A 57,671-nucleotide genomic window follows, 5' to 3' on the forward strand; every position below is an offset into this window, starting at 1 on the left:
AACATTCGTATGATCTATAATCTCAGCAACTTGGTGGGGATTTTCACGAAGTTCGGATGCTGTAACCATTATACTAATATTTTATTTTAAAACTCTTGAATATTTGGTATAAGCTACCATGGTAGACAGTACTTCCCTGTCTATCAACTTTTCGACTGGACCGATATACCTAAGCCGTTCTTTGTTGTATAATGATACATGGTCTTATTCGATTCAGTTCAAAGTCTCTTGAAGTACGGACTGATGATTATTGGCATGGCAACAGTGCTTTTCTTCGTCCTTGCATACGGCTGGGACGGTGAACCACCGGAAATTAGCCTTTCTGCTGAGCAGACATAATCACTTACCTGTCGGGTTCTGTCGTAGAGTATTGCCTGGTTATTCTCTTACCCAAAAAGCATAGTTCCCACCAGAGTTTTTGTTTCTCTCGGTTGATGTCCTGCAAATTGACTAACGCCCAGCACTCCATAATCTGAGCGAGACGCACTGTAGAGTGTAATGGTACCACTTAACATATATAGCGCGTATATACATGTGTATGAACGAGTATGACTTCATTGCCATCGGAACTGGATCTGGGCTTGACGTCGCTAATGTCGTTGCAAACCAAGGGCAGGCGGTTGCAGTAGTCGAAAAAGGTCCGTTGGGTGGAACCTGTCTTAATAGGGGTTGTATTCCATCAAAACGGCTGCTTTACCACGCAGATATCAAGGAAACAATCGATCGATCGGAAGCATTTCATATTGAATCTGAGATTACGAATGTTGACTTTGAGTCTATTGTCAATGAGGTGAATGAAGACATCGCATCTGACGCTGCTTCCATTCGAGAGGGAATCAAATCTGCGGATTCAATTGACTTGTTTGAGGGTACTGCAGCCTTTGTTGATGATAAGACAATTGAGATTCAGGAGGGACAGGATGCTGGAAAAACAATAACTGCTGATGAGATCCTCATTGCAGCTGGTACTCGGCCTACTGTTCCAGATATCGCTGGGATTAACTCAGTTGATTATCTGACTAGTCAGGAGGCTCTTGAGTTAGCCTCTCCCCCCGAACACTTAGTCGTAATTGGTGGTGGATACATTGCCGCCGAACTTGCACACTTCTTTGGTTCATTCGGTAGTGAAATTAGCATAATTGGTCGACGACAACATCTGCTTCCACATGTAGACGAAGAGGTAGCCAAATTCTTTACCGCACAGTACAGTGACCGATTCAATGTTTACACTGGGTATGAAGCAGTTGAGGTCAACCAAGCTGGGGAAACCATATCGGTTACTGCTTGTCCATATCCCTCTGATGAATCCAATGGAGGTTCAATCGAAGTCTCGGGAACTGAGTTGCTAATTGCTGCTGGTCGTCGTCCGAACACTGATCTACTTGAAATGGAAAACACAGCGGTTGAGACCGACGAACAGGGGTATATTGAGGTAAATAAATACCTCCAAACGAGCGTTTCAGGAAACTGGGCGCTCGGGGACATCGTGGGGGAGTATTTACTGAAACATAACGCAAATCACGAGGCGAAAACCGTTGTTGATAACCTCTATGGAGAAGAGCTCACTGCTGTCGATTATACAGCTATGCCATATGCTGTCTTTGGCTCTCCAGAGGTTGCTGGTGTTGGAGATATTGAACAAGACTTGGATTCAGAAACGGACGACTATGCTACACGGACATATCAGTACGAGGATACTGCTAGAGGTGCTGCAATGAAGCAATCAGGGCTCGTGAAAGTAATCATTGATTTCGATGGTAACATCCGCGGGTGTCATATTGCCGGTCCTGATGCATCTACGGTTATCCAAGAGGTTGTTGTTGCAATGAAGGCTGGGAGTGGTACAATACGCGATATTCGAGACTCAGTCCATATTCATCCTGCTCTCTCTGAGGTCGTACAACGAGCGTTTTCCGGACAGTTTGTCCCAGCCGGAAAACGCCACGAACACCATCACCATTGATAGCTGCAGTACTCTTCATCCATAGTAGGTAATTTTAGTTTAGATCGATAAGATTGCGTTATGTTATATTGTATTGTATTGAATATACTACAAAAGACTCTTATTGAATAAGTCTGTACGTACACTTATATGGGACAGACACTATCCCAGATCGAAACTGAGACTGAATATGGACGTAACTCAATAGTCAACAAGCTCATCGGCAGCTTCATTGTCGTTGCTGTTATTGGATGGTTCGCCAGCGTTTTTCTCACTGCAGTGCACTTCTATGCTCTCCCAATGATCGACTCTCCTGGAAGCCTTGATGGATCTATCGCTGTACTCGGCAGTGAGTGGGCATATATTGGTCCTATCCCTCTTGCAATGCTTGGAGCAGGTTACTATCTGACAATGATGGTGCTTGGTGGACTGTGGTTGCAAACAAAAGACCAGCGGATTGAGCTTCCAATTATCGTTATTACCGTCACCGGGCTGCTTGCGTCGGCATATTTTGTGTACTTACAGTTAGTACCGATTGGTGAAATCTGTCCTTTCTGTATGCTTTCTGCTGCAGCTACAACGACGCTGTTCTCCATTGAACTGATTGTCAAGTACATTGGCGGCGGAACCGCTGCCCCACCAGTTGATGGTGTTCGTATCTGGCCAATGTTGTTTGTTGGAACTATTTTGATGACAGTTGTTGCAATGTATGGTGTGACACTTGCTCCAATTCCAACAGAGCCAGTTTTGGATACGCCATTTTGGGCGTGATTCAAAAATCAAACCAACATGTTTCTTATTATTTCTCCACATATCTTATAACTACAGTTCAACGAGTTTCTTGATTTCATCTATAGTCGAGTCAATCTCAGGTGCATCGAATAGTTGTTGGTCGATGTATGCGTTTGCTCCACTCGCATACATATCCCTCACTATTTGAATTACCTTATTATCCAGTGGCTCTGGTGATTGATCACAGATTGTTCGCCAATCTGCTGTATCTGTACTCTTTGCCCGTCTTTTGGCTTCCTTTACTGCGGTAACCCAATCTGATTGTGTCTCTCGATGGTACTGTCGTAGTACTTCTTTTGAAAGTTGCTGGCCATCATAGGTAAACCGGTTCTCATCGAATGTACCGACAACGTCTGCCACCTTCAGCTCTCCGCTGTGATAAAATACTTCGATTTTTCCATCCTCGTGTGTGAATCCTTGTTGGTTAGCATGCTCAGTAATGATCTCATTTACTTGCTGCGCTAGTGAGACTAACGCGTCGATATCTGCGTGTCCGGCTATATCATTCGCTTCGTCTTGAGACAGATATCGATCGGATTCTTCATACTTTGTCGAGAACTCAACGATTGGATCGTCCAGTTCGACTTGGCTTTCCGGCCAGTTATCATACGATAGTCCGTGGTCTGCTGGATCAGTTCGTCGTCTGAGGCTTGATCCAATTGGTACTCGATTTCGGAATACGATCTCCAACGGGACAAGATAGTTCTCTCCAGCTTCGTCATGATATGACGTATAGTCATAGCCGTTTCCTGTATATGGTAAATCAGGAACTTGCGTGAGCTCAATTGCCATCTCTGTTGGAGGTTCTGTGATCTTGTCTATACTTACTGGATCTGATTGACCGTCAGGCACTACCCCTTTGTAGTGTGTTGAAACTCCGTTTTTCTCAAGTAACTCAAAGTTATATCCACCCATGACACACAGTGATGCACCCTTATCTGGAATTGGATCTGGCATTTGTCCCCAATCGAAGATCGAGTATGCATCAGTAAACAAAAACGAGCCTGATCCAAGTGCGTCAGACTCAGCGGGTATGTCGATTACAAACTCTTTGACACTGGTCATATACACAATCCTGCGCGCTACAATAATGTGTATTATGACTCAGAGACAGATCTTTGCGCTTCGTATATTTGAATATATAAAATTACCAGGCTAATCTGCCGCTGCAATTTTTTCTTCTGTTTCTACTGGCTCAGCAAAAACATACATTGGCTGACTAGCAGTCACTTTGACAGTCAAAAAGTCTCCTGGAGTAATCCCCCGTTCTGCAGCATCTTGAATAATTATCTGCCGGTAGGCTTGATCTCGACATTTGACAGAATCTTCTCGGCCTTCCTCAACAACAAGAACATCCTGCTTTTTGCCAACCATCTCCTGGTGAACTGTCTCACAAAGAGATCGCTTTCGCTCACTCAGATCTTTTGATCGCTTTTTCTTTGTTGGCCCTCCAAGTCCGTCCATTTTTGCCGCGTCAGTTTTGGGACGCTTTGAAAATCGCGTTACGTTAATTTTTTCCGGCTGAATTTCCTCAAGTAGATTTATACTTTTTTCATGATCTGATTGACCTTCTGTTGGAAATCCAGCAATAAAGTCAGTTGCAAGAGTCCAATAGTCAAGTTGCGTCTCAAACGTATCAACAATTTCTCGAAATTCAGCAACCGTATGCTGTCTCCGCATATCACGTAAAACAGCATTTGATCCTGATTGCACAGGTAAATGTAGGAAATTGTATATTTGGTTATGTTCTGCAAAGACAGCAGCAAGCTCCTCTCGAATATCGTGTACTCCTCCCGGATTGGCCATTCCGAGTCGAACGCGGAACTGTCCTGAAACTTCCGTACAAATCTGGTCAAGCAACTCTGGAAGTAACGCTACTCCTTGGTTAAGATCCCAGCCGTATACTCCAGTGTCCTGTCCCGTTAGTCTAATCTCTCGAGCACCAGAATTAACAAGCTCTTGTACGCGGCTTACGTTTTCACGAACTGTGCGACTGGTAAGACGCCCTGTTGCCTGCTTTGTGATACAATATGAGCAATTGCTCATACATCCCCGAGCGATTGGCAGAATTCCAATCTGGCCTTCAAGGATTGGTTCAGTATCTGCGGTCGCCGTTGGACATTCTCCGTTTCCAACTGCGGCCGGTACATTATCCCAGTGTATAATTCGACAGTCGATGTCTTCAAATTCTTCGTGCTGAGCGAGCGCCATACAGCCTGTTATAATTAGGTCATTAGTTGCATTTGTGAGTTCTTTGGCCCGGCGCAACATTCGATGTTCAGTTGTTTCAACAACGGTACACGTATTCATAATTGCAACATCGGCTGTCTCTAGCTCTGTTGGTCTATGACCAGCGTTCTGCAGCTTTTGCTCGATTTCTTGGCTCTCACCTCGGTTCGAGGTACAACCGTATGTCTCGATGTAGTACCGGGCCATCTGTTTTCGTTATACACTCAGTGCGGATATTCGTGACGGGTCTGACCGAGAGATATGGGTTTTTATTCCCTGGTGGACAACCGGCTCACGTAGGTAATGACATATTCATTCATCGTTGGCGTTGAATTTCCCCCTCTTCCGGTAGTTGCTGTCCTGTTTGGTATTCTTATTGTTTCTGGTTGGTATCTTATCTCTTCACGGCCGGTTATTTCTGATCGACTGGTTCTTGGAACTGCTTCATGGATTGTTGCTGGTGGCATCTTACACGCACTGCATCAACTTGATGTCTTCTCCAGTAGTATTGCCCCACTATTCAATACTGGAGGAGTTTATTTAACGATGGCAGCTGCGTATCTATTCACCCTTTCTCTTGCAGTTGCTATTCAAGATGACCCTGATATCGTGATTGGCGTGGCCGGTAGTGTCATCGCTATCTTTGCAGGTATACTTAGTGTTCTCTATGGGACATCTCTTTCATTTCGCTGGCCGATTATAATCGTAATAGCTACTGCAGTGGTTACCGTTGGGACGTGGCAAGTACTCACCAGTACAGTAGATGAGATCACCTCTTTGTCTGGATACACTGGCTTGCTAGTTATATTTGGGCATCTCCTTGATGGAATCTCTACAGCAGTTGGCTTTGATGTGCTGGGTGCTGGCGAGCGGGTTCTATTATCGCGTATAATTCTTGAATTTGGTGCGTCGCTTCCCACTGCTGATATTCTCGGTGGAGGATGGGTGTTCATCGTCACTAAACTGCTATTGAGTATCGTTGTCCTGTATCTGTTCCGTGGATACCTCTCTGAAGAACCGGAAGAGGCAAGGGTATTTTTGACAGTGATTGCAGCCGTAGGTCTTGGCCCAGCAACGCATAACTTGGTTCTGTTCATGTTTGCTTGAGCGACACACCGAGACCGAATCTGATCGTGGTGGTGTTCTCTCTGCTGGAAACTCTGAACCGGTGGACATATTCTCACGCGTCGGTCAAGTAACTCGTATGGTGCAGGTGCTTGTAGCGGGACACATCAACTGGGACGTGACGATGGAGGTAGACCGTCTTCCGCAGGCCGATGATGAAGCAACAATTCAAGATCAATATGGTACTGGCGGTGGTAGTGCTGCAAATGTTGCAGTTGGACTTGTGTCTCTTGACATTCAGACTGGTCTCATTGGTTCTGTTGGGACGGACCAACATGGAGATAGACTGAAATCTGAACTCGATGCAAAAGGAGTCGATACTGCAGGAGTTGTAGCCGCAAAGGGTCCGACTTCAACCAAGTATTTGCTTGTTTCAGATGATGGTGACGTTGCAGTTCTTGGTAATGATGGAGTCAATGAGTCATTTACTGCCGATTCTGTTCCGCAGGAATACCTCAATACAGCCGATCATTTGCATATTACCAGTTTACACCCCGAGATTGCTTCAGAACTCGCAGAAATAGCGGTCGACGCAAACATGACACTAAGTATTGATCCAGGACGTCGAGGCCCTGATCGAGCGTTTACCCGTCCGCTTGAACTGTCGCAGTTGGTTTTTGTCTCTGAACTTGAGGCACAGCGTCTATTTGACACACCCCCTGATATCGCTGCAACAGCCGATCAGACAATTATTGTGACAAAAGGTGAACGAGGAGCGAGTTTACATACAGGCACAGAAACAATTACTCATCCTGGCTATGATATTGATCCGGTTGACACAAGTGGGGCAGGCGATGCGTTTGCTGCTGGCTTTCTTTCCCAGTGGCTTACTGGGGCTACAAACGAACAAGCAATGCAGTACGGTAATGCCTGTGGTGCAATTGCAAGCTCACAGCAAGGTGCTCAAACAAAATTAAGCCCAGATCAAATCGAAACATCATATCTGGACAACTAATTGCTACTACGATTATCTGGAAGGGGAATCGTCACCGGATCAGGAACCATCGATACTTAGTAGATAGCAACATGAACATCATACATGGCGAAGCAACCACATCTTTTGGTTGAGTCTGGAGATCTAAATGACATTGCCCTTGTTCCGGGCGACCCGGGTCGTGTTGACCGAATCGCCGGGCACTGTGATAATGCAAATGAGGTAACACACAATCGTGAATACAAGATTGTTAATGCAACATATGAAGGGCAACCTCTAACAATCTGTTCTACCGGTATTGGATGTCCATCTGCTGCTGTCGCAATTGAGGAACTCGCTGCTGTTGGTGTAGACACTGTTATTCGTGTTGGCACGACAGGTGCATTGCAATCTGGCATTGAAATCGGTGATATGATAATTGCAACAGGGGCCGCCAAGGATGAGGGAACAACAAAACGATATGAATCAGCTACCTTTCCTGCAGTTCCTGATCACACCGTTTTGAACGAACTGGTTACGGCTGCTGCGGAGGACCCTGGCACTGTTCATGTTGGTCCAATAGCCACAGATGATGCTTTCTATGCAGAGACCGATGATTATGCTACTGAACGAGAGGAGGCAGGTTTGTTAGCCGTTGAGATGGAGGCTGCATCTATTTTCACACTCGCTCGACGACGTGGAATGCGATCAGGTGCGATCTGCACAGTTGATGGTAACCTAGTTGAGGGCACGCAAAAGGGCGAAACTGAAGATGATGAGCTTCCAGAAAAAGCAAAAGATAATGTGGAGCGAGCTATCTCTATTGCGCTTGACGCTACAACCAAACTGTGAACTACCTCGGGGCTTGATCCCGAAGCACCTTGATGATCTCTCTGTCGAAACTACTGCCATTCCCTGTGATATTTTGTGTTTGGATCAGCGTTAGTCTAGTCAAGTTCAAGATGCTGCCGCTGTTATTGTATGTCAATGCAATGGCGACTGTTTGCTGATCTCCGTGAACGGGCAGGAACAGACACCGTAGAGGTCCAGACAAATGTAATGACTGTTCAGGCAGCACTAGACGAATTACTGAGTCAGCACGAAGAATTAGAGACTCGTGTCCTTGATGAAGATGGCAACGTTCAAGATCACATTAACATTCTTGTAAATGGTGAAAGTATCTCAGATCTTGATGCTCAAATTAGCGCGGATGATGAGCTGGCCCTTTTTCCACCGGTAAGTGGTGGTTAGGTCCACGGAACAGACTGCTCAGTTATTTCTCCGGCAAGTGATTTTTGCATTGTTCTCTGTGGATCGTCTTTATTCGATAGTACCCACATCAATTTGACCAGTGCTGTTTCTGGAAGTGTATCTTCTGCCTCAACTACGCCTGCATCAAGTAAATCTCGACCAGTATCGTACACGCGGTCGCAGACCCGACCTTCAATACACTGACTGGTCATTACGACAACCGTGCCGCTGTCAACCAGTTCCTCTACTGCCGGAATTAAATCAGTGCTTATGTGTCCAAGTCCTGTGCCTTCAATGATAACTCCTTCAGTATCTGCCAACGATCTGATTCGCTCTTCATCCATCCCTGGCGTGAATTTAATTAAGTCAACATTGGATTCTATGTCTGGCTGAATATCCGGGGTCACCTCTCCGCGGCTCGTGTACTCCCGATCAAACGAGAGATGTGAATCAATTGTCGTGTTGTCTTCTACGTCTGTAATATATTCTTGATTTGCAACACTGTAATCAACCGTTCCTAGTGGTTTATTCCCGACTGTTTCAAAGGCATCGCGACGGGATGTATGACTCTTCCGTGCCCGTGTCCCCCGATGTAATGCACATTTTGTATCAGAGCTTTCCTTGTGCATACAGATCATGACTTCAGCACAGTCTGACTTTGCCGCTTCCACAGCACAAACTGCGTTCATAACGTTATCAGATGACGGGCGATCTGCAGATCGTTGACTTCCAGTAAATACAATCGGAACTGGAGTGTCAATCATAAATCCCACAGCTGCTGCACTGTACTGCATTGTGTCCGTTCCGTGCATCACAACAACGCCGTCTGCTCCGGATTCAATCTCTTTGTAAATTGCTTCCGCAAGCTCCTGCCAGACATCCGGAGTCATGTTTTCTGAGAGGATATTTGTCACAACTTTTCCTCTGTAGTTTGCACGTCCTGCTAAGTCCGGGACTGCCCGAAGCACATCTTCGGCATCGAATTGAGCCGTAACTGCCCCTGTCCGATAATCAACAGTTGATGCAATTGTACCCCCTGTTGAAATAAGTGAAATTGTTGGTAGTGACTCATCAGCTGTAATCTCGGATGTCCCTTCTCCGGCACCGGCATCAGAAAAGTCATGTACGGCTTTTTCAAGTACCGAAACCGATGCCTCTGCTCGATCAATACCGACGTTGTATCCGTCATCTAGCTTGAGAACAAGCCGATCAGATGCGCTTGATGGTAACACCGTCCCCTCGTACTCAACATCCGCTTGCTCAACGCGGATACGGTCTCCTGGTTGCATATCAGTATTCTTGATGCTGGCATGACTTGAACGGTTCCCATTCGGTCACAGAATACAAGTAGACGCCACTAGGCTCAGACGATAATCGAGGCTGATTCCTGCCTCACTGTGTGCAGGTCCATCAGTCGTCCGGCCGGAAGAGAGACATTGATCCCCTCCACACGGCTAAAGCCGGGGGATTTCGCCTCGATGCCGCTGTAAATATACTCTTAAGCCAGGATTAAGGACACTAAGCTGGCTGAACCCACCAGTCCACCCAGTTGAGTCAGAGTTCGAGCTCACTGACAGGCTTCGCGTCACCGTCCACTGGGCAGCTGACTACTTATCTGAGATGTGTTTCGTTGGAAGCCGCTACTGACTACTGAAAGCAACATAGTATGTAACTGACGGTTCCGTCCCTTTCAGGAACGGGAGTATTGGCATCTCGGTTTTACCATTTAGCTATTCTCCAACTATCGACGAGATCCCCAGCAGGACGTATAGAGGCGAAATTCGTGTCAGCCCGGTAATGAACATATATATCGCAAAAAAACCCAGAACGGGCGCAACTATTTCAGGTATATCGAGATATCCTTTGACAGTTCCAGCCGCAATAGGCCCACACACCGCCCCTGACCAGATACGAACTGCTCGGTCTGTCTCACCAATATTCTTTTTCACGACAATCACTCTTCACCTAGCTAATTTATCAGTCCATCATTCTTCATCTGTGGGCTGTTCCTCCGACGGTGGGTTGCGTTCATGCCCACAGTTTGGACATTCTTCATATCGTAGTTCTGCGCTGGACTGGCGCACTTCCTGCATAACCTGTGATATCTGATCTTCAGCATCAAGCTCATCCTCTACAGACAATTCAACACCTTCAACCTCAAGCAAAAATTTGGCAACTTCAGTTGCCTCATACATTATGTCATCCAACTCTTCTGCGGTGAAAAAGTCAGACATGGCTCCGTAGAGGAACGTTGCCCCTGCCATTCGAACTTTCTCTTCGAATGACGCACGGGCTTGATTGACTGCTTGCGGAGAGTATGTGTCTGTCATAAACGGTACTAACTCGGGAAGGTTGTCCCCAATTTTTGTCATCTCAACACCAGTTTCTGTTCGGAAGTCAGAACAAAGACGAGCAATCGCCCATTCTCGAGCGGTAATATGCGTTCGATCTCTGAGAAACTCATTCACTCGCTCATATTCAGCACCGTCAACTTTTTTGAATCGATCATACTTTTGTACATCAGGCGGCGCCTTGTCATCGATATCCGCAGACGATTCGCCTTCTTGGTCCATATAGGACAGTACGGACGGACACGGAAAAAGCGCTAGTCACTAGATTCTTGTGGATCTCTACCAGTGGCATGTTCTTTTAGTGTTGATAGATCAACCTGATTCAGTGCTGCCTTGTTTGTCGCCTCAAGCACAACTGGAGGAGCGACACCAGCATTATAAGCCTCTATCCATCGTCCAACACACAAACACCACTGGTCTCCGGGAGAAAGCCCCGGGAAGTTTAGATCAGGTCGTGGCGTGATTAAATCATTTCCTTGTTCTTGTGAATACTCAAGAAATTCCTTCGTCACTTCTGCACAGAGATAATGAGCTCCTTGGTCTGATGCTGTTGCCGTACAGCGTCCATCTCGAAGGTATCCTGTCTTGGGATCTAGACTGCACGGTTCAAGAGGTTCTCCGAGCACATTTTCTTGCTCTTCTGGTTCCGGGTATGACATACACCTGTTATCGTATTGAATGCTATTAGATGTTTGTCCTTCTGAATCCACAACATCTGTTAGGCGGAATCCTCTATTAGAAATATGGATACGGCTGTTGTCTGGTTTCGTGACGATCTTCGAGTTACGGATAACCCAACGCTAGCTGATGCTGTTAATCAGGCCACTAAGGTATTACCGATATATGTCTATGACCCAAGACGATATGGTCAAACACAGTATGGGACTCAAAAAATTGGTGGTTTTCGCGCGCAGTTCCGCCATGAAAGTCTAAGTGATTTACGCAACTCACTTCAGGACCTTGGTGGTGATCTGTTTGTCAGAAGTGGTCACGTTGAAGATGTCATCCCGAAGCTTGTACGGGAAGTAGACGCCGATGCTGTATTTGCACAAACAAAGCCAGCAACTGAGGAGTTGGAACGCGAACATCTTGTTCGTGAATCATTGCCCTCTGATGTCTCTTTGAAACGTCGTTGGACCCACACTCTATACCACATCAATGATTTACCGGAGGAATATCACAATATTAACGATACATTTACACCGTGGCGAAAAACAGTCGAACAGCAATCGTCTGTTCGAGATTCAATCCCAGCACCCAAAGTGGTGAATACCCCCCGCATCGATTCTGGTGATCTCCAGTCACCAACCGAGTTGGATATTGAGCCTCAGAAAATCGATAATCGGACAGTGCTTGAATTTACAGGCGGTGAAACTGCAGCTAAACGACGTCTAGACAAGTACTTCTGGGAGGGTGATCACCTTCGTGAATACAAACAAACACGAAACGGAATGCTCGGGGCGAATTACTCATCAAAGTTTTCACCTTGGCTTGCTGCCGGCTGCATATCTCCTCGTTGGATCCACGGAGAAATCGAGAAATATGAGAACCAACGAGTCTCAAATGAGGACACATATTGGCTTGTCTTTGAGTTACTTTGGCGAGATTTCTTTCAGTTTCAATTTGTTAAGCATGGCGCTGACTTCTTTATGCCAGGTGGCATCCGCAATGTTGATAAACCGTGGAAGCAGGACAAACAGCAATTCACTCAGTGGAAAAATGGAGAGACGGGTATTCCATTCATCGATGCGAACATGCGAGAGCTGAATCAGACTGGATATATGTCAAACCGAGGCCGGCAAAATGTTGCCTCATTCCTTGTTGACGGATTACAGATTGACTGGCGGTGGGGGGCAGCATACTTTGAAGAGCAATTGGTAGATTACGATGTTGCCTCCAATTGGGGTAACTGGGCATACCAAGCTGGAGTTGGTAATGACTCTCGAGATAACTACTTCAATGTTCTCACACAGGCGGAGCGATATGACTCAGATGCTGAACACATTAAAACTTGGATTCCAGAGCTATCGGAGCTTCCAGCCGAATATGCGCATCGGCCATGGGACATGACTAAAGAGCAGCAGGTGACGCATAATATAGAACTTGGTATTGATTATCCTCGCCCGATGATTGACCTCGAAGAACGGTATCGGTCAATATGAGTTATAATATAGCCCCGGTTTGGCCAACCAGTCGCATCTCGTTGGAACTTCTTATTTAGTGCCAGTCTCTACCTATTACTAAGAAAATGCAGTACGCTGATCTCGTCGACGTGTATGCAGACCTCGAAGATACCAGCTCAACGCTTGAGAAAACAGCCATTTTGTCGGATTGCTTCAGCAAGGTTGACGATACGGATCTTCCTCGTGTCGTCAGACTAGTTCGTGGGAAGGTATTTGCGCCATGGGAGTCAGAAGATATTGGCATTTCAACATCTCTAATGAGCGATGCCATTGCTAAGGCAACAGGAATCGACTCAACTCAGATTGAAACGTGGTGGCGCGAACGTGGTGATCTGGGTAACGCCGCTGCTGTTGCAATCAATCAGCGCCAACAACAACCCCTTTTTTCCGAATCACTGACTGTTGAACAAGTATATGAAACACTTCGTGAAGTAGCAACATACGAAGGAGATGGAAGCCAGCAAAGACAGATTGATACGGTCTCTGGACTCCTAACCCATACCTCTCCGAGCGAAGCTCGATATCTTGTTCGTACTGTTGTTGGAGCGATGCGTTTGGGCGTCGGCGAAGGACTTGTCCGTGATGCAATTGCCGATGCGTTCTTTGGTACTGAGGGTGGAAAAAGTGCAGTCAAGCAGGCTTATGAGGTGACCAATGATTTTGCGATAGTTGCTGAGCGGGCCAGATCCGGCGATAAATCCGCACTTGCTGAACTTGACGTTGAGTTATTCCGCCCAATCAAACCGATGTTGGCCAAAAAATCTGAAGATATTGACACGGCGGTTTCTGAACTCTCTGATGCTTCTGGAGCTGTACTACTAGAGGCTAAATACGATGGTATCCGAGCAAAAATTCACAAGCAGAATGATGAAATACGCGTTTTCACCCGTCGGCTAGAGGAAGTTACAAGGCAATTCCCTGATGTTGTCGCTGCTGCAGGAGAGCAGATTACTGCTGATGAGTACATCATCGAGGCGGAAGTCGTTGCGTATGATCCCAAATCTCATGACCCAGTACCATTTCAAGAGCTATCCCGACGTATCAAACGGAAGTATGATATTGATGAGCTTGTAGAGACCGTGCCTGTTCGCACCTACTTATTTGATCTCATCCAACTTGATGGCACAAGTTACATTGAATGCCCTCTTCGTGAACGATTGTCCCATCTTGAGGAAATTCTTGACCCCGACCAACAACGAATTGCACGAGCAGAACATCTTCAGACCAATTCGGTCGAACAAGCGCAAAACTTCTATGAGAATGTTCTTAGTGCTGGACATGAGGGAGTCATGGCAAAAAACTTAGATGCAACATACCAACCGGGATCTCGAGTTGGATATCAACAGAAAATTAAACCAACCATGGAACCGCTTGATCTCGTTGTTACCCGAGCTAAGTGGAGTGAAGGTCGAATTAGTGACTTTCTCGGCCGTCCGTATCTTGCGTGCCGGAATAATAATGGATTCAGCGAGGTGGGACGAATGCACACTGGATTTACTGATGCACAACTTGAGGAATTTATGGACTTGGTTGAACCGCTAATTCGGGAAGTTGATGGTAGAGAAGCGAAACTCAAGCCTGAAGTTGTACTTGAAGTAGAATATGAAGAGATTCAGAAATCGCCGCAGTATGATTCTGGATATGCACTGCGGTTTCCTCGACTCAAGCGCATCCGGCACGACTTAGATCCCGACGACACTGACACAATTGATAGAGTCAAGGAGCTATATCAACAACAAAGCTGATCCATAGAGATATGCGATGAATTCTGACATATCTGTACAACTTCGTGACGGCATTGAGATTACATTATCAACCGGAGAACAGATTGTTCTTGATGGTGCTAAAGAGGACCTCACTCCGGTTGTCAGTCATGCACATGGAGATCACATTGTCGATGGAACGACAGAAATCGTCGCCTCAAATCTTACCGCAGCATTAACCTCTGTGCGACAAGACCACAATATTAAATCATCTAGCAATCCCGCAGTTACACTTCACGATGCTGGACATATTGCGGGCTCACGAGCGATAGAGATAACTGATCAAGAATCCGAGATAACTTACCTTTATACTGGTGATTACAGTACTCGTGATCGGTTTTATCTCTCTGGGTTTGATCCAATTGATGCAGACATCCTAATTACGGAAACGACATATGGGAAACCAGAGTACACATTTCCTCCAACAAAAGAGGTCGTTCGAGAGATTAACGACTGGCTTGAAGCAACGATGGATGAAGTTGTAATTTTATTTGGATATGCACTTGGACGTGCACAAAAACTACAGCGCATCCTTGCAGGCTCTTGTCGGAATACAATATATGTCACCGACGCTGTTGCAGATCTCAATGATGTTATTACCTCATACTGTGATGTCCAGTTTCCAGCCAAGAGGTATTCTACTGAAACGACGTTGGAGGAGGGCGATGCACTCGTATTACCGATGCAAACATCACGATTAGCTTGGATTGAATCCCTAATCGAGAAACATGATGCAATTACTGCCGGATTCTCTGGTTGGGCAGTTGATGATTCGTTTATTTACCGACGGGGGCTTGACCGGGGATTTGTCTTGTCTGATCATTGTGACTACTCTGAGCTCGTTGATGTTGTGGAGTCTGTTGATCCAGACCAAATATACACTTATCACGGGTTCAGTGAAGAATTTGCCACACACCTAGCCACTGAGATGGGATATTCTGCACAAGCGCTTAAGCAAAACCAGTCTACGCTGTCTGACTTCTGAAATCTCTATTTTCCGCCTAGATAATTGTGCTAAGAATGGACAATATTATACAATACACTTATATTCTGGCAGAAAAATCTCTATAACTATGGGGCAGTCACATAATATTGAACTCTACCAACTCGATGGATGTCCACACTGTATTAAGGTAAAACGGGCGCTAAACGACCTCAAAATTGAATATGAATCTAATCGTGTTCCTCGAAGCCCCGATGAACGTGATAAGGTGATGCGTTTGAGTGGTCAGCGTGAAGTACCAGTACTCGTTGACCGTGCTAATGATGTTAAAGGCCTGAACGGAAGCGACGAAATTGTGGAATACCTATACGAAACGTATGGAGACGGAGAGCCTGATCCGTCTGGGCTCCTCGATCGCTTTATTTATAAATTATTCTAGCCACTGACTTCTTCCCCTGGCTTTATCCGTGGAAGGTCAAGTTCCGATTATCCTCTAACACTTGGCTAAGTACGCTCAGGTAGTGTTTTGGCTGGTTTCCCGGTATGCAACAACTGCGTTAAGCCACTCCTCTGGAATCTGCCGTGGTGTCTGGTTTTCACTGTCATATGCGACTTGTACCGATTCAGCGGTTGCAACACGAGAATTATCCTCAGTAAACACCTCATAGCGAAGTGCAAACGAATGCTCCCCTACTTCCTCCATCGGAACAGTGAGACCTACTGTTATTGTATTCTCAGTCGTTACAGGTTGTTCGTAATCAACTGAGAGTGACGCTACCACAATACCAGCATCGGCAGGTGTTATTCCAACAACTTCCTCAAGAAACGCCACACGAGCTTGCTCAAGATATGTTACGTATACTGCATTGTTCACATGACCAAGGGTATCAAGATCTCTAAATCGAACCTGTATCTCTGTGGTATAGTCAAAACTATCCATCACATATTATGAATAGTTTACAAGAAACATAATCATTGGCTCCTTTGCCAGCAAATAAATCCGACGTGAATGTTCTTCACCTACTGTTTCTTGTCGTCATTATGGATATTTCACGGAGCGGGAATAGCAACTTCCGATAGTTCCACATGATCAGCGAGTAACTCTTCAGTTACATGCGCTGGTATGGTGCCGCTAGGACCATGCCCTTCACCCGTTGTTGATCGAATGTGTGTTCGTAATTGATTCATCCCCACGTTTTCTGGTTTATTTGTTTCTGACAGTGCAGTCATCGATTCACCACAAATCGGACATTCACATTGAATACCAGTTGGCCCACCTGTCATTCAAGTTTGTGTGTTCTCGGCAGCCGTACATAAATCGTTCCTTCTCGGTGTATCGCATGTGATCGCGGAGCCTTCCAGACATAGTGAACTCTCCCTGCCTACTCACCGCCGTTGGCGGCTCCTTGCAGCAGTGGCTTCCTGATCTCAGGACACACTTTGCAGAAACATCATCAGCTGTCGTCTCAGTGTCCACAGTGAGCGCAGTCTCCACAGGTGTTGATTCGGCCATGTTCTGATCTACCCGGTGGTGACGGAACTATCGAGTCTGCCCAGAGTATGATCTCGTTCGAAGCCAGCCTCATGAATAGAATTCATCACAAACTATTGTATGGTCAGTATAACATACATGTGTTTGAGTAGCCTGGGTGACGGCTGTATCCTTTCTCCCCCACTCGCTCCTTGAGGGCAGAGAATCAGCCTGTAGAAGATAAAATCAACTGGCATCTATTCTGTCGTTTGTGCAATGAGTCAGCTTTTGATCTATATAGCAAATTTTGAGTGGTCTAGTGTAACTCTCCTGTGTGGCTACATATTATTGTTATTTACTGTGGACAATGTCAGCTAAGATAGACAATTTCAAAAGATAGATTTTCTTTATTTGATGACAGGGATATTACCTCAAGAAGAATCCAAGAATATAGACATGAATCTGAAAGTCGTATTAACAGTACTATTTGGAGCGAGTATTGTTGTCGCAAATATTACTGCAGCAAAATTAGCATGGTTTACTCTGCCAGTCATTGGTGAGGTTGCTGTACCAGCGGGCTTTGTTGCATTTGGTGTTGCGTTTCTTTGTTCTGATTTGCTGGTTGAATTTGAAGGACGCAAATACGCTCACAGTGTAGTCAACGCAACTGTTCTGGCAATGGTATTTGGATGGATTCTCATTTATATTGCAATCTATCTTCCGGTTGCACCAATTTATGAGGCCCACGATGCGTATATAACAACACTCGGTCAATCAGCAAACATTGTACTTGCGTCTATTGTAACATTAGTTGTCAGTCAGCATGCAGATGTTCGAATCTTTGCTGGTATCCGAGATCGAACTGGTGCTGCATACCGGTGGATTCGCAATCTTGGATCCACTGGTGTCTCACAATTTATCGATACAGCAATATTCATAACGCTTGGGTTTGCGCTTTTTCCGTTCATTTTTGATGGTGATCCTATGTGGGGAACAGCGTTACTCGGCACTATTGTTGGCCAATATACTGTCAAACTTATTGTCGCTATCTTGGATACACCGATTTTCTATGCCGTAACATCAGCTATCAAAACGACAAGGGAGGCTCACTAAGTTTCGACACTGCATGATTGCACTGAGACCAGAAGCAGGAGGATACATCCCATCAACAATGCGATGAAAACAACCTATAGGCCTTACAGCGTTAGCAAGGCGAAAGCCCACCCGTTTACGGGTGTGGATAAAGCCAACAACTGGGAATCTATCCACGGGACTGAGCTATCCCGGTGTTTTATCAGCAATCAGAACGTAGGCATGACCACGCCGAGGCGGTTTCGCCGCCCTATTAAACGGATAATATCGGGATTCGGACCACACCACGTCTGAAGGAATCCCCTTCAGGCCGCTGGCTGTGGATTCCGGACACACGGTAACTCTGAATCCCATGCCGGGATAGGAGTAACGGCGGCTTGGCCCCGCCAGCGGTCTGGTCATGCCGACTGGACTGCAAACCTGAAACTCCCAACCAAGCGGGTGCGGTGCCGTGGGAATCCCACCCCGTTCACGGGTGGGAGGAGGTCAATAATGGCCCATGGAAGCTCAATTTGTGGCACTGTTTTGGTCATCTTCACCCTCTTTTTCAGGCTTTGCAGACTGAAAATGTATATCGAGCCCTTTTTTCCGCTTATATTCGATTTCAACGTTCGTGTCGTCGATAATCGATTTTAGATCAGCTTTAAACGTATCAAGTCCAACGTCATTTCCGACAATACGGATGTAGTGATCTGAAAACTGAACTGTTACGTCGTGCTCTGCTACGTGCTTATCAATCCGCTTTAGAATGACTGGAACAGATTCATACGCTTTTTGAGCGCCATCTTTGCTCTTATCAACTAATAGTCGTAGTACACTACGGAGAGCACCGATCATTCTTTTTAACGCATTAGCGGCCCGGCTTCCACCTTCTTTTTCTGGCGTATTTATACCTCTGTCTGATCCATTCTCTACGGTCGAAGGCTCAAATGTTACGTCGTCTTCAGTTGTCATTATCTCATCTTTTGTTAGCGACAAGTTCAACGTTTGGGCTCTGATTGAAGCCCCGACTCTGCTGGCGGACGAAGAACCATTGCCCCAAGCGCTGCCAGTATTGCCAGTATGCCGCCGATGAGAAATGTCACTGACCATCCAACTGCCACGACAAGATAGCCGGCAACAACGCCGGAAAACACTCCGCCTCCGATTTTAGCTGTATACACGATTGCATAATTCCCCGAACTATATTCAATCCCATAGTACTCAGAGATCATACTCGGGAAGTACACATACAGTGGTGAGGAGAAAAACATCGCGAGAACTACCATGAGGATAAATAATATTTGGAATTCAGCAATTCCGGTATACACAAGGATAATACGAAATAGTCCAGCCAATGCAAATGAGACAGCCATGACGTATCGGGAATGAAACCGATCATAGAACTCTCCAAGTATGATACGTGACACACCCGAGGCGAGTGGTAACACAGTCGCTGACAGTGTTGCAATGACCGCTGCAAATCCAACGTGTTCTGCATACCCAACGATATTTGCGATTAAAAGCAGGTCTGCGCTAGCCACGGCAATAAACATCGCATACAACAGCCAGAATTGCCAAGTTTTGAGCATTTCTATGGCAGTATATGACTTACCACGTAGCGATGCGGCAAGATCTTGATCGTCTTCGTCGGTGGCTTCAATCCAGTCTTGTGGTGGATCTCGGAGAACGACAGCCCCGATCAAAATTGCAACTAGGATCACAATTCCAACATTCCGAAGCACTGTTGCATAGGCATCAGGAACAGCATAAGCACGCACATACGGAACGACAAGAACACTACCGGCTGCAAATGCCATCGTTCCGACCCCCGTTGTAAATCCAGGCCGGTCTGGGAACCATTTGACAGCAGTATTTACAGCAACAGTATAAATAATACCTACACCGACTGCTCCCAGTGAATATAGCATATACAACTGCCATAGCTCAGTTGCATATGCTAGTCCAATATATCCACCTCCCGCCAGCAAAGCAGCAAGAATTGTCAATTGTCGTGGGCCATATCGGTCTCTGATCCATCCAGCCGGGAACTGTGAGAGTGACTGAAACACAACGTACAATGAGAATACTGCACCAAGAGCGGGTAATGCAATATCAAGACTTTCAGCAAGAGGCCTCTCAATGGACGACCATACATATTGATATGGACTGACTGCTGCCATCATCAGTGCTGCAGCAACCAACTGCCACCATCGTGAAAACCCGAGGATTGACTTTGCCCTCTTTGAATAACTAAATGATTGAGAATTGTCATCACTCATTCTACTAGTCTCACCTTCGTAATTATATCTTATCTGCCAGTTAGATGTAATCGAACATACGGATAATCCGAATACACACGTTCTATTTCGCTATTGAACCGGGAATCGTATTCAATCCTCTGATGACGAAATAATTACCGTTATAATACCGAGGGATAGGTAGGGCTTAAATTGTCGATTGACTGGTGCTGACCCTGTTAGTCGTCTAGGCCGTAGTCCTCAATAGAATGATAGTGCTTCCACGTGGCAGCTACTCGATCTGCTGTAAAGCGGAGTTCGCCATCGGCGAGATCAACGACAACCATATTATCCTCAAACCGCGTGTCATGAAGGTGAAGCTCAACTGGTTCCTCAATCTCTTCGACCTTTGCCATTAGCTCGCCATTTTCTTGAATTTGCGATTTTATATTTTCAACATTCATTGTGAGCGTTTTGCACCTTGATTAGACAGCATAAAATAACTGGCGATAGAACTGTGATTCTGCTCATGGAGATGCTTTTTATTGATTACTCGCATACGATTAATACATGACTAAGGCGATCATTTTTGGAAGATCTCCTCCAAAAACTCCCTCATTGCCATCTTTTTCCGTCGAGCGGATGTCAACATCATCCTCAGTTCAGCAAATTCCCGATACCAATGATACATGTATTCTGGTCTTTGAATGTGAGTATTCTGAAGCAGCGAAAAGCGTAATTGATCTCATTGATACACTCTCATCACGGACAGGAAATCCTATTGTATATGTAGCCTCCCACACAGACGGAACTAAAGCGAGCGAGGCTCTTCGCGTTGGAGCATCCGGGTACTTTCCGTTAGATGATTATGCGGATCCTGACAACGAGCTGAATGAATGGCTACAAGAATTTCTGGCAAATCACAGCAAAGTCGGTAACGACTACGAGGACAACAACTTTGTATCGACTATACGAGATATCTCACAGGCAATAGCAGCATCCAATTCGGACTTTGAAACCCTCATCAATCGACTACTCAAAATCGGCGAAAACATACTTGATAGTGAAGCCTCGGTTCTTTCTCATATTGATGGGAACCAATATGAGTTCGAGGTACTACGTTCATCTGGGCTTCCACTTGACGCTGGAGATGTCTACTCACTGGAAGATACATACTGTAAACGAACAGTCTCAGACAAGCAAACAACAGCACTACCAGATGTTGAGCGCGATGCTCCAGATCTTGCTACACTTGGGGCATATACTGATCTTGGGCTTGTTAGCTATCTTGGTGTACCAGTCGAAGTAAATGGAGATATCTATGGGACATTCTGTTACTTTGATACTAACCCCCGGGATGAGTATACTGCTCAAGAGATCGTCTTAGTTGAACTACTTGGCGCGGTTGCTGAAACGACAATTCAGAGACGCCAATACGAGCGGGAGATCAAAACGGCACGGGACGAAGTTGAGGATATTCTTGCTCGGATTCAAGATGGGTTCTTCGCTGTAGATAATAACTGGGATTTCACATACGTTAACCAGACGGCAGCGGAGTTATTGGAACGCCCAGCGGGTGAATTAGTCGGGACTAATGTCTGGGATGAGTTCCCAGAGGCAATCCAAGATGCATTCTATGATGAGTATCATCGAGCAATGGACGAACAGATGCCAGTCTCCTTTGAAGAGTACTTCGCTCCGCTTGATATTTGGTTTGAAGTAAGTGCGTATCCGTCTCCTGATGGTTTATCAGTATACTTTAGTAACGTTACTGAACGAAAGCGGTACGAACGAGTACTAAGCGGACTTCTTGAAACAAGCCAAGCTACACAGCAGCTCACGGAAAAATCAGCACTCGCTGAACGGGTCGTTGATGATATACAGACTGTCCTGGGGTTTGATGCAAGTGCAGTATATCTTCAGGGAGACTCAGATAACCTGCTGAAGAAAACAGCTGGTAGCAAAAATCTCTCTGATGACATAGAAGAAATGATGCAGTCAGTTGCTGTATCCTCATTCTCTGAAATTAATCAGACCAAGGTAGTTAATACAACTACAGACAAAAGTAAAGAGTCATATGCAGTCCTTGCTGTTCCACTTGCTGACTACGGACTGATTATTATCAAAAGTGACAGTGAGACTCCATTTACCTCGAATGATATACGGGTCTCAGAGTTACTTGGCACAACAGTCTCATCTGCATTAGAACGAATTGAACGTCAACATGAGATCACTCGCTATGCTAATATACTTGAGACCGTAGAAGGGATGGTTTGGACCGTTGACGGTTCAGGAATATTTACTTTAGTCACAGAGCCTCTTGCTAGGCTACTGGGATATACGGTTGATGAAATGATTGGAACGTCTTTTGAACGGTATATTCAAGACGAAGATATACTGCCCATCCGAGAAATGGCCAACGAAATCCGACAAGATCCTACTCAATCAAGCCAGCAATACCAAACAGTTGCCATTACTGCTGATGGCGATGAAATCCCTCTTGAAATCGAATTATCTACGTTTGATGAGCATAGCAACGATCAAGAAATAGTTGGTATCGCTCAAAATATATCAACACTTCGAGCAAAAGAGCAGCAAATAAAACAGGAGCGTGAGCGTTTTCGATATTTGTTTGAACATCTCCCTGATCCTGCAGTTGAGCTTGAATACTGTGATAATAGAATACAGATCCAGACGGCAAACAATGCATACACTGACCTAGTGCAAACTTCTGAAAAGGATATGAAAGGGGAGAAAATCGAATCAATGACAAATACACTGATCCCAGGAGACCCCAACACTTTCTCCCCGTCTACTATTATGACACAGGAGATTACTGAAACGACAAAGAGCGGCCGAAAACATTTCCTATGTCATCAGATTCCATACTCAATCTCTGGTCGTTCTCGTAGCTTCAGAATTTACACTGACATTACCGGCATTAAGCGTCGCGAAGAGCAATTAACCGTTCTTCACCGTCTTCTTAGGCATAACCTTAGAAATGAATTGACAGCGATCACAGGATTTGCTGAAGTGATGATGGACCAATTGGAGGAACCACATAGAGAGTATGCGCGACGTGTCTATAATTCTGGCTCAGAATTACAAGAGCTCAGTGAGACAGCAAAGCGTATCGCGGAAACAATCACTGACGATCCAGCTCCGATGGATCCGATCAATCTAACGAGCGTTCTATCTACAATAATCAGCAAACTAGAAAATGAGTTCCCAACAGCAGTAATCGATATTAATTTTTCAGAGGATGTTTACGTTCTTGCGGATGATCGACTGGATATTGTGTTCGAAGAACTAATTGATAATGCACTACGATATGTGAACACAGGCAACCCTTACACTGAAATCAACCTGAACCAAACAAACGGTGCTGTAGAAGTCGAAATTGCGGACAATGGCCCAGGGATTGATCCTGTCGAGTGGGAGGTTGTTACCCGAGAGCGGGAGGTTACACAATTAAGCCACGGAAGTGGACTGGGATTATGGCTTGTCACATGGCTTATTGAAGACTATGCTGGGGAATTAGACTACACCTCGACTGAAAATGGCAGTATTGTCACGGTTCGATTACAGACGACTGCAGCTGACTCTTTCGAAAAAACATCATATTGATCACAATAAAACAAATTAAACATCTTGGAAGCTCAACCAGAGACAGTTTATATTATCAGCCAGTAGTTGGTAACACCAATTTAACCTTTGTCCCGCTGTCAATGTTGTTAAATGATACTGCTCCCTGCATCTGTCGAATGCCCCATTTAATCAGCCATAATCCCAGACCACTTCCATGGTGTAACGCCGTTTCTGTGCCATCAATAAGTGGTCTTAACTCTTCTTCTGGTATGCCCGGACCGGTGTCTTGTATACAGATTGTCATATGCTGATCGACTCTCTTGGTTTTAACACTCACTTTTGGTGTCGCCGTATCGTTATGCTCGACAGCATTCTCAAATATTTCTCTGAGAATCACTGTAAGTAGGTCTTTGTCAGCTTGTACCGTGTCATTTGGACAGATATTTAGTTGAATATCAACTGCTTTGTCTTGGGACTGAAACTCTTCCTTGATCTGGCAAACAACTGAGCTGAGATTCACAGACTCGTTTTGTGTTGTTTCTGTTAACAGTTCATCAAATTGCCTCGCCTCTTCTCCTACTTCGATTAACCTTACCGCTTCATCTTTGATTATCTCAGCTATTCGACTCTCGTTCTCTGCTATGGAAGATTTTATTTCCTCTGCATATCCATGGATAACTGTCGCGCTGTTTCGTAAGTTGTGACGAAGAATCCGATTCAGTACTTCTAGCCGCTGTTTACGAAGTTTTTGATTAGAAATCTCTCGATTTACAGCGATAAACTTTATTGGCGATCCAGATTTGTCGGTGACTGGTGTAATTGTCTGGTCAATTATATATCGCTCCCCGGTTTTTCGCTCATTGACGAGTTCCCCCCTCCATTTATGTCCGCTAAGTATTGTTTCCCAGAGATCAGCATATAATGCCTTTTTGTGCTCTCCTGACTTTAGTATGCGAGGCGTATTCCCTTGTAACTCTTCTCTACTATAACCTGTTTTTTCAACGGCTGCAGTATTTGCGTATTCGATTATCCCATCTGTATCCGTGATGATAACCGAATGTTCCAACTCGTTTACCATCGATTTAAACGACTGCAGGTAGCTTCTCCCCTTTTGTCGATCCGTAGTGTCTTGCATAAACACAGTGAGCCCTTCAGAATCTGGATACACCCGCATGTTGTACCATCGATCGTGTTGATGGCAGTACGTTTCAACTGTTTCCGTTTGCTGTTTGTTCATTGCCCGCCGGAGTGTTTTCCCAATTGTTGTGCCTTGGATCTCCGATAATATCTGCCAAACTGTACCATTACAAAGTTCTTCTGCAGACGTACGCAGCAACTCAATAGCTGTGGGATTAGCATATGTAAACTGCCACTGCGTATCGAGCGCGAATACAGCATCTGAAACCCGGTCAAAAACAACTTGCTTTTGTTCTTCGGAATGAGCAACTACTCTTGGGTCGTCCATCCTGTACAACAACATTTCAAGCTACAGGTATGAGTCCATCGCTTAGTGAGCTCCGTTCGTCGATATGTCTGTCTGTAAAGCATTGCTAAGAGTAGAGCTAAAACAACTCGCTGGCAATCATGTGGTGACGATAGACGGCATCTCTCGAACCACCTTGTCCTGAGACGGTTCATAGGCAATTCGATACTGCAATATACCTCCAGAATGAAAATTCAAACATGGAGCTAGCAGCAATTCTTACAATCGGACTGGCTGTTTCAGCGTCAATCGTCGCAGTTCTTATCGCATTTATCGACATTATCATGTAAACATGCGCCCCAGTCTACACGGTGGTAATTTCCCGTTATGAAGGACCTATATGATAGGCAGCTAGATACTGCATCTACAGGCGGAGCAGGCCGAGTGCCTTGGGGCTTGACCCCGAGGCGGTTCACTCAAGGATCAATAAATCGAATTGTCATCGTATCAGCTGTCCCTGAACAGATAACACGGTAACTCTTATACCTATTATCCACAGAGAGCTCTTTTTTTGTCTGTTAGACGTGTACTTGACCTCCCCACACGGCTGAAGCTGTGGGTTTCCTCCCTGGGTATTCCCGGTTGGATTACCCCGGCTGTGAATTTGCGGGTTCGCTGACGCTGGGTTGGTCGGGCGGACGCAACTGTTTCCCAAAATCGACGGGTGTCCAGCTGTGTCCATTCCACCCCCAGTATGCCCCTTCGGTGGGTGCGCTCCTGTCGCGCTCAGCAGACAGGGCAGCGGGCCGGGCCATCGGCCCTCCTTCAGACTGCAAGATGTTCCACGTCCCTGCCACGTCGCTGTGTGCATCCAACCGACAATCATGACACCGGAATGAATCGCCATTGCGAGCCACCTCACTACTTCCGCACTCGGGACACTCGCTACTCGAATCGGCTTCACTCACTTCCTGGAACACAATCCCAACATCACTGAGTGTCAGATCGATCCGAGCCGAGAGTTGCCGATACGACCAAAAAGCGTGATTTTTCTGGTTTACCGCAGCACTCCAATGCGTGTCCAGCACATCGGTCAAATCACCAACGTACACCGCGTCAACATTCCGTTCGAGTAGCCAGTCAGCAATGTGGTTCACCGCCGAATTTCGACTGTGGTCGCACTTTCGGGTGCGAGTGTCATACAGTCGTTGAATCAGGCGACTTGTGGATTCTTTGCTTAGAAGCTCCGATTGGAGTCCTGCGATTCGTCCCGAATAGCTCTGAAGCCGCTCAAATTCCGGGCAGGCATGGGACACAGCAGCATTACCGTCTTCTGTGACAACAAACAACGTACTGTTCGCACCTACGTCGATGGCGGCTGTCTGCGCCGTGTCCCCGGTGTCGAGTGTGTGAGTGAAGGCATCCTCTCGCTGTTCACGGATCTTGTCTGGTTGAATGGGGACAGGATGCTTGATACGAAGCTGGGCAGCGTGTTCGTCATAGATGAGTTCCAAGCGCCTATCGTCACCGTCTCATTGTGAATTCTTACGGACTTTAACATCCACGCCCCTAAAGGAATGGGCTTTCCCCTCAATACCGCTGTAAGAAGCAGCTAAAACACTGTGCAACCATTATTCAGCTATAATATAAAGGTGGCGCGTGGCATATAGGTTGGGACCCACTCCACGCGCCATTTTGGTGTAACATCCCCTGACTTATTTTTGTTGTGATTATCTGAGTTAATTTCTGATACTTTCACATTCAAGAGTACCTTGTGAGAGTAGCCATAGGTACCGAGGAGCGATATCATCGCGAGACCATCAGGAAGACTGTTTATACTATGTGAAGTCTATCCCCAGATTCTGCAGGCAAAGTACCCGAGACGTGACAATCACCAGTTCTAACAGGATGCTCAAACTAAACGTAATTATCTTTTCAGATACCTATAATCTGCATAAAATTGTTATCCGTTGATTATATACTATAAGATGACAAATGTTTAAGTTAGTATTCGCTTAATTCGCTGCTGTCGGAAATATATTCATAGAGCATAAACTATCAAATACTCTGCCAATGAACTACCAGGGGGGTTGGGACCCATGACCAACAATTCGGATTACGAGAAAGCTATAGAAATCTTACAGGAACTTGGTCTTCGAGAATATGAGGCTGAATCGTTTGTTGCACTTACTCGAACGACAAGTGCAACAGCCAAAGATATTAGTGCTATTTCAGATGTGCCCCGAACACGGGTCTACGATGCGGTTCGAGTGCTTGAATCCAAAGGACTTGTTGAGGTACATCACACAAGTCCACAGGTGTTTCGGGCAGTCTCTGTTGACGCTGCAATTGATATTTTAAGACGAGAATATCAGTCACAGACTGACCGACTACAGACAATTCTACACCGACTAGAGCCAATTCCACTCGAGGAAGAACCAGATGTCAGTCAGGAGGTATGGAGTATAAGCGGCAAAAAGGCAATCTACAGTCACATCAACTCGTTACTCAATGAAGCAGATAGTGAGATTGTTGTCTTATTCGGTCAGGAAGCACTGATGTCTGATACAGTCATTCAATTACTTCAGGATGTATCCGATATGAATGTCTCACTTACAATTGGAACAACCAGCGAACAGACCTCTGATAAACTCAGTTCGACTCTACCGGACGCTGAGGTATTTACATCTAATCTCACATGGCTGGATGAAAGCTATGAAGATGATTCAACAGCTATCGGACAAATACTTTTAGTTGATCGATCAAAACTGCTTGTCAGCTCATACGATCAAAATTTTAAGCAACAAAGTAGACAGGCGATTGTCGGGAGTGGGTTTAGCAATGGGGTTGTTGCCATTATCCGCCGATTAATGCTATCTGGGATACAGACCGACAGTTGATTCCTACTGGAAAGGTCTGCAGTGTCACAGGATTTTCCCTGAGGCACTCTGTCTGCTACCTCCGTAGCCTGTGATGGTCCACAGGTATCTGAGGTAAGCTTTGTCCCCAGAGGCAGTTGACCAGCATGAAAAATGTCATATACAATTTTACTATTAATTGTCAGGAATTGCAGATATTATTATGTGACTCGATTAATCACAACAAGTATTATGTATGATGCCTGTGTTAATGCTAATACACGCGGCAAATCACTATCCGCCGCGTGGTTGTGTCCGGGCAGTTCGTTCAACATACCCCCCTTCCCCCCGCATGTTTGACAGTACTGCTGATTTTCCGGACACACTTTACTTATCAACCAGATGAGATTAGCCTGCGTACAAGTTAACCAATTCGTCAATCAACAGTTTGTCTATAGAGAAGTGGGCTGAGTATCGGGGGGCGTCCCCGAGGGGTAGCCTAAATAAGTTCTGCGAGTAGGAAAGCCGCGAGACTGAAGTAAATAATCAATGCAGTCACGTCCTTGACCGTCGTAATCAGTGGGTCAGACGCCGCTGCCGGATCGTATCCAAGCTTATGGATAATCCATGGTATGACATATCCGACTACGGAGGCAATGACACAGACGGCCACAAGACTGACGAAGACAACTAACGTCAGTTCTGGGGCGAAGTCGTTACCTGCGTACACGCCTTGCCAGAGATACGCGCCTGCAGCACCTAGGAATCCAACGATCAAACCAATAACCCCGCCAATCAGTCCTTCACGGGCGAAGTGCCGCATTGCGTTGCGATCATCGATGTGTCCGACCGCAAGTCCACGAACGAAGATGGTAGACGCTTGAGTTCCAACGTTTCCTCCCATGTCCATGATAACTGGGATAAAAAAGGCTAGTGCAGTAACAGCTTCAAGTTCTTCTTCATACCCACCGATGACAAGTGCAGCCAGAAGACCTCCGGCAAGGGCGACGATTAGCCATGGAAGTCGAAGCTGAAGGATGCGGCCGATCGATGATTCAAGCACATCAAGACTTCGATCTGCCTCAATGCCTGCAAATCCTGCTCGTTTGAACATGTCCTCCGTTGCCTCTTCTTCCATTACATCAACGATATCGTCGGCTCGGATCACTCCAACCAACTTTCCGTTATCAACAGCAGGTAATGCTGGGAAATCTGTCTCACGAATCAGATTAGCTACATCCTCAGGATCGTCATCAATCTTAACATCAATAACGTCACTTTCCATCAACTCAGACACAACAGTATCTGGTTCAGCATTCAGTAGCTGTCGAGTTGATACAACACCAACTAACTGGTTGTTCTCATCAGTGACATAAACATAATATACCGTCGTTGCGTCGTCTCTTGGTGAAAAGGACCGCATTTTCTCAACTGCATCTTCAACAAACGCATCGTCGTCGACAGCTATGTATTCCTCCGATACAACTGGTCGAATTATCTCAGGTGCGCTCTCCATATCTATTTTCTCGTAGGGCACTTAGTTCGGTGATCTGTCCAGGACGTCCAAGTCCGCATGAACCCGGAGAAATAGAGGGCGGTTCAGTGGTACTCCACCGTGGTTGCGTATGTATTGAGTGCGCTAACATACATTTGGGGGAATGTTTAGATCCATCTAAAATAGTTTTGCTTTCATTCCTCTGTGCGTTATGTACCCAATATTCATAGTATCTCTTTGCACTACCTGCTCTGCTTGCATCGCCTGCCACTCTGGGGGGGAAGATTACGGAAGCGAAAGTCCTTGGTATCGTTGTAGATGTCAATGTCTGCGAACACCTAAACACAACATAAATTTGCGCTCAGCGGGTGTCTATGATTAATGCACGTCGGTGTTATTGGAGCAGGGATCTCTGGCCTAATAGTTACACATGAGCTTAGAAAGCATGGTGTTGATGTCACGACGTTTGAAGCTCGTGAGCGTCCTGGGGGAATCGTTCAAAGTCGTATTGTCGATGGACATGTTCTTGAACTGGGACCTCAGCGATTGCGACTGGTTCCCTCGCTTTCATCGCTTATTAATGAGCTTGGTCTTGATAACGAGTTACGTCGTGGCCATGAGGACTACCCTCTTTTTATACACCATGATGATGACCTTCACGTTGTTCCTCTTTCTCTCCGAGAGGTGATCACCACCGATTTGATAAGTTTCCAGGGCAAGGTTCGTGCTCTGAAAGAGCCTTTCACTCCTCCACAACAGCCTAACGAGTCCGTTGATACGTTTCTGACCAGAAAGTTTGGGGCAGAGATTGCGCGCCGATGGCTCGGGCCGTTGTACAGTGGCCTATATGGCACAGACACTGATGAAATGTTAATGAGGTATTCACTGGGCAGAGCTCTAAACAAAGCAGATATCAACGGGAGTATCCTACTTAGTGGCCTGCAAAAAGTTCTGAAGGGACGGAATACGCCCCCAGTGTATACGCTTGATTCTGGCCTTGGAACACTAACCAAACAATTATACCAGGTCAATTCAGATACAATTGAGCTTGATACCCCCGTGAAATCTGTCCAACGGCAAAATGGCGATTACATAATCAACACGTCAACACATGAAACAGCGGTTGACGAGCTTGTCATTACTACTCCTGCTAACCAAGCTAGTACATTTTTAAGACCATGTGACTCTCAACTTGCCGACTTACTTCAACAATTTAATTATAACACTATTGGAATGGTGTTTCTCAAATCGCCATTTGACGGGGAGGGTATTGGGACCCTTGTTCCATCAGATAGTTCCGTTTCGATTAGTGGACTTACATGGAACCATAGCTTTCTGGATCGTGATAGGCTTTTTACGGCATATGTAGATACAAATAGTTTTCCACGGATGGCAGATGCCTCAGATAAAGAGTTGGGTGAAGTTGCTGCGACTGCATTTACTGACATTACCGGAGCTCCAGCATCGCCAATTACAGTACATCGATGGAGCCCTGGAATGCCAGCGTACGATACTTCATGGACAGCACTTGACGAGATATCTTTACCAAGCAACCTCCACTTTTGTGCGAGTTTTACGGATCGTCCGGGTATCATCGGACGTGTCCGAAATGCTTCGAGATTAGCGGATATCCTTGCTGACAAGCAAAATTAGCTGTTCGGATTTGTTTTAGTCCGCGCATGTCAAACTCAAAAAATTAAGTAGATGTAGTGTTTGATGCTGGCTATGGAACAATCACCAACAGGGCGAACAACAGCACCACAGAGTGATTTTACACGAACGCAAGTCCTTATTGGGGCTTTCGTACTACTTCTTGCAATTGTACTCGTTGTCATATTGCCATTGATCTGGCACATTGGGCTGTAGTCCGATTTGAATCCAATATCCCTACCAATTGACTAGCCTTGATATGTGTTTTATCAATAAAAAGTACGTGCGTACATTCATAGGGCCAGAGACGAGATATGTGGATATCCACTGCCATGAATAGTAGCAAACCGACGGTCCTCGTCCCGGTTGATGCGTCAGATCCAGAGACATATGACCGGTCTATTGTTAATCTTTTCCAGACTGCAAAAGTGATCATCTTGGGATGGTATCCGGTCCCCGATCAGTCTGCTCCATCTCAATTGCGCAATCAGTTTGAAGATGAAGCGAAGCAAAACATTGCTGACCTCAAGCAGGCATTTGAGACGGCTGATATCGAAGTTGAGACTCTAGTTGCGTTTTCGCACAGCCGTCCGAAGAGCGTTGATAAGGCAGCTGAACAAACACAGGCAGACTTTGTGCTGACTCCTGGGAAAGCAGACCAATTTGACCGGATTGTAGTCTCAATCCGAGGGGAGGTAAATCTTACTCGTATCACTTCGGTCGTGGGACCATTGCTGTCACAGCATGATGGTGAAGTAACAATTTTTGGTGTGATCGCACCAGAATCTGATGAAGAAGACACGCGTCAACTGATGAATACAGCTGTTTCTGAATTTGTTGATGCAGGCATCGATGAAAGTCGGATCACGTGGGAGACAGCACAATCAGACAATGTAACTGAGCAAGTTGAAACGTTTGTGTCTGGCTACGATTTACTCATTATCGGAGAATCAGAGCCGTCACTTGCCAGTCTAACAATTGGAACAATTCCAGAACGGATTATCAATGCTGTCTCAATACCAGTGTTGGTTGTGCGGAATCAAGATGATTCAAACAATGTATCACAGTAACACAGAGTACCAAATCACGGCGGCGGAACTCTGTTAGAAAACATACTCATCGTCGTGGCCCATCATCCCGTCATCTTCGAACCCACTTGGCTCGTCATCTTCATCGGATGGACCACTAGTCTTGTACGCCTTGATTCCTGTTGAGAGCAGTTCTTCAACTGCTTCCTCCTGATTTAGGAATTCGCCTTTTTCAACTAATTGTGCAATCTGCATCTCGAGATGATCGGGAATAGTAACTTCAACTTTAGGCATCTGGATTGTGGTTTTGCCTGAGTAGCATTTAAGTTTGACGGGCTACGCCCAATATTGTTAGTTGTCACAGAAATCAAGAATGCAGGTACAGAGAAAGAATGCATATAGTGATGAAACAAGCATACCATTCCTGGGTCAAGCGTGCCCAAGTCAACTTACCGTTCCAATTTTCAGTAGCTTTCAGTAGTACACCGTAAAAAACGGGTACACTGTTGGACGGCTGTATCCACGCCTTACTTCCACCTCTTTGATTGCTCCTTAATCTCAGAGACTTAGCTTGGAAAAGTCAAATAAAGAAACTGAACTTCTGGAAAAGACATCCATAAGGGAGCGTAGGCCCATCTAGTGTATAGATGAAGACGAGAAGTGAGGTGCCGCATCTGATGGAGCAGACGGTAACAACGGTTGCCGTGGAAGTAGATCCCGCAGACACGGTGAATATCTACCAGTGGCTGTCTCAGCAGACAGCACCTCGGATTTTTTGGCAGGATCGTAACGATATGACTTTTGCCGGGGCTGGAGCGGCCGCAGTCATACAAGCAACTCACGAAGAAAGTCGCTTTGATGCAATTCATACAGCCGCCGAACAGCTATTTTCAAATATTACGCATATTGGACCAGAAATCACTCGGCCGCGCGTCTTCGGTGGATTCTCATTTGATAGCAAACACGTTGCAAAGGACCACTGGAGTGACTTCCCAGCAGGTTACTTTGTCCTACCGGAACAGATGCTGATTCGAAATGGGGAGCATCTGTATCTTGTTAAGACTGTAGTTGACACAGAGCCTCATGACCCATCACAGCTGGAAGTAGAACTCAAGGCTGCAGCTACACAACTGCCTGAAAGCTATTACGGCGCTGAACAACCACCAGCGATCGAGACAACAACAATCATCCCAAATAAAGAAGAGTGGATACAGATTGTCACTGACGCCGTCTCGACTATTGATGAGACACAGTTGCAGAAAATTGTTGTAGCGACTGCTATGGATGTCTCACTCAACAATCGATTAGATATACCGACGATTCTCAGACAATTTAGCCTAGAGTACCCGAAGTGCTATCACTTTCTTATCCAGCCTTCAGCGAAAAATGCGTTTTTTGGCCCGCCACCAGAACGGCTCCTTGCAGTTGATGACATGGATATTGCCACGGAAGCACTCGCTGGTTCTGCTCCCAGAGGAGATACTGAAAAACTGGATCAACAGTATGCCGATTCACTGCTATCCTCTGAGAAAACCCGTCATGAGCAACAACTAGTGACCGATACAATCACCTCTGCACTCCAATCGTTTGGATCAGTAACAACAGAAGATCGTTCTGTGAAGAAATTTAATAATATTCAGCATCTTCACACACCTATCTCAGCAAATGCTACATCAAAGACACATATTCTCGATATTCTTAGCATGCTACATCCATCACCCGCTGTAGGTGGACTACCAAAGGAATTAGCATTGCGAACAATCCAAGAGCTTGAGCCGTTTCAGCGCGGATGGTATGCTTCGCCTGTTGGCTGGTTTGATGCTGATGGATATGGAGAATTTGCAGTTGGAATTCGATCAGGAGTCAATACAAACTCCAAATTACGGCTTTTTGCTGGAAACGGGATTGTATCGGACAGTGTTCCTGAAGAAGAATGGGAAGAAGTGAATCTAAAATATGATCCAGTGCTGACAAACTTATAAATTGCGAGGCGAAATTCCCACTCCTTTAGGAGTGAGAGGAGCTCAACATAGTTACCAAAACGATAAACGGCGCTACATGAAAACTACTATCATTGAATGACGGCACCAAACCGAAACACACTGTGGGGCCGAACAATCCTTAGCGAGCTTGCGGTAGCAGGAATTGAACAGGTGTGCATTGCTCCGGGGAGCAGATCCACACCACTTACCGAAGCAGCTTTCGCGACAGATGATATTACCGTGTATACACATCTTGACGAACGGTCGATGGCCTATTTTGCACTGGGCCAAGCCCGGAGAACAGGGGAGCCTACACCGATCATTTGTACATCAGGAACGGCAGCCGCAAACTTTCATCCAGCGGTGATAGAAGCAAACCAGGCTCGTGTTCCCATGTTCGTGCTAACGGCTGATCGACCACCTGAATTACGCAATAGTGGTGCAAATCAGACTATTGATCAACAGAAGCTCTACGGTGACGCTGTTCGACTATTTCAGCAACTCCCAAAGCCAGCTTCATCACCACGTATGCTACGTTCATTGCGGACAACGGTGACACAGGCCATTTCTGCAGCACTGAATCCTCCGAGTGGCCCCGTTCATCTTAACGTTCCATTCGAAAAACCACTTGAGCCAACAGACATTCCAGAAGATATTCCAGATAGCCTGCAAGAACAGGCACCAGAAGCTGTACAGGGACGAAACGATGCATTTGTGAATCTTACAACAGCCGCTACTGTCCCCGAGTCAGTAGATCAGTTGGTATCAAAAATCGAAGACAGCTCTCGTCCACTCATTGTTGCTGGTCCAGCTGATCCAAGGTCCGAAGCTGGTAAAGAAGTAGTTGAGTTGGCAGCAACTATTGATGCGCCGATTTTTGCAGATCCGCTCTCAAACCTACGATTTAGCTCATATAATAACCGAAATGACATCCTTATTTGCAGTGGATACGATGCATACATCAGCACAGACCAAATAAACACTATTCCGACTCCGGATCTTGTGCTTCGTATTGGTGCTTCACCAACATCGAAATCACTCCGAAAATATCTTGCAGCGATTGATACACAACAGATACTAGTCGATCCAGCCGGTCAATGGCGAGAAGCTGAGTTTACTGCAACAGATTTAGTCACGGGAAGTGCTGGAGAAACAATCAAACGAATCACCGCATCTGTCACACCTGCTTCGGATAACGAATTGACCACATGGCTACGCCAGGCCGAGCAGACACACTGGCAACTGATCAATGGGATAGATGTTGAACTTGAAGGATCGGCAATAAAGGCAGTTCTCGATACACTACCTGAGAAAGCCACTCTCGTCGTCTCAAACAGTATGCCTGTCCGTGATCTTGATCGGTTCGGTCAGGCGAAGGCAGATGAGATTACTGCCATTGGAAATCGTGGAGCAAGCGGTATCGATGGAATCACATCAACAGCTTTTGGCGCAGCATCGGCCACCTCAGATCCAACTGTCCTTGTGATTGGCGATTTGGCATTCTACCATGATATGAATGGTCTGTTAGCTGCAGGACGGCATGATATTGATCTAACAATTGTGCTTATTAACAATGATGGAGGAGGGATATTTCACAAACTGCCGATTGAATCGTTTGATCCACCATTTACAGAAGGATTCAAAACACCACATCAACTGAACTTTAGATCAGCAGGAGACTTATATGGAATTCAATATCAATACGTCAATACTGTATCTGAGCTCGCCAAAGCCTGTAAACATTCGATAAATACATCTGGGACAGATATTATTGAAATTCAGTTTAATTCGGAGATTAGCCACCGAAATCGTGAACAACTTCAGCAACAGTTACAATCGAAACTCAGCCAGCGATAACGCTTTTCAAAAAGATAGTCAAGACGGATTCCCAGCGCCACCGGGCACAGAGCAGTTGTTTAGTCCACATGTGCTGCGGGTTGGTGAACTCTGGGAACTGTGTTCATACCATCGTTGATAACCGAACATATACCGTTACGAATACACACTAGTTAACTATGGTCTCAGAACTGCTGGATCAATCAGAATGGGAGGAAGTGTCTGACTTTGACTTCGAGGATATTACCTATCATCGTCGAGAAAAAACCGTCCGAATCGCATTTGACCGTCCAGATATTCGAAATGCTTTTCGACCAAAAACAGTCGATGAGCTCTATCAGGCCTTCGAGCACGCAAAGAAGCTGACATCTGTCGGCTGTGTACTACTGACGGGCAACGGTCCGTCGAGCAAAGATGGTGGATGGGCATTCTCTGCTGGTGGTGATCAAACGGTACGAGGTGAAGAAGGCTATGAGTATGAACATGATTCTGCTGATATTGGCCGGCTTCATATTCTTGAAGTCCAACGACTAATTCGACACATCCCGAAGATCGTTGTTGCTGTTGTTCCTGGCTGGGCAGTTGGTGGTGGCCATAGTCTCCACGTCGTTTGTGACTTAACAATAGCAAGTAAAGAAAATGCTAAATTCAAGCAAACTGATCCAGACGTTGCAAGCTTTGATGGCGGCTTCGGTTCAGCGTATCTAGCACGACAAGTTGGCCAAAAGAAAGCACGAGAAATTTTCTTCCTCGGGAAATCTTATTCAGCAGAGGAAGCTGCTGAGATGGGGATGGTCAATGAAGTAGTTCCACATGTGGAGCTTGAAAATCGAGCGATAGAGGTAGCCGAAATAATAAATAAAAAAAGCCCAACCGCAATGCGTATGCTAAAATACGCATTCAATCTCGACTCCGATGGATTGGTCGGCCAGCAAGTCTTCGCTGGTGAAGCTACGCGGTTAGCATATCAGACAGAAGAAGCAAAAGAAGGCAGAGATGCATTTGTTGATGGACGAGAGCCGGATTTTGACCAATTTGAGTGGCCATACTAACTCTCTCAACGCTGTTATCACATACTGTCTGACTCTGTACCAACGAAGTTCGGATTAACCACCGTTGCAGCGTCTCAGATCACGAAAAGTTAGCGTTCAGTAGTAATATCACCACCTACAAAATTGTAGTATACTCACACATCTGGTTTCTCTATAACTTGTATATTTACTAAATGACCAATATAATAGTACAAATCCGTCGTACAGATTAAATTATCTTACTTCAAGAAGAAATGCTGTATTGCTTTTGTGTACCATATTGTGTTTACTATGCAAAACTATAAGTGACATAGTTCCTAATATGGCCATGTGGAGATTCACAGTTACCGTAAATCAATTAGATCTAATCTATGACTGACGACGACGATAGTATTGTTCGATCGACACTTGGACGTATAGGACGAGCATCAGCGACCCGACGAAGAGCTGTGTTCATCGGTGTTGTTATTCTCCTTGGCATCTCGCTTGTGGGTGCAGTTGGAGTACAGATGAGTCTGGGTATGGAATTATACATTGAAGACGACTCAGACACGATGGAAGACTGGGATGAGATTCAGGAGGATTTCGATAAGGGTAATGTTGTGTTTGTTGAGATAGAGGCTGATGATGAGACTGACTTATATGAACCGGAAAATACAGAGCAAATTTCTGAGTTATATCAAAACTACTACGATGACCTGAAACACGATGAGGATATCGAGGCCGCCTCTCTAGTTACTAGTTTCGCTCATCCAATCAAGGCAGGTCACGGGGAAATCGACGTTGAAAATGATACTCGTACAGCACTTCTAGAATCTGTTAATCATTCGTTTAATGAACATCGTTCGAATATGGGTGTTATTGCGAACCTCCACCCAGACATTCAGGAACACGAGGATTATGATGAATTACAAGATCAGCTCGATGAGGGTGAGTACCCAGTTGTAGCCAAAAATGGAACTGAGATGTTCGAGGACGGTAGTACTGCAATCATCATGATCCAGTATGGTGATGTCGATATCCCAGAGGATGAAGAAGGAGATTTCTTCGGATTCTTGCCACCAAGTGAGGACGAGATCATTGAACAGCAGATCCGAGAAACCACGAATGCAACTGGTCTTCCAGACGAATGGGATGTCACTTTTACTGGGTCCCCGATTTTTGAGGAAGCTGCTTTTGGACTGATGCTTCCTGAGATGATTACGTTATTCGCAGCCGCGTTTCTGATTATTCTGTTTATGGTCGTGTTAATTATGCGAAGCCGGCTCCGGAAAACACGACGAGTCGCAATTCCGTTAACCACCACTCTTGTTGCGCTGATTGCGATGCTTGGCATGATGGGATTTGTCGGCTTTAATTTCAATGCCATTATGCTCGGGGTGATGCCTGTTGCTCTCGGCTTGGGGATTGACTACGGCTTACAAATCCAAACCAGATACGTTGAAGAACGGAAAGCAGGTCGTAGTCCAGTTGAGGCAGCGGAGATAGCAACACAAACGACTGGATATGCATTAACACTTGCACTTGGTACCACTGCTGTCGGCCTTGGTTCCTTGTTAGCTGCAGAAGTCCCGCCAGTTCGGCAATTTGGTGTGACTGCTGCGTTCAGCGTTTTCATGGCGATGATTTTATCAGTAACCCTGCTGATTGCATTACTCGTTACGTTTGATGATGAGCCTGTTGAGGCACCAACAAGCGCAAGTACCTCTATTGGAGATGTAGAAACCCGTGCAAATGGATCTGGTGCTGACGAAAACCCAACTGGTCTTGAAGGTGTATTCGATAAGCTCGGCAGTGGGATTTCGGCCCGTCCCCTGCTCGTGATTGTTCTATTAGGTGCCTTGATTGGTGGTGGACTTGTTGCGTATCCAGCTGTTGATACACAAGAAGATATGCTCGACTACTGGCCAGATATCGAAGAACGACAAGATATTCGTGATCTTGAGGACAATGTTCCAAGTCCGAACATCAACTATATTATCGTTGAATCCGAGAACGACGATGATATTTATACTCGCGAACACTTCGAGGAGATGCAGTCATTCCAACATGAGATAGAAGACTCTCATGAGGATGTAATTACAGTAATGAGTGCTGCTAGAGCAATGGAAGTCGGAAATACCACTGTTCCTGTAGAAGGACCTGAGCATGATCAATTACCACCAGAGGGAGAGGAATTTGATGATGAACTTGAGCTTCGAACCGAAATTGATCGACCTCCACAGCTTGGTCTTCACCCAGACAACCACTCTGACCGGATGGTCATTCAAGTCTTCGTTGGTGATGTCGAAGGTGAAGAGGAGCGCCAAGTCATCAATAGTCTTGATGAAGCAGCAGACAATGCTCTCAACAACTCAGCATATGACACCCGAGTCACTGGTGAGATGGTACTGAACCGGAATGTCATTGAAAATGTGACTTCTGGTCTAACACGGACGACCATTATAAGTTTCACACTCGGTATGGTCTTCTTAGGCCTAGTGCTCCGATCTGGCCGTGAATCTGTCTTGCTTGTGGGAAGTGTTGCTGCAAGCGCAATGGCGTTAGTTGCCGGAGGGATGTATCTACTTGATGTCCCGTGGAACCCACTGACTGTAACAACTGCTTCAATCGTGCTCGGTGTTGGTATCACCTACGGCATTCACATATACGAGCGGTTCCGGGAAGAACGTCTCTCTGGAGCAGATCCAGATACAGCAATTAAAACGGCGATCTTACGCAAGTCTCGGCCAGTGCTTGCATCCGGAGCAACGACAATGTTCGGATTCGGTGTGTTAATGATTTCAGACTTCCCTGTGCTTGCCAACTTCGGTATTGCAATTGCACTTGCGATGGGACTGGCATTACTAACAGCATTCGTATTTATGCCAGCGATCACACTACTGCTCGCCCGACGTGGATATCTTCCTGCAGGAAATGTTCCCGAAGATACAGAAAGAACAGCCGACTAACTAAGTTACATATTTTCTTATTACTGTCCTTAACTGCTTGAATTAGACCTTTATTCAAGTCGCTGATCTGATATTTATAGGATAATTTATACCTCCGACATCGTTTTACGTGACAAGACAAACCATACCATATGCAAAGAACAGAGGAACAGTCACAGGAACAGAGTAGTGAGAAGACAAACATTGCTGAGCGCGCTAATACCGAACAACGCATTACCACTAAACATCGGGATGTCTCTTGGACACGAATATGGAGACGGTATCGACGAATTGCGTCACAGCGTTTTAACCGGCGATGTGAAACATTTCGCTCGGCAGCCGCTGGAGGAATTTGGTCTGCTATTATTGCAGCACCCGTAGCACTAGCGTTTACTAGCGGTTGGGCAGTTCCTCTGTCGTTTATCCTACTCGTTGGCTTCGGGATGCATTTATTTGTTGGCTATTTTTCTCGAAAACAGCGAGATCACTTTGTACCAGCGCATACGCTTTCTGGAAGCATTGTTATTGGATTCCTCGCAGTAACTGGATACATCTCCGGTGAGACTGGGTTACTCTTTGCGAGTTTCTACGCAATGATGATCGCATTTCATCTCCCACTGTTGGGATATGTACTCGGGTACTTTGTCTCTGACCTGAAACGACTCGACTTTGAAGAAGCAAAAAATAAGACGGGAAATGCGCCCAGAGATGACGAGTGGGGACGGATATGACCCCAAGTATGATCAAGTGATCTATCCCACGCTTGCGCTGATGCGCTCTTTGCGGGTGAGGTTTCCTGGTTTTGCGACGCGCTTCTTTACGGGTGCTTGGCTGACGCTGGTCATCTGCACAGGGAGCGCAGCCTCCATAGGTATGGATCCTAAGTGATCCGCTCCTCCCTAGAGGTGATGTCAAGACTCATCTTGACTGCCGTTCTTGTCAGGATCGAGGGCCAAACGGACGCTGTATCTTTTCCCTACTGCGCTCCTTGAGAACGGGGCTTAGCGCCTGCAATCAGCTAACGTTACTGTTCAGATTACTCTGACATTGATGGTCATATTCTGTCTCTTCATTGTCCGAGATTGTAAAAAGTCATGTGCTGTGAGCATTGAGTGCGTGCAGTCCCAAACCAACCAAAGAGCCCTGTTTACATCGTCGGCTTTGAGTATGGCGCTGCAAGGAGAAATAGTATCCCAACTATTGCAATTATCCACGCATACATAGACCAGATGATTGCTATAGTAGCACCAATTCCTGCTAATATAAGACCGAAGACCCCGAGAGTTTTTTGCGGTTTGTATCCACAGCTTGGACACTGATCACGATCCGTTGAAATCTGCTCGCCGCACATACGACAGTCATCTGATGGCATTTCGTTTCTAGTTGTTTTTAGCCGGCGATATTGTTTCTTTCGAGTTCTACATCTGAATTTCTTAGGGCATGAATGGCTGACAAACGGGCTATACGTTAGACTCTGTAACCGATGATGGTAGCGAAAGTGTGTCACGATATTGGTCAAGGATATCAAACTGCTCTTGTCGCCGTATTTCTAACCAATGTAGGAGCTTAGCAGCCCAGTCGAGCTTCTGTCGTTTAGCGTCTGTAACCGTTGGATCCGTGAATGACCAGCCAATAAACGAAAGAGATTGAGCATCAAAGTGATCAGCTAGGAATGCTGCTCTATCTCCGTCGGTAAATCCGCCAAAATTTTGAATATGCATTGCTGGCGCTGTCTGTGTGGTCGGAAGAATGGCTGCTGTCTGAATCGGTAGCCATTGCTTTAATGTCTCGATATTGTCACCATGTCCATGAACAACCAATAGAATATCATTCTCTTGGACTAAGTTGACAGTTTGTTCTGGCTCACCATCAAGATCGGTCACAATAATCTCTGGGAGTATACCGTTATCAGCAAGTCGAACACCAGCATCGGATGCTGCTACGATAGTATGATCTTCTATAGCAGACATATCTTCCTCCAAAGATGGGGCTGCTCCTGCGATCAGAACATTGCGTCCTTGAATATATTCAGGACTTACTGGTGTTGGTTGTGTCAGAGTCGCCAAAACCTCTCTTGCGTGTTCATCATCCACTTGTTCAAACCCAAAATCAGTAAGGATGTCATAATATACCGGAGCCCATTCGCTGTATTTCATTCAAAACGTATGAAAACAGACCTTCAAATAGCATATATGTTTGCACAATACGCCTACAGTACCTCACGGAGCGCAATCCTGAGCACGTTATTTGTAAACATACTCTGGGGGTAATCGCGCCAAGTACCTGTACAAACAGCCGCCAACCGTAGCAGATATGCAGTTGGTATGTAATAGAACGAACTGTGACTGATACACATTCACCTGCGGTTGCTGTCGTTGGTCCCCAGACGCCTGGAAACATCGGGACAATTGCACGCGCAATGAAGAATTTCGGACTTGAGGAGTTGCTACTTATTGATGCTCCTGAACTTGACCCAGACGGGGAAGCATACGGATTTGCGGGACAGGCCCGAGACGATATTCTACCAAACCACCGACGACCGTCGTTTGATGAGTTGGTATCTTCGTATTATACAGTCGGCTTTACCGCTACTACTGGCAAAAATTCAGAACAGCATGTTCGGTTTCCATATACAACGCCAGCTGAGCTGCACTCCGAGCTCCAGTCTGTGAAGGCACCCACCGCACTTGTGTTCGGCCGGGAGGACAAGGGCCTGTCTAATCAAGAACTATCTCGATTGGACCGCGTCTGTTCTATTCCTGCTAGTGGTGAGTACCCGTCACTCAACCTTGGACAAGCAGTGACCGTGACACTGTATGAACTCCGATCACTGACTGGACAGCAATCTCAGTTATCAGATATTGACCATGAACGAGCTGATGAGGTGCAAATAGAGCGTCTCTACGAAATTATCGATCAATATTTGGAGGCAATAAATTATACAGACGAAAAGCATGACAAGACGATGAGATTAGTGCGCCGACTCTTTGGGAGGTCTCATCCGACAGAAAGAGAAGTAATTACATTAATGGGGGTATTTCGTCGAGGGGCTCAGTTTGCGGATCCACCAGAGAATTCTGACCAAGAGTGAATTTTAGCTGTGTCGTTGAATTTCCTCACGCAGGACTTGGCTCACGAGATCTCCTTCTGCTTTCCCCCTCAAGGACCCCATACATTCACCCATTAATGCTGAAAATGCTCCCATTCCTTCCGACTTAACTTGTTCTTCATTTCGCTCAACAATTTCTGTCACTGTTTCCCGAATCTCGGACTCTGAAACTCCCCCTAGTCCCTCCTGCTCTGCAGCCTCTTCTGCTGTTAGCTCAGGGGACGCTGCAAGCGTTCTGAGGAGTGTTGTAAGTCCTTCAGATGGGACACTTCCTTCCTCAACAAGATGGAGTGAATCTTCGAGATGTGTTTCCGTGAGCTGACTAACTGGAACACTATCACGGCGAAGTTCAGTCAGTGTTCCTTCAAGTGTCTGTGCGGCTAAGGTCGGCGAGACTCCATCTGTAACGACGCGCTCAAACAACGGCATGTACTCACTGTACGCGATTTGCTCCGATAGACCTGAATCAAGACCATGTTCTTCCTGATACCGAGAAACTTTCTCCGTTAGTAATTCGGGCTGGTCAACTTCAGTCGGATCCGGAGCAACTGGTGGAACATCTGTTTCTGGATACATACGAGCAACACCTGGCAGTGGACGGAGGTAACGCGAGGTACCATCCTCGTTTGCACCACGCGTTTCTTCCGGCACACCTTCAACTGCGGTTTCTGCACGATCCACAACAGCGTCGATTGACAGTTCCGCTGTTTCAGAGTCGGCGGCGACGAATACGACCGCATCATGTTCCTCAGCCTCGACCGATTCTCGGAGATCGGCTATCTCTGCTTCACTAATCCCATATGCAGGAAGCTCGTCAGTGTGGAAAATCCCACCGGCTCCATGGCGTTTTGCGTGGTCAGAGAACTCGGTACCGAGCCGCCGGTCTGGCTGAATCTCACGACCAACAATCTCATCGAACCCTGAAAGACAAACAGCGTGTACAACCCCTCCACTATCAAGAGCCCTCTGAATTACTCCACTGTCAGTATCAGCAAATATGTCAGTTACATCAACCGGCGATCCCACGCTTGCATCTCGTTGCTGAAGTGTGTCAGAAATCTCAAGTAATTGGACCTGCCGATGAACTTCCTGCTCTACAATTGTATCAATATCGTCGAGTGACTGTACACCTTTAATCTCAACCCGTGCACCATCTGCAATTGAGATGTTGACATCCTGCCTAATCGTTCCTAGCCCACGCTTAACTGCACCAGTCGATCGGAGCATCATTCCGATCGTTTCAGCGGCCTCCTTAGCTTGTGTTGGAGATCGAATATCTGGTTTTGTTCCAATCTCAACAAGAGGGATACCTAACCGATCAAGGCTATATTTGACACCTTTTTCTGTTTCCTCGACCCGCTGTGCACTTTCTTCTTCGAGCATTAGGTCTTCAATTCGCACTGGTCCTTCTTCGGTATCCACTACACCTTCGGACGCGAGCTTGGCGGTTCGCTGGAATCCGCTTGTGTTAGATCCATCAACCACGATCTTTCGCATCACTCGTAACTGATCCACAACAGACATATCCAACAACGTAGCGATCTCCATCGCAACGTCAAGTGCTTCTCCGTCAATACGTCGAGGTGGTTCTTCATCAGCCTCGACCAGACATGTTGTATCATATGCCAAATATTCAAATTCACGATCAACGCGACTTTCTTCTTCAGCGGCCTGATCCAATTCGCCTAATTCACTTCGCGTTGGATGTAGATAACGAGTAAATGTGCGAACTGCTTCCTCCGGCTCACGTAGTTCTGTTGGACAATTACAAAACAGCTTTGTCTCTGTATCGAGTTGCTGGTGAATCTCTAAACCCGCAACAAGCCCAAGTTCATCGTAATCGTGCTCTGCCATTGTCGAATATGTACGTGCCTGGGCTAAAAAAAAACAGTAGTTTCCATACGAGGATTCAGAACGGTCACAGTCAACCAGAACCACTTCGTTGAATGATAAATCCAATTATGATGAGAGGAGGTCGACTGCCTCGGGGTCACTCCTCGTGGCATCCGCCTCGTACTACCTGTAAAATCCTACCCCAGGGTTGATCAGGCATATTTTATGTTGCTGAATTTCCATGCGATAATGTGGTTAAATAACACGATTTTGTAAATATGGAAGGTGCTTGGCATTGTATATTATCTTGACTTCATCAGTCTCTGGGCTACCAATACACGTGAGTCGAATATTTTCCTCAGAAACTTCTGAGTCGGAAAGGATTTGCTGCATATCCATCTCAATCTCTCCTTCAACGAGTATTGCGGCACAGTTTGCACAGGCACCAGCTCGACATGAAAATGGCCAAACTAACCCCTCCTGTTCTGCGGCTTCAAGGATATACTGTCCTTCTGTAACCTCGAGTGATCCATAGTCTTCTTCGTCAAGATCTTTACTTGCTGCTTTTTCAAACACCTCATCAGTAACTTCCCAGTCATGTTCGTCGACGATTTCGTAGTTCAGATATGTTACGGTAGACATCATCTAACAAATCGTTTCTGTAAATATAGGTCTGACGCGAAAATAGTCAACTAATGTGCATTTAACGAAGTAAACCGGTGACCCAAGACGACTGTCCCAGACCTGATCTCGAGGTGGAGAGCAATCTAAGATACTGTTCAGAAGAACAAGGACCGTACAATGTATTATTTTTCAGCGTGAACTATAGATATGTATCACACATTTTCAGTTGATAACGCAGACTCGCTGGAAGAAATTGACCGATTTCAACTCTGCTCCGGAGAAGAGCTATATTCATATGTTGCCGGGGATGGAACATCTACCGTACTTGATATTGGTAGTGGGACAGGCTTCTTTACAAAGGAAATTGCTCCTCACGTAGCGGATGTATTTGCAATTGATATTCAACAGGCAATGCATCAGTATCACAAAAAACACCGGGACGATGTGACTGCTGAATTAATCACCGCAACAGCCACTACGATTCCTCTTGCCAATGATACCATTCAGACTGCATATTCAACGATGACTTACCATGAATATGCAACCGAAGAATCGCTTAGAGAGATACAACGGGTGTTACAACCAGGCGGCCAACACGTAATCATTGATTGGTCTGCTGATGCGCCTGGAGACCGAGGCCCACCAGCAGATGAGCGATTTTCGTTGAATGAAGCTATTGCCCATCATCGTGACTGTGGATTTGAGATTGGGACTGCTAAAAACCGATATCGAACGTTTCTGCTTGTGACAAATAATAAGCAGTAGCGATTCAGGCTAACACACTGCCAGCACGAATAATTGTCTCTTCATCAAATGCTGGCCCGACTAACTGCAATCCAACTGGCAATCCGTCAGCTTTCTCAATTGGTACGGAAATCGCTGGAAGGTCAGCAAGATTGACTGGCGTAGTATTGGTATCAGCCAGATACATCTTCATTGGGTCATCGATAGTTTCTCCCAACTCAAATGGCGTCATTGGCATAGTTGGTGAAGCAATTATATCAACTGTCTCAAATGATTCGTCGAAGTCCTGTTTTACCCATGCACGCGCATCTTGAGCCTGCTTGTAATACTTATCTTGATACCCAGCAGAGAGTGCAAATGTCCCGAGTAAAATACGCCGTTTTACCTCATCTCCAAATCCTTCACGGCGGGCCTTTGAGAATGCCTTATTCCAATTGCCGTCAAATCCGCCAGAATGACCATATCGAACACCATCAAACCGAGCCAAGTTCGAGGACGCCTCCGACATTGCGATAACATAATATGCCTGCACGGCTTGTTTGACAGATGGAAGGCTAATCTCCTGATATGTTGCCCCTGCAGCCTCTAACTCATCGATAGCAGACCAGAAGGATTCTTTGACGTCTTCATCTACTCCATCAAGTAACTGCGATGGAATGCCAATCTGAAGTCCATCAATATCACCATCAACAGCATTAGTATATACAGTGTGATCGCCCTCTTCGCGGGTTGTAGCGTCCTTTGGATCGGAACCAGCAATCACATCAAGCAAACGCGCAGCATCGTCGACCGTTTGTGCAATTGGACCAATTTGCTCTAAGCTATTCGCGTATGCGATGAGCCCATAGCGAGAGACAAGCCCATATGTTGGCTTGATGCCAACAACATTGCAAAAGGCTGCTGGACAGCGAATTGATCCGCCAGTATCAGAGCCTAACGCTATGTCGGCTTCCCCAGCTGCAACCGCTGCAGCAGAACCTCCAGAGGATCCTCCAGGGACATAACCTGGTGCAACAGGATTCTCTGTGGGGCCAAAAGCGCTCGTTTCAGTTGTTGTTCCCATTCCAAACTCATCTAGATTTGCCTTGCCGACGATTGTACCACCAGCAGACTTGACTCGATCAACAACTGTTGCATCGAATGGGGGTTCGTAATCTGCAAGCATTGCGGATCCGCATGTTGTTCGAATATTTTCGGTTGCAATATTGTCCTTTACAGCGATGGTGTAGCCACTCAGCTTTCCATCCGCGGTGCTCTCAACTTCCGTCTCGGTGAGAAAGATATTCTCGCTCATGAAACGTTTGGTCCTTTGAAGTATCCGTCTTCAGTCTCTTCTGCGTTTTTCAATGCCTCCTCTTGTGTTAGGCTATCTCTGACTTCATCTGCCCGCATTACGTTAGTAAGTTCAGCCTCTCGATCAACATCTGGAATTTCTTCGAGTGACGCAAAATAATCAAGGACGTCATCAAGTTGATCAGCAAATGTGTCGGCGTCCTCTTCGTCGATGTCAATCCGAGCGAGCTCCGCAATATGGTGTATGTCTTCTGAATCGACCCGTGAGTTATCCATATTTAGATGTTTTCAGGACTGTGAGTAAGAGTTTCGGTCTTGTCGGCTACATGGGTTGTCATCCTCCTCGGCTAAAGATGAAGACCTCCGCTCGAAAACTCTATAAATTGCCTGAATAAACCCATCTATTTCGTGAACCGCCTCGGGGTCAAGCCCCGTAACATTTGCCTTGATTTTCTGTAAAACAACGCGTTGATCACTGATGTGATACAGCATCGGAGCCTGGACATGATTACTAAATATAACTGTACGATGGCAAAGCGTTTATGACCTTTCATGTGCAATTGATAGTTAAGTATTTCTGCGGCGATGATCCGCAGCGCTTAGATCATGACAGACACGAGCGTGAGAGAAGACGAGCGGGAGAAAACTCAGGAAACGACCGACGACGAGTCTGTGGTTTGTCCAGAGTGTGGTGGACAAATTGCGAGTGACGAGGAGCACGGCGAGACCGTCTGTGTTGAATGTGGACTCGTTGTCGAAGAAGACGAAATTGACCATGGGCCAGAGTGGCGTGCGTTTGACGCTAAAGAAAAAGACGAAAAATCGCGTGTCGGTGCGCCTACGACAAAAATGATGCACGACGAAGGTTTGTCGACGAATATTGGTTGGCAAGACAAAGATGCATACGGACAGGCTTTATCGTCACGGCAGCGCCGGAAAATGCAGCGCCTTCGTACGTGGAACGAGCGGTTCCGAACTCGTGACTCAAAAGAACGAAATCTTAAGCAGGCACTCGGTGAGATCGACCGGATGGCGTCTGCACTTGGCCTCCCAGATAACGTTCGTGAAACTGCCAGCGTGATATATCGTAGGGCACTTGATGAGAACCTCTTACCTGGTCGATCGATTGAAGGTGTTTCAACATCGGCGCTTTATGCGGCGGCTCGACAAGCTGGCACCCCACGAAGTTTAGATGAAATTGCTGGAGTTAGCCGAGTCGACAAAGATGAAATCGCTCGTACCTATCGATACGTGGTTCGTGAGCTTGGACTGGAAATCGAACCGGCTGATCCGAAGCAGTATGTTCCTCGCTTTGTCTCTGAACTTGAACTGTCAGAAGAGGTAGAACGTCGTGCTCGAGAACTCCTCGACTCTGCCCGGGAAGCGGGCATCCATAGTGGTAAATCACCTGTGGGACTTGCAGCAGCGGCTGTCTATGCGGCGTCACTTCTTGTTAATGAAAAAGTTACACAGAAGGAAGTCAGTGAAGTGGCGAATATCTCAGAAGTGACGATTCGGAACCGATACCACGAGTTACTTGAGGCAAGTCAAGCTTAGTCCCATCCACACTGCGTGGTATTCTCTTGCTGAACTAACTATGGTCAGCAAGAGATTTATCGTCACAAACTAACTTAAATTATGGAGACGACACGGCATTTTGTTACTACCGTGTTTGTAGTCAATGACGGAGCAGTTGCCCTACATGAACATGACCGATTAAATCTCTGGTTACCCCCAGGTGGACACATCGAGCGCGACGAACTCCCGCATGAAGCTGCTAAACGGGAGGTAAGTGAGGAGATTGGCCTTACTGTGCAGCTGGTTAAAGATCTATCTGGTTATGAAGCATCACAGGCTCGCCCTATTCCCCGTCCACAGCAACTTCTTCTTGAAGATATCAACGTTCACCACGAAGAAGTCGGACACCAGCACATTGACTTTGTCTATTATGGGCATGTACAATCACGAGATATCACACCCAGAAGTGATGAAGCGCCAGCATCAGCGTGGCGATGGTTTGACAAGGAGGATTTGCAGAATGGTCCAGACAATCTCACTGAAGATGTTATTGGAGCGGGATCTGACGCTATTGACATTGTGATGGAGCGCAGATAAGATATCAAATTTATCTCATATATCGTCCCATATTTGTCTATCTCCATACAGCGAGAGAATCCCGTCCTTCCCGTGAGGGACGAGTGCAGTCGGTCACCCGAGAACCATTCGTGAGGATGAAGACTGGGGGCGGCACGGGAACAAATGCCTCCACGACTGGGCGTTTGAGACGCTTCTCAGTCACATCGAGTACAAAGCCGAAGAACACGGTATCGACGTGGAGCGGGCCGATGAGCACGAGTTAGCCACGTCGATAACCTGGTGTGAGTGTGGCACGAAAGCCGAGTCAACTCGTGTTGAGCGTGGGTTGTACGTCTGCGATGAGTGTGGGTTGGTGGCGAATAGTGACTGTAATGCGGCTGAGAATATGCGAGCGACGGTAACTCCGAGTCCTGCACAGGATAGGAGTAACGGCTGTCTGGCCCAGCAATCGGTCCGCCTGTTCGACAAGCAAACGGGGAGAGTAGCCCCACAAGAACAGGTGCGACCGTAAACCGGCAAATATCCCAACGCTTGTGGTGCGGTTCGGGAAGCCCCGTCTTCACGACGGGGAGGAGGTCACATCTCAAAGATAATATTCTCAAACTGTAGTGATGATCTGATAGTTGCCTACTGATTGAGCTCAAACTCAATACGAACTGTATCTGCTCCCTTTGAGACCCAGTCAACAATAGATATCTCTCCAATCTCCCCAAGCTTATCGACGTGTGTTCCGCCACAAGGGCACATATCAAAATTTTCAATCTCGACAACACGTAGTGGATCAACGTAATCAGGAATTAAATCCAAGAGTGCTCTCCCTTCATCAACGTTGTTCTCAACTAAGTCCCGAGGCCGGTTTTCCTTGACTACCGACAAGTTCTGCTCAATCACTTGGTTTGATTCAGTTTCAATATAACTGATATCCGTTTCATCAAATTCAGCAGGCTCAAAATCAATTCGGGAGCGATCGGCATATACTTGATTTCCTGCTGTAGTTGCTCCATATTCATCTAGAACAACGCGTGAAACAATATGCTGTGCAGTATGCATCCGACTATGCTTCTTCCGTCGTGTTTCATCGATGTTGCCTTGGACAGGCTCATTCTCTACAGGCGATGATCCAGTATAACTATCCACATAGTGTCGAACATCGCCGTGCGATTTTTTCACGTTCTTAATTGACGCTGAACCATCCTCCCAGCGAATAGTCCCATGGTCAGCTGGTTGTCCGCCTCCCTCTGGATAAAAATATGTCCCATCTAAAATAATGTAATCTTGTGTCGCTTCTACGATCGTGGTTTGAAACGTTGTTATATTATCGCTGTTCGGCAGATAACGAAGTTCAGTCACATAGAGAGATAATATCGGCTGTATACAAACAACTCACGGAAATATATAATTGATTTGGAGAGTTAATTCTTGCAGACTAAGCACCATCTGTAAACTACCTCTGTCTACTCGCCGCCGTTGTCGACTCCTTGCCGCAGGGGCTTCCTGGTTCAACGACACGCTTTGGAGACACCTCATCGGATGGGTCCTCAGTGTCCCCAGAGAGCACAGTCTCTGCAGGCGCTGATTCGGCTATGCTCTGACCTACTGTCTATGTAGTTACTTCAACTCCAAGCTTTTCCAATCCAAGGTGTGGCCGATATTCTTATGTGAGAGTGTGGATATATACCTGCTGACAGGTTTGATCATGGTCCATGCAGCCAGTAGGCGTCTCGGCGTATTCCGGCGTTACAGCGTACTTACGTCTCCTTGGACACTACTGATTTGTTAGGTTACTTGTCACTTGAACGTTCGGAAAGACAAGGAGTGTACGGATGTATCTCTGCCCTACTCGCTCCCGACGGTCGCTCCTTGAGGACGAGGACGTAGCCTGTAGAAGTTAAAGTCCACAACAACGGCGAGTAGAACAAGACAAGTTCACTCCCCAATAGATTTTGCGGCATCAAAGAACGCCTCAACATTTTCGACGGGGGTGTTACGATCAACTCCATGACCAAGATTGAGAATGTGCGGGTGCTCACCAAACTCACCCACGACAGACTGAGTCCGTTCATGAATTGTATCTGGCTCTCCATAGAGTAATGCTGGGTCAAGATTCCCTTGGAACGTAGGCACATCTATTTGCTGCAGCGCCTGTTGTACATCAACGGTCCAATCAAGGCTGATAACGTCGGCACCGGTTTCTGCCAGCAAATCGAGATTACCACTCATGTTTCGGGCGAAGACAATTGTTGGCACGTCTGTTTGATTAACAATCCGCTGGTGACGAGGTAAAATGAATTTTCGGTAATCTGTCGGAGAAAGTAATCCAGCATATGTATCAAATAACTGGATAACGTCAGCACCTGAGTCCGTCTGGAAGGCAATATACTCAACTAGAACATCCGTAAACTCGTCTAATAGCGTTTCAAATGCGGTAGGATGTTCCGCTCGAAGACGACGTACATCCATAAATGTGCGTGATGGCATTCCTTCACAAACATATGCAGCAAGTGTAAATGGGCCTCCGGCAAATCCAATTACAGCTGCCTGTTTGCCAACTGTTGATTCAATCCGATCAATGATCTCTGCTACATACCACAACTCGTCAGATACATCAGATCGACTTCGAGATACGTCATCGGTTGATGTTACTGGATTTTCAATAACTGGGCCGACGCCAGACTCAAGATGGTATGAAAACCCAAGAGGCTCGAGAACTGTCAAGATGTCTGAGTACATGACTACACCATCTGGCTTAAACCGATGCCAAGGTTGTAAGCTAATTTCGGCTGCAATATCCGGCGTTGAAATTGCTTCTAAGAATGAATACTCTTCTCGTATTTCTCGATACTCAGGCAGGTATCGTCCAGCTTGCCGCATCATCCATACTGGCGGCCGGTCAGTTTGCTTCCCTCTGGCAGCCTTCAGAAAACGAGATCTCATTAATTATAACATAGAGCCAAAGTGCCATAATGGTCCGGATTTTGTGACAGCTTGTATGTTAACTAGATATTAATAATTTCACAATTTTACATACTCCATGACATCCATTATTAGCGGTCTGGTGCAGATGCTATGCTCCCCGCCCTCAAGACCTCGTCAATGGCGGCGAGTAGGGCGGAGTAACTTACGAAAGATTTGAGACGAAAGCCTCACCTGTAAGGACGAGGGGAGGGTGTCAAGTTCATCTTTGTCCAACTGAAATAAATAAGCTGAGATAAACATGCAACAACATTCACATCCGTGGGTGTTGTACATATACATGTGGAGCTAACTGCGCCCCACGTCAAGTAACCATGCCCCACGACATATCCGACATCGAGGTCCCCATTTGGTTTGCTATCGTTGCTGGAGTGATTATTGGTGGAATCACTTTTTTTGGGATCGCTTTTAGCGCAAGAATAGCGATTACCTTGCTCCTATCAATTATTTCGCTAGGCATCTCACTCGTGATTCTGTACCTGTTATATCGATTCGTCGTTGCTGTGGAACAGATTGCAGATGCAACAGACCGAATCGCTGATCAAAACCGGGCTGATGAAGATGACTTATACAACTGATTGAAGGCCGTGTCCAAAGAATTTTGTCCCTCTCCACACGGCTTCAGCCGTATGAGGAGTCAACTAAGGGCTGTTCCACTCCTCGATTCGTTTAGCAAGACTGTCAGAAAAAACAGTAAGGTAGGCTGTCCCCCAGAATGCAGTGATGATTGCTCCGACAACATTGAAGATCATGTCAACAATCGTATCATCGACGCCATATTGTGCTAGCACCGGATCCAACCCGAGTATCAATGCCCCTTGATCTGCAAAAAACTCCATTATCTCCCAGACAACGCCCATGGCTAATACAAAAATAATTGTAAAAACGAACAATCCCCATGGCGGGAGATGAATGCGATCATCATACAGGTGGATACTGCGTAAAGCGGCGTATCCAGCGGCAGCAACTACGGAAGCTGATAGCGAGTGTGTTAACCAGTCCCATCGAGTGATTCCGTCGTACAGCGCAAGCGTACCAAGTGTGTGAAAGAACACGGCAGCCGTGACCCATAGTGCAATCCCAGGATCAACGGAGAGACGGAAATTCCGACGGAGTATCCTCGGGATATACGTAACTGCGAGTGCAATTGTTGCATTTGTTATCACCGCAAGGTCCAGTTGCCAAAGACCGTATATCAGTATCCCTACAAGGATAACCCGCATTAATCGGACGATTTGTTGTTGTCGCCGCTGTGAAATGCCAAGCCGGTAACTGAGAATTGCCTTCTCTTCAGGAACAGGATCTGTAATCGGAGATTCACACGATTCAAGACTTATTAATTCTCGTTTAAATGCAGCATAGAAACAAAAGCCCGCCACGATCCCGGCACCAGTTATCTGCATCAACTCAAGCATGACAACAGTATTTAGCGTGTCCTGTGATCGCCCATCTAACAGAAATGACGTCCCAACAAGTTGATCCAAAGTCCACTGGGTGATTTGGACAAGTGCGCCCATTGCCATGCTAAACAGTGTGGTCAACACAACTGCGAACCATGGAATAAGTGATAGGGATGTAATGTCGTGTAGCTGGATTATAAACAACAACGAGAGTGTAGCCAATGCAATACTTGGGAGCAACTCGGTGGCAAAGAGCTCAGGAGCGATCGTCTGACTTAATACCGGAAGTGAAACTACCCCAGTAAGATACCATGGGGGAACCTTTGTTGGATTTACCAGACGAATGACTGGTGCAAGAAGAATTCCAAGGGCAATGATACTGAAAAGTGCAGGTTCATACTGACCAACTGAGATACCGATAGTGAAGTTGATGACGAGTAGAAGAATAAATCCCCAAGAGAGCCCTATATCACGTCTGGAAGCAGCAAAAAGACTTACTTGTTGAGTTTCGCCCATTGACTATACGACATAGTAACAACCGTTCGTATATGTCGCTTTACACTGGTATGATGCTATTCATATGCAATTTGCTCACTTGGACCGTGGTTTAATAAATACTGGCACAATAACATGAATACATGAGTGAGGAATCACTATATGAGGAGAGCAAGCCAAAAAAGCGACGAGGTCTGTCAACATTTTTCAGAGGGCTCGCAAGACGACTTCGGCGCGGGAAAAAAGTGCCCGTTAACGATGCACAAGATGCTGTAGTAGACATCCCAAGTGAGGTCGAAACGGGAATTGAAGTGACACAAGAAAGTGATGAAGTCTCGCTGCAGGTTAATCTTTCTTGGTCAGAGGACGATATCGAAGAGATCGTCGAAACAGATGTCATCGCGAGTAAAGCCCGGTTTGAAGTGTACCGCGACGCAGGTGATAAGCATCGTTGGCGGCTTATCCATGACAATGGCAATATTATTGCAGATGGCTCTGAAGGATATGCTTCAAAACAAAAAGCAAAACAGGGCCTAGAAAGTGTACGCTCGAATGCTCCTGGGGCATATGTTGTTGATGTCTCAAAAGATGAAGACACACCTAAAGAGGGCGGGAGTGATGCAACATTTGAAGTATTTAAAGACAAGGCTGAGGAATGGCGCTGGCGTCTTGTTCATGACAATGGTAACATCCTTGCTGACGGCGGTCAAGGGTACGCCTCAAAGCAGAAAGCAAAGCAGGGTCTCACAAGTGTTCAAATAAATGTACCCGGTGCACCTATCGAGGAACCTGAATAGTCTCTTCTGAGGAGTCAATTACAGGTTTCTCGGTATAAGCCTGAACTGATTGCATAGTGAACTATCCCTGCCTACTCACTCGTGGCAATAGCTGCTCGTCTCTTGAGGCAGGGGATTTCTGGGTCAACGATGTTTCTTGGAGACACATCACTGACTATCGTATTATTGACCCCAGCGAGCGCAGTTTCCACAGGTGTTGATTCCGCATACCCTGTCCTATATCTTCTCTCGGAGAGACGATTCTGAGCAAGTGTATTCCGGCGTTGCAGCGTACTTGAACAGCTCCTCAACCACGGCTGATTTGCTGGGTTGGTTATCACTTGAACGTTCGAAAACTCAGAGAGTGCGCGGTTATATCCTCGCCCCATCGTACCCGCTCCTAGCGGTTACTCCTTTGGGCCCGGGCTGTAGCCAGTAAGCGTAAAAAAGATCTAACCGAGTTGCGCGTAGTGGTCACGACAACCGATCCTGTGAACTAATCCGATCAGATACGAATTCGAAGTCGATATTTGCTCGCTTTGCTGCTTCTTGATCGCGTGGGCTGTCTCCAATAAAAATCGCTTGTTCTGGCGCAGCCTCCAGATTCTCAAGGACCTTATTGAGTGGTTGTGGCGAAGGCTTCTGTTCCAATACCGTATCCCGGCCGACAACCGTATCAATATATGTGCTAAGGTCTGTTTGTTCAAGTGCGATACGGCAGGCAATTTCTGAATTAAGCGAACACACCCCAACTGGTACAGAAGCAGGAAGTTCTCCAGCTAGTGGTAATAGGTGTGCACTTCTAGCTCCTTGCTTTTCATGATCAGTGATTACTTGCTCGACAATCTGTTTTAGCTCTGCTTCGGCAGCACGAGTGTATACATCCCAGAGGCTATTTGTCGAAATAGTAAGTCCATGGTCTGCTAGTTCATTAATTGCATCCTGCCTTGTCTGTGCCCAATCAACATCTAATTGTACAAGTGTGCCATCTAGATCATAAATTATAGCCGCGTAGTTTGTATTCATTGTAATATAGAAGGTTCACTCCATCTTAGCTTTGAGTAATTCGATAACAAACACTGCTCCTTCTGGCTCATTGTCTTCAACCCAAACTGATCCGCCAAATGTGGAAACAAGACTATCAACAAGATATAGTCCAAGCCCACTTCCTGAACTTTCAAGCCCCTTTTCACCTCGTCCGAAAATTTCCCGCTTTCGTTCATCTGAGATCCCCGGCCCGTTATCAGCAACTCTTATATTAATCAAATCAGACTCTTCCTCAATAGATATCTCAATCTCAACGGACTCCTTGTCATTGTGGTAGACAGCATTGTGGAGCAAATTCCCAAAGACAGACCGCAACAGTGGGCTAGCTTGCACATGAAGTTCATTTGGAAATTGCTTGTCACCGGTGATTTTCAGCGGCTTTGAATGGCCAGCAAAATCAGATTGAACTTGTGCAATCTCATCTTCAATCACTTCGATAAGATCAATCGGTTCAAGATCAGGGTTATCAGACCCCAGCAATTCCGTAATGTCTCGGACCGATTCAGTTAATTCCATAGTATGCTGTGCTGCCGCTATGATACGATCTAGTGTGTCCTTGCTCTGTTTATCGATATTTTTCTCAAGTTGGGCTGCCCATCCAAGAATGACAGACATATCGTTACGGATATCATGACGCACGATTTGGTTCAGTAACGCGAGTCGATCACGCTCAGTTTTTAATTCTTCTTCCGTCTCTTTTCGATCGGTAATATCACGACTTGCTGTAATATAGCCATCAAGTCCATGCTTACCGTCCGCAGCAGTCCCGGTTGCTGCAATCCATATCCAGCCTCGATCTTTTGATCGAAACCTGAATTCAATCTCGGTATCAATGTATCCAGACTCTTCAACTAGTCTTTGAAATTGGTTAACAACTCGCTCTCGATCATCTGGATGGATGTATTCTGTAATATCTGCTCCATGCAGCTCTTCGGGAGCCCATCCCTTAACGTGCGTCGAGCTTGGAGATTGATATTTGATCGTCCCCATCTCATCAACGACGGTGATCACATCCGAGGTTTGTTCAATGAGGAATCGGAACTGGTCAGCGGATAAATCCGCCGAATAACTCTGATCGCTCGTCATGCCGAGTATGTACTGTATGTACTATTGGAGAACATAATAACGTTCCTGTCAACTGCCTCGGGGTCAACCCCCGTGGCATCCGCCTTGATATTCTGTGAA

General features: G+C 46.1%; 55 protein-coding genes (1 of these 55 cut by a window edge). 29 read left to right on the forward strand and 26 right to left on the reverse strand.

Features of this window, described 5'->3' with window-relative positions; all coding sequences use genetic code 11:
• Positions 1-69, reverse strand: the 5' portion of a protein-coding gene (gene deoC, locus K0C01_RS09910) for a deoxyribose-phosphate aldolase (RefSeq protein ID WP_221169548.1). It extends 600 nt beyond the left edge of the window; the window shows 69 of its 669 coding nt (coding positions 1-69); it begins with the start codon at positions 67-69; its stop codon lies off the left edge, out of view.
• Positions 70-198: 129 nt separating this feature from the next.
• On the opposite strand from deoC, the gene K0C01_RS09915 reads away from it, so the two are divergent.
• The 3 genes from K0C01_RS09915 (at position 199) to K0C01_RS09925 (ending at position 2,713) form a co-directional block, all read left to right on the forward strand.
• A complete protein-coding gene (locus tag K0C01_RS09915; protein ID WP_221169549.1) occupies positions 199-339 on the forward strand; it encodes a hypothetical protein in 141 nt (46 codons plus the stop codon).
• Positions 340-538: 199 nt separating this feature from the next.
• Positions 539-1,963, forward strand: a complete 1,425-nt coding sequence (locus K0C01_RS09920; protein ID WP_221169550.1) for a dihydrolipoyl dehydrogenase — start codon at positions 539-541, stop codon at positions 1,961-1,963.
• A gap of 129 nt (positions 1,964-2,092) precedes the next feature.
• Complete coding sequence (locus tag K0C01_RS09925) at positions 2,093-2,713, forward strand: vitamin K epoxide reductase family protein (RefSeq protein ID WP_221169551.1); 621 nt, start codon at positions 2,093-2,095, stop codon at positions 2,711-2,713.
• 51 nt (positions 2,714-2,764) lie between these two features.
• On the opposite strand, the gene K0C01_RS09930 is transcribed toward K0C01_RS09925, so the two are convergent.
• Complete coding sequence (locus K0C01_RS09930) at positions 2,765-3,799, reverse strand: phosphoribosylaminoimidazolesuccinocarboxamide synthase (RefSeq protein ID WP_221169552.1); 1,035 nt, start codon at positions 3,797-3,799, stop codon at positions 2,765-2,767.
• Positions 3,800-3,889: 90 nt separating this feature from the next.
• Positions 3,890-5,170 (reverse strand): tRNA (N(6)-L-threonylcarbamoyladenosine(37)-C(2))-methylthiotransferase, encoded by a 1,281-nt coding sequence (locus K0C01_RS09935; RefSeq protein WP_221169553.1) that lies wholly within the window; start codon positions 5,168-5,170, stop codon positions 3,890-3,892.
• Positions 5,171-5,266: 96 nt separating this feature from the next.
• On the opposite strand from K0C01_RS09935, the gene K0C01_RS09940 reads away from it, so the two are divergent.
• From K0C01_RS09940 to K0C01_RS09955, 4 genes are all read left to right on the forward strand, one after another.
• Positions 5,267-6,070 (forward strand): DUF63 family protein, encoded by an 804-nt coding sequence (locus K0C01_RS09940; RefSeq protein ID WP_221169554.1) that lies wholly within the window; start codon positions 5,267-5,269, stop codon positions 6,068-6,070.
• Positions 6,063-7,043, forward strand: a complete 981-nt coding sequence (locus K0C01_RS09945) for an ATP-dependent ribose-1-phosphate kinase (RefSeq protein WP_255568269.1) — start codon at positions 6,063-6,065, stop codon at positions 7,041-7,043. Before K0C01_RS09940 ends, K0C01_RS09945 begins: the two co-directional genes overlap by 8 nt.
• A gap of 84 nt (positions 7,044-7,127) precedes the next feature.
• Positions 7,128-7,853 carry a nucleoside phosphorylase gene (locus K0C01_RS09950; RefSeq protein WP_221169555.1) on the forward strand — a complete coding sequence of 242 codons (726 nt, stop codon included), beginning with the start codon at positions 7,128-7,130 and terminating at the stop codon, positions 7,851-7,853.
• Positions 7,854-7,988: 135 nt separating this feature from the next.
• Positions 7,989-8,252: a ubiquitin-like small modifier protein 1 gene (locus K0C01_RS09955; RefSeq protein ID WP_255568444.1), complete on the forward strand. Its 264-nt coding sequence runs from the start codon at positions 7,989-7,991 to the stop codon at positions 8,250-8,252.
• On the opposite strand, the gene gatD is transcribed toward K0C01_RS09955, so the two are convergent.
• The 4 genes from gatD to K0C01_RS09975 all read right to left on the reverse strand — a co-directional run bounded on the left by gatD (position 8,249) and on the right by K0C01_RS09975 (position 11,262).
• The gene (gene gatD / locus K0C01_RS09960) at positions 8,249-9,541 is read right to left on the reverse strand and encodes a Glu-tRNA(Gln) amidotransferase subunit GatD (RefSeq protein WP_221169557.1); all 1,293 of its coding nucleotides are present in this window, start codon (positions 9,539-9,541) and stop codon (positions 8,249-8,251) included. The two genes, K0C01_RS09955 and gatD, sit on opposite strands and share 4 nt — an antisense overlap.
• Before the next feature lie 441 nt (positions 9,542-9,982).
• Positions 9,983-10,210: a YgaP family membrane protein gene (locus K0C01_RS13095; RefSeq protein ID WP_397541132.1), complete on the reverse strand. Its 228-nt coding sequence runs from the start codon at positions 10,208-10,210 to the stop codon at positions 9,983-9,985.
• A gap of 27 nt (positions 10,211-10,237) precedes the next feature.
• On the reverse strand, positions 10,238-10,825 hold the full coding sequence (locus K0C01_RS09970) for a DUF5806 family protein (RefSeq protein WP_221169559.1): 588 nt from the start codon (positions 10,823-10,825) through the stop codon (positions 10,238-10,240).
• A gap of 32 nt (positions 10,826-10,857) precedes the next feature.
• Positions 10,858-11,262: a DUF2237 family protein gene (locus K0C01_RS09975; protein ID WP_221169560.1), complete on the reverse strand. Its 405-nt coding sequence runs from the start codon at positions 11,260-11,262 to the stop codon at positions 10,858-10,860.
• A gap of 84 nt (positions 11,263-11,346) precedes the next feature.
• Between K0C01_RS09975 and K0C01_RS09980 the strand changes: the two genes are divergently transcribed.
• From K0C01_RS09980 to K0C01_RS09995, 4 genes are all read left to right on the forward strand, one after another.
• A complete protein-coding gene (locus tag K0C01_RS09980) occupies positions 11,347-12,765 on the forward strand; it encodes a DASH family cryptochrome (protein WP_221169561.1) in 1,419 nt (472 codons plus the stop codon).
• Between the two features lie 86 nt (positions 12,766-12,851).
• Entirely contained in the window at positions 12,852-14,531 is a 1,680-nt protein-coding gene (locus tag K0C01_RS09985) for an ATP-dependent DNA ligase (protein WP_221169562.1), read from the forward strand.
• 16 nt (positions 14,532-14,547) lie between these two features.
• Positions 14,548-15,534, forward strand: a complete 987-nt coding sequence (locus K0C01_RS09990; RefSeq protein WP_221169563.1) for an mRNA 3'-end processing factor — start codon at positions 14,548-14,550, stop codon at positions 15,532-15,534.
• Between the two features lie 88 nt (positions 15,535-15,622).
• On the forward strand, positions 15,623-15,931 hold the full coding sequence (locus K0C01_RS09995) for a glutaredoxin family protein (protein ID WP_221169564.1): 309 nt from the start codon (positions 15,623-15,625) through the stop codon (positions 15,929-15,931).
• Between the two features lie 75 nt (positions 15,932-16,006).
• On the opposite strand, the gene K0C01_RS10000 is transcribed toward K0C01_RS09995, so the two are convergent.
• Positions 16,007-16,432, reverse strand: coding sequence for an acyl-CoA thioesterase (locus K0C01_RS10000; RefSeq protein WP_221169565.1), 426 nt, complete (start codon positions 16,430-16,432; stop codon positions 16,007-16,009).
• 110 nt (positions 16,433-16,542) lie between these two features.
• Positions 16,543-16,722, reverse strand: coding sequence for a hypothetical protein (locus tag K0C01_RS10005; protein WP_221169566.1), 180 nt, complete (start codon positions 16,720-16,722; stop codon positions 16,543-16,545).
• 655 nt (positions 16,723-17,377) lie between these two features.
• Between K0C01_RS10005 and K0C01_RS10010 the strand changes: the two genes are divergently transcribed.
• Complete coding sequence (locus K0C01_RS10010; protein WP_221169567.1) at positions 17,378-18,076, forward strand: queuosine precursor transporter; 699 nt, start codon at positions 17,378-17,380, stop codon at positions 18,074-18,076.
• Between the two features lie 486 nt (positions 18,077-18,562).
• Here K0C01_RS10010 and K0C01_RS10015 read toward each other — a convergent pair whose 3' ends face one another.
• The 3 genes from K0C01_RS10015 to K0C01_RS10025 all read right to left on the reverse strand — a co-directional run bounded on the left by K0C01_RS10015 (position 18,563) and on the right by K0C01_RS10025 (position 20,738).
• A complete protein-coding gene (locus K0C01_RS10015; RefSeq protein WP_221169568.1) occupies positions 18,563-19,009 on the reverse strand; it encodes a hypothetical protein in 447 nt (148 codons plus the stop codon).
• Between the two features lie 26 nt (positions 19,010-19,035).
• On the reverse strand, positions 19,036-20,316 hold the full coding sequence (locus K0C01_RS10020; RefSeq protein ID WP_255568270.1) for an OFA family MFS transporter: 1,281 nt from the start codon (positions 20,314-20,316) through the stop codon (positions 19,036-19,038).
• A 197-nt stretch (positions 20,317-20,513) separates the two neighbouring features.
• Entirely contained in the window at positions 20,514-20,738 is a 225-nt protein-coding gene (locus tag K0C01_RS10025) for a hypothetical protein (protein ID WP_221169569.1), read from the reverse strand.
• 178 nt (positions 20,739-20,916) lie between these two features.
• Here K0C01_RS10025 and K0C01_RS10030 point away from each other — a divergent pair, with 178 nt between their 5' ends.
• The gene (locus K0C01_RS10030) at positions 20,917-23,901 is read left to right on the forward strand and encodes a sensor histidine kinase (protein ID WP_221169570.1); all 2,985 of its coding nucleotides are present in this window, start codon (positions 20,917-20,919) and stop codon (positions 23,899-23,901) included.
• Positions 23,902-23,956: 55 nt separating this feature from the next.
• Here K0C01_RS10030 and K0C01_RS10035 read toward each other — a convergent pair whose 3' ends face one another.
• Entirely contained in the window at positions 23,957-25,327 is a 1,371-nt protein-coding gene (locus K0C01_RS10035) for a PAS domain-containing sensor histidine kinase (RefSeq protein WP_221169571.1), read from the reverse strand.
• Positions 25,328-25,932: 605 nt separating this feature from the next.
• Entirely contained in the window at positions 25,933-26,799 is an 867-nt protein-coding gene (locus K0C01_RS10040) for a transposase (RefSeq protein WP_221169572.1), read from the reverse strand.
• Between the two features lie 585 nt (positions 26,800-27,384).
• Between K0C01_RS10040 and K0C01_RS10045 the strand changes: the two genes are divergently transcribed.
• On the forward strand, positions 27,385-28,185 hold the full coding sequence (locus tag K0C01_RS10045; protein WP_221169573.1) for a TrmB family transcriptional regulator: 801 nt from the start codon (positions 27,385-27,387) through the stop codon (positions 28,183-28,185).
• 457 nt (positions 28,186-28,642) lie between these two features.
• Here K0C01_RS10045 and mgtE read toward each other — a convergent pair whose 3' ends face one another.
• Positions 28,643-29,659, reverse strand: coding sequence for a magnesium transporter (mgtE, locus tag K0C01_RS10050; protein WP_221169574.1), 1,017 nt, complete (start codon positions 29,657-29,659; stop codon positions 28,643-28,645).
• A gap of 360 nt (positions 29,660-30,019) precedes the next feature.
• Between mgtE and hemG the strand changes: the two genes are divergently transcribed.
• From hemG to K0C01_RS10065, 3 genes are all read left to right on the forward strand, one after another.
• The gene (gene hemG, locus K0C01_RS10055) at positions 30,020-31,291 is read left to right on the forward strand and encodes a protoporphyrinogen oxidase (protein WP_221169575.1); all 1,272 of its coding nucleotides are present in this window, start codon (positions 30,020-30,022) and stop codon (positions 31,289-31,291) included.
• A 72-nt stretch (positions 31,292-31,363) separates the two neighbouring features.
• Positions 31,364-31,504: a DUF7550 family protein gene (locus tag K0C01_RS10060; protein ID WP_221169576.1), complete on the forward strand. Its 141-nt coding sequence runs from the start codon at positions 31,364-31,366 to the stop codon at positions 31,502-31,504.
• 116 nt (positions 31,505-31,620) lie between these two features.
• Positions 31,621-32,358: a universal stress protein gene (locus tag K0C01_RS10065; RefSeq protein ID WP_221169577.1), complete on the forward strand. Its 738-nt coding sequence runs from the start codon at positions 31,621-31,623 to the stop codon at positions 32,356-32,358.
• 33 nt (positions 32,359-32,391) lie between these two features.
• Here K0C01_RS10065 and K0C01_RS10070 read toward each other — a convergent pair whose 3' ends face one another.
• Positions 32,392-32,610: a DUF7120 family protein gene (locus K0C01_RS10070; protein ID WP_221169578.1), complete on the reverse strand. Its 219-nt coding sequence runs from the start codon at positions 32,608-32,610 to the stop codon at positions 32,392-32,394.
• A gap of 353 nt (positions 32,611-32,963) precedes the next feature.
• Here K0C01_RS10070 and K0C01_RS10075 point away from each other — a divergent pair, with 353 nt between their 5' ends.
• The 5 genes from K0C01_RS10075 to K0C01_RS10095 all read left to right on the forward strand — a co-directional run bounded on the left by K0C01_RS10075 (position 32,964) and on the right by K0C01_RS10095 (position 40,826).
• Positions 32,964-34,298: an isochorismate synthase gene (locus K0C01_RS10075; protein ID WP_221169579.1), complete on the forward strand. Its 1,335-nt coding sequence runs from the start codon at positions 32,964-32,966 to the stop codon at positions 34,296-34,298.
• 96 nt (positions 34,299-34,394) lie between these two features.
• The gene (gene menD, locus K0C01_RS10080; protein WP_221169580.1) at positions 34,395-36,155 is read left to right on the forward strand and encodes a 2-succinyl-5-enolpyruvyl-6-hydroxy-3-cyclohexene-1-carboxylic-acid synthase; all 1,761 of its coding nucleotides are present in this window, start codon (positions 34,395-34,397) and stop codon (positions 36,153-36,155) included.
• A 158-nt stretch (positions 36,156-36,313) separates the two neighbouring features.
• A complete protein-coding gene (locus tag K0C01_RS10085) occupies positions 36,314-37,186 on the forward strand; it encodes a 1,4-dihydroxy-2-naphthoyl-CoA synthase (RefSeq protein ID WP_221169581.1) in 873 nt (290 codons plus the stop codon).
• 350 nt (positions 37,187-37,536) lie between these two features.
• Positions 37,537-40,116, forward strand: a complete 2,580-nt coding sequence (locus K0C01_RS10090) for an efflux RND transporter permease subunit (protein WP_221169582.1) — start codon at positions 37,537-37,539, stop codon at positions 40,114-40,116.
• 131 nt (positions 40,117-40,247) lie between these two features.
• Positions 40,248-40,826, forward strand: a complete 579-nt coding sequence (locus tag K0C01_RS10095) for a hypothetical protein (protein WP_221169583.1) — start codon at positions 40,248-40,250, stop codon at positions 40,824-40,826.
• 729 nt (positions 40,827-41,555) lie between these two features.
• Here the strand turns inward: K0C01_RS10095 and K0C01_RS10100 are convergent.
• Positions 41,556-42,251: a 6-hydroxymethylpterin diphosphokinase MptE-like protein gene (locus tag K0C01_RS10100; protein WP_221169584.1), complete on the reverse strand. Its 696-nt coding sequence runs from the start codon at positions 42,249-42,251 to the stop codon at positions 41,556-41,558.
• A gap of 185 nt (positions 42,252-42,436) precedes the next feature.
• Between K0C01_RS10100 and K0C01_RS10105 the strand changes: the two genes are divergently transcribed.
• On the forward strand, positions 42,437-43,186 hold the full coding sequence (locus K0C01_RS10105; protein WP_255568271.1) for an RNA methyltransferase: 750 nt from the start codon (positions 42,437-42,439) through the stop codon (positions 43,184-43,186).
• 3 nt (positions 43,187-43,189) lie between these two features.
• Here K0C01_RS10105 and gatE read toward each other — a convergent pair whose 3' ends face one another.
• Together gatE and fer are read right to left on the reverse strand one after the other, a co-directional pair.
• Positions 43,190-45,058, reverse strand: a complete 1,869-nt coding sequence (gene gatE, locus K0C01_RS10110) for a Glu-tRNA(Gln) amidotransferase subunit GatE (protein ID WP_221169585.1) — start codon at positions 45,056-45,058, stop codon at positions 43,190-43,192.
• A 234-nt stretch (positions 45,059-45,292) separates the two neighbouring features.
• Positions 45,293-45,679 carry a ferredoxin Fer gene (gene fer, locus K0C01_RS10115; RefSeq protein WP_221169586.1) on the reverse strand — a complete coding sequence of 129 codons (387 nt, stop codon included), beginning with the start codon at positions 45,677-45,679 and terminating at the stop codon, positions 45,293-45,295.
• 189 nt (positions 45,680-45,868) lie between these two features.
• Between fer and K0C01_RS10120 the strand changes: the two genes are divergently transcribed.
• Complete coding sequence (locus K0C01_RS10120) at positions 45,869-46,426, forward strand: class I SAM-dependent methyltransferase (protein ID WP_221169587.1); 558 nt, start codon at positions 45,869-45,871, stop codon at positions 46,424-46,426.
• A 4-nt stretch (positions 46,427-46,430) separates the two neighbouring features.
• Here the strand turns inward: K0C01_RS10120 and gatA are convergent, their stop codons facing one another.
• Both gatA and gatC read right to left on the reverse strand, forming a co-directional pair.
• Positions 46,431-47,699, reverse strand: a complete 1,269-nt coding sequence (gene gatA, locus K0C01_RS10125) for an Asp-tRNA(Asn)/Glu-tRNA(Gln) amidotransferase subunit GatA (RefSeq protein ID WP_221169588.1) — start codon at positions 47,697-47,699, stop codon at positions 46,431-46,433.
• Entirely contained in the window at positions 47,696-47,974 is a 279-nt protein-coding gene (gene gatC / locus K0C01_RS10130) for an Asp-tRNA(Asn)/Glu-tRNA(Gln) amidotransferase subunit GatC (protein ID WP_221169589.1), read from the reverse strand. The genes gatA and gatC overlap by 4 nt, the downstream gene beginning before the upstream one ends.
• A gap of 330 nt (positions 47,975-48,304) precedes the next feature.
• On the opposite strand from gatC, the gene K0C01_RS10135 reads away from it, so the two are divergent.
• The 3 genes from K0C01_RS10135 (at position 48,305) to K0C01_RS10145 (ending at position 50,306) form a co-directional block, all read left to right on the forward strand.
• Positions 48,305-49,255, forward strand: a complete 951-nt coding sequence (locus K0C01_RS10135; protein WP_221169590.1) for a transcription initiation factor IIB — start codon at positions 48,305-48,307, stop codon at positions 49,253-49,255.
• 81 nt (positions 49,256-49,336) lie between these two features.
• Positions 49,337-49,813: an NUDIX hydrolase gene (locus tag K0C01_RS10140; protein WP_221169591.1), complete on the forward strand. Its 477-nt coding sequence runs from the start codon at positions 49,337-49,339 to the stop codon at positions 49,811-49,813.
• A gap of 106 nt (positions 49,814-49,919) precedes the next feature.
• Positions 49,920-50,306 carry a zinc ribbon domain-containing protein gene (locus K0C01_RS10145; protein WP_221171250.1) on the forward strand — a complete coding sequence of 129 codons (387 nt, stop codon included), beginning with the start codon at positions 49,920-49,922 and terminating at the stop codon, positions 50,304-50,306.
• A 116-nt stretch (positions 50,307-50,422) separates the two neighbouring features.
• Here K0C01_RS10145 and K0C01_RS10150 read toward each other — a convergent pair whose 3' ends face one another.
• Positions 50,423-51,145 (reverse strand): alanyl-tRNA editing protein, encoded by a 723-nt coding sequence (locus K0C01_RS10150; RefSeq protein ID WP_221169592.1) that lies wholly within the window; start codon positions 51,143-51,145, stop codon positions 50,423-50,425.
• A gap of 576 nt (positions 51,146-51,721) precedes the next feature.
• Entirely contained in the window at positions 51,722-52,729 is a 1,008-nt protein-coding gene (hemE, locus tag K0C01_RS10155) for a uroporphyrinogen decarboxylase (RefSeq protein WP_221169593.1), read from the reverse strand.
• Positions 52,730-53,082: 353 nt separating this feature from the next.
• Here hemE and K0C01_RS10160 point away from each other — a divergent pair, with 353 nt between their 5' ends.
• A complete protein-coding gene (locus K0C01_RS10160) occupies positions 53,083-53,346 on the forward strand; it encodes a DUF8066 domain-containing protein (RefSeq protein ID WP_221169594.1) in 264 nt (87 codons plus the stop codon).
• A 63-nt stretch (positions 53,347-53,409) separates the two neighbouring features.
• Here K0C01_RS10160 and K0C01_RS10165 read toward each other — a convergent pair whose 3' ends face one another.
• Positions 53,410-54,684 carry a DUF2238 domain-containing protein gene (locus tag K0C01_RS10165; RefSeq protein WP_221169595.1) on the reverse strand — a complete coding sequence of 425 codons (1,275 nt, stop codon included), beginning with the start codon at positions 54,682-54,684 and terminating at the stop codon, positions 53,410-53,412.
• A 122-nt stretch (positions 54,685-54,806) separates the two neighbouring features.
• On the opposite strand from K0C01_RS10165, the gene K0C01_RS10170 reads away from it, so the two are divergent.
• Complete coding sequence (locus tag K0C01_RS10170) at positions 54,807-55,460, forward strand: HVO_2922 family protein (RefSeq protein WP_255568272.1); 654 nt, start codon at positions 54,807-54,809, stop codon at positions 55,458-55,460.
• A gap of 453 nt (positions 55,461-55,913) precedes the next feature.
• Here the strand turns inward: K0C01_RS10170 and K0C01_RS10175 are convergent, their stop codons facing one another.
• Both K0C01_RS10175 and K0C01_RS10180 read right to left on the reverse strand, forming a co-directional pair.
• A complete protein-coding gene (locus K0C01_RS10175; protein ID WP_221169596.1) occupies positions 55,914-56,465 on the reverse strand; it encodes an HAD family hydrolase in 552 nt (183 codons plus the stop codon).
• A 15-nt stretch (positions 56,466-56,480) separates the two neighbouring features.
• The gene (locus K0C01_RS10180; protein WP_221169597.1) at positions 56,481-57,572 is read right to left on the reverse strand and encodes a PAS domain-containing sensor histidine kinase; all 1,092 of its coding nucleotides are present in this window, start codon (positions 57,570-57,572) and stop codon (positions 56,481-56,483) included.
• Positions 57,573-57,671 lie beyond the last annotated feature (99 nt).

Source organism: Salinarchaeum sp. IM2453 (assembly GCF_019693215.1).
Lineage (GTDB): Archaea > Halobacteriota > Halobacteria > Halobacteriales > Salinarchaeaceae > IM2453.

Coding starts and splice junctions, on each gene's coding strand:
- K0C01_RS10000 (WP_221169565.1), bottom strand. CDS start 16,432: ATGGATAGTTTTGACTATACCACAGAGATACAGGTTCGATTTAGAGAT.
- K0C01_RS10175 (WP_221169596.1), bottom strand. CDS start 56,465: ATGAATACAAACTACGCGGCTATAATTTATGATCTAGATGGCACACTT.
- K0C01_RS09925 (WP_221169551.1), top strand. CDS start 2,093: ATGGGACAGACACTATCCCAGATCGAAACTGAGACTGAATATGGACGT.
- K0C01_RS10045 (WP_221169573.1), top strand. CDS start 27,385: ATGACCAACAATTCGGATTACGAGAAAGCTATAGAAATCTTACAGGAA.
- K0C01_RS10160 (WP_221169594.1), top strand. CDS start 53,083: ATGCCCCACGACATATCCGACATCGAGGTCCCCATTTGGTTTGCTATC.
- mgtE (WP_221169574.1), bottom strand. CDS start 29,659: ATGGAGAGCGCACCTGAGATAATTCGACCAGTTGTATCGGAGGAATAC.
- K0C01_RS10085 (WP_221169581.1), top strand. CDS start 36,314: ATGGTCTCAGAACTGCTGGATCAATCAGAATGGGAGGAAGTGTCTGAC.
- K0C01_RS10120 (WP_221169587.1), top strand. CDS start 45,869: ATGTATCACACATTTTCAGTTGATAACGCAGACTCGCTGGAAGAAATT.
- K0C01_RS09950 (WP_221169555.1), top strand. CDS start 7,128: ATGGCGAAGCAACCACATCTTTTGGTTGAGTCTGGAGATCTAAATGAC.
- gatE (WP_221169585.1), bottom strand. CDS start 45,058: ATGGCAGAGCACGATTACGATGAACTTGGGCTTGTTGCGGGTTTAGAG.
- K0C01_RS10005 (WP_221169566.1), bottom strand. CDS start 16,722: ATGACTGCACTGTCAGAAACAAATAAACCAGAAAACGTGGGGATGAAT.
- K0C01_RS09980 (WP_221169561.1), top strand. CDS start 11,347: ATGGATACGGCTGTTGTCTGGTTTCGTGACGATCTTCGAGTTACGGAT.
- K0C01_RS10100 (WP_221169584.1), bottom strand. CDS start 42,251: ATGAAATACAGCGAATGGGCTCCGGTATATTATGACATCCTTACTGAT.
- K0C01_RS10090 (WP_221169582.1), top strand. CDS start 37,537: ATGACTGACGACGACGATAGTATTGTTCGATCGACACTTGGACGTATA.
- gatC (WP_221169589.1), bottom strand. CDS start 47,974: ATGGATAACTCACGGGTCGATTCAGAAGACATACACCATATTGCGGAG.
- K0C01_RS09995 (WP_221169564.1), top strand. CDS start 15,623: ATGGGGCAGTCACATAATATTGAACTCTACCAACTCGATGGATGTCCA.
- K0C01_RS10060 (WP_221169576.1), top strand. CDS start 31,364: ATGGAACAATCACCAACAGGGCGAACAACAGCACCACAGAGTGATTTT.
- K0C01_RS10025 (WP_221169569.1), bottom strand. CDS start 20,738: ATGAATGTTGAAAATATAAAATCGCAAATTCAAGAAAATGGCGAGCTA.
- gatD (WP_221169557.1), bottom strand. CDS start 9,541: ATGCAACCAGGAGACCGTATCCGCGTTGAGCAAGCGGATGTTGAGTAC.
- menD (WP_221169580.1), top strand. CDS start 34,395: ATGACGGCACCAAACCGAAACACACTGTGGGGCCGAACAATCCTTAGC.
- K0C01_RS10010 (WP_221169567.1), top strand. CDS start 17,378: ATGACAGGGATATTACCTCAAGAAGAATCCAAGAATATAGACATGAAT.
- K0C01_RS10075 (WP_221169579.1), top strand. CDS start 32,964: ATGAAGACGAGAAGTGAGGTGCCGCATCTGATGGAGCAGACGGTAACA.
- K0C01_RS09915 (WP_221169549.1), top strand. CDS start 199: ATGGTCTTATTCGATTCAGTTCAAAGTCTCTTGAAGTACGGACTGATG.
- K0C01_RS09955 (WP_255568444.1), top strand. CDS start 7,989: ATGCAATGGCGACTGTTTGCTGATCTCCGTGAACGGGCAGGAACAGAC.
- fer (WP_221169586.1), bottom strand. CDS start 45,679: ATGTCTACCGTAACATATCTGAACTACGAAATCGTCGACGAACATGAC.
- K0C01_RS09970 (WP_221169559.1), bottom strand. CDS start 10,825: ATGGACCAAGAAGGCGAATCGTCTGCGGATATCGATGACAAGGCGCCG.
- K0C01_RS10170 (WP_255568272.1), top strand. CDS start 54,807: ATGAGTGAGGAATCACTATATGAGGAGAGCAAGCCAAAAAAGCGACGA.
- K0C01_RS10180 (WP_221169597.1), bottom strand. CDS start 57,572: ATGACGAGCGATCAGAGTTATTCGGCGGATTTATCCGCTGACCAGTTC.
- K0C01_RS10095 (WP_221169583.1), top strand. CDS start 40,248: ATGCAAAGAACAGAGGAACAGTCACAGGAACAGAGTAGTGAGAAGACA.
- K0C01_RS10165 (WP_221169595.1), bottom strand. CDS start 54,684: ATGGGCGAAACTCAACAAGTAAGTCTTTTTGCTGCTTCCAGACGTGAT.
- K0C01_RS10015 (WP_221169568.1), bottom strand. CDS start 19,009: ATGACAACTGAAGACGACGTAACATTTGAGCCTTCGACCGTAGAGAAT.
- K0C01_RS10065 (WP_221169577.1), top strand. CDS start 31,621: ATGAATAGTAGCAAACCGACGGTCCTCGTCCCGGTTGATGCGTCAGAT.
- hemE (WP_221169593.1), bottom strand. CDS start 52,729: ATGAGATCTCGTTTTCTGAAGGCTGCCAGAGGGAAGCAAACTGACCGG.
- K0C01_RS09920 (WP_221169550.1), top strand. CDS start 539: ATGAACGAGTATGACTTCATTGCCATCGGAACTGGATCTGGGCTTGAC.
- K0C01_RS10030 (WP_221169570.1), top strand. CDS start 20,917: ATGTCAACATCATCCTCAGTTCAGCAAATTCCCGATACCAATGATACA.
- K0C01_RS09985 (WP_221169562.1), top strand. CDS start 12,852: ATGCAGTACGCTGATCTCGTCGACGTGTATGCAGACCTCGAAGATACC.
- K0C01_RS09975 (WP_221169560.1), bottom strand. CDS start 11,262: ATGTCATACCCGGAACCAGAAGAGCAAGAAAATGTGCTCGGAGAACCT.
- K0C01_RS10140 (WP_221169591.1), top strand. CDS start 49,337: ATGGAGACGACACGGCATTTTGTTACTACCGTGTTTGTAGTCAATGAC.
- K0C01_RS10135 (WP_221169590.1), top strand. CDS start 48,305: ATGACAGACACGAGCGTGAGAGAAGACGAGCGGGAGAAAACTCAGGAA.
- K0C01_RS09940 (WP_221169554.1), top strand. CDS start 5,267: ATGACATATTCATTCATCGTTGGCGTTGAATTTCCCCCTCTTCCGGTA.
- gatA (WP_221169588.1), bottom strand. CDS start 47,699: ATGAGCGAGAATATCTTTCTCACCGAGACGGAAGTTGAGAGCACCGCG.
- K0C01_RS10070 (WP_221169578.1), bottom strand. CDS start 32,610: ATGCCTAAAGTTGAAGTTACTATTCCCGATCATCTCGAGATGCAGATT.
- K0C01_RS09935 (WP_221169553.1), bottom strand. CDS start 5,170: ATGGCCCGGTACTACATCGAGACATACGGTTGTACCTCGAACCGAGGT.
- K0C01_RS09990 (WP_221169563.1), top strand. CDS start 14,548: ATGAATTCTGACATATCTGTACAACTTCGTGACGGCATTGAGATTACA.
- K0C01_RS10035 (WP_221169571.1), bottom strand. CDS start 25,327: ATGGACGACCCAAGAGTAGTTGCTCATTCCGAAGAACAAAAGCAAGTT.
- K0C01_RS10020 (WP_255568270.1), bottom strand. CDS start 20,316: ATGAGTGATGACAATTCTCAATCATTTAGTTATTCAAAGAGGGCAAAG.
- hemG (WP_221169575.1), top strand. CDS start 30,020: ATGCACGTCGGTGTTATTGGAGCAGGGATCTCTGGCCTAATAGTTACA.
- K0C01_RS09930 (WP_221169552.1), bottom strand. CDS start 3,799: ATGACCAGTGTCAAAGAGTTTGTAATCGACATACCCGCTGAGTCTGAC.